Here is a 57404-nt window from a genome sequence, read left to right on the forward strand (position 1 = left end):
TGCCGCCGCAAGCGCGTCCCGCCGGCGCCGTGCCGCCTGCGGGCTTGCCAAGCGCCGCACCATCGGCCACCACGCCGCCGGTCGCATCGCCGGTACAAGCCACCAACTTGTCGGAGACGCAGCCCGCGCCGCTGCCGGCATCCACTGGCGCGCAGCCGCAGGCCGTGCAGCCGCCGGCCGCCGAACCCGCCCCTGTGCAGCAATAAGGACGAGCGATGCGCGCGCGTGGATTCACCCTGATCGAGCTGCTGGTGACGCTGGCCATCCTTGGCTTGCTCAGCGCCCTGGTGATCCCCACCGCGCAAGTGGTGGTGCAGCGCCGTCAGGAACAGGACTTGCGCGAATCGCTACGCGACATCCGTCACGCGCTGGACGCCTACAAGCTGGCCTACGATCAGGGCCGCATCACCAAGACCCTGGCCGCCAGCGGCTACCCGAAAACGCTGGAGCTGTTGGTGGAGGGCGTGCCCGATCAGCAAAACCCCAAGCACGCCAAGATGTACTTCCTGCGCCGCGTGCCGCGCGATCCGTTCAACCCGGACGCCACGCTGAACGACGCGCAAACCTGGGGCAAACGTAGCTACGCCAGCGATGCCGATCAGCCGCGCGAAGGTGAGGATGTCTACGATGTGTTCAGCCTCAGTGAAAAAACGGGCCTGAACGGCGTCCCGTACAAAAAATGGTGACCATGAAAACCAAGGGCTTCACGCTGATTGAACTGCTGGTGGTGCTGGGCATTGTGGCCTTGCTGCTGACGCTCGCCGTGCCGCGCTACTTCCCCAGCGTCGACAAATCGAAGGAAACCATCCTGGCCGATAACCTGCGCAACGTGCGCATGCTGATCGACCAGTACTACGGCGACACCGGCCGCTATCCCGATTCGCTGGACCAGCTGGTGGAGAAAAAATACCTGCGCGCGCTGCCGTACGACCCGGTCGCGGAAAGCGACGCGGTCTGGATCATCGTGCCGCCGGAAGATGGCACCAAGGGCGGCGTCTACAACATCCGCAGCGGCGCGCCAGGCAATGACCGCAGCGGCAAGCCTTACGCCGACTGGTGATGGTTGCGCCGCGCGCCGGCCGCCAGCGCGGCTTCACTTATTTAAGCCTGATTATTCTGGTCGCCATCATCGGGCTGGCGGCGGCTGCCACGCTGAAGATTGGCGCTGTGATCCAGCGTAGCAGGGCGGAACAGGAGCTGCTCGACATCGGCGCCGCCTTCAGCGACGCACTGAAGAGCTATGCCGATGCGACGCCGCAGGGCTTGCCGCCCCAGCCGCCATCGTTGAAGGAGCTGTTGCGGGATCCGCGTTTCCCGGGAACCCGCCGCCACCTGCGCAAGATTTTTGTCGACCCGATGACGGGCAAGGCGGAGTGGGGCATTGTCTATCTAGGCGACAAGACGGGCGTGATTGCTGTTTATAGCTTATCGAACGCACAACCTGTCAAGATTGGCAATTTTCCTCAGCGCTACGCCGGGTTTGAAGGGAAAAAAAGGATTTCGGAATGGAAGTTTTCAGCCACGGTTAGCGAGACCGCTGTCGCAGGGGCGGAAAAGCAAGCACAAAATGCAACGATTGTACCTATTTCGCAACAATCTGAAAGTGCGCCGCAAAATATTACCTTGCCAGCTGCTCCAGCGGAGGTCGTGCCGCCGGCAGAGCAACTCGGTAATCCGGTTTCTCCCTCTGAGGAATCAAATTCTCCTACGGAAAAAACGCCGACCAGCGAGCCTGAACAGCCCCCCGTCGAACCGCTTTGAGGCCGCGCAAAGCCTCACTTTCTCTCCAATAGTCACTAAAAATGGTGCGGCGCGGACATGATTTTTTTATGATGCGAAAATACTTGCGAAAAAGCAATTAAAAATAAAAATTTTGCATTGCAATTAATGTGTTTATGTTATGATTCATCTCAGCAGCACTCCTATCAACTAACGTTGTGGCTGGTTTGCAAAGATCAACCACTATTCCTCTACAGAAGGAACTTATATGAAATTGAAACATTTCGTCGCTGGTGCAGTACTGGCAGGTGCTTCGTTCGGTGCTTTCGCAGGTGACCAGACCATCGACCTGACCGGCATCACCCTGGGCAAGACCTACTCGTGGACCGCGCTGGAAGGCGACGGCATCCTGTCGGGTGGCAAAGACGTGATCACCTTCTCGGGCCTGACCGGCACCTACAAAATCTCGGTGACCGTGTCCGCACAAGAACCACTGACCCTGTCGACCCTGTCGAACCTGAGCGGCGTGGCTGGCTCCGTGGTTAACGGCGAATACGTGTTCTACTCGTCGAAATACACCGGCCTGTCGCCATACGTCCTGACCCTGGTTGGCGCTGCCAACGGCACCGACGCTGACTACTCCGGTACCTTCAAAGTGACCGCAGTTCCAGAACCAGAAACCTACGCTATGCTGCTGGGCGGCCTGGCTCTGGTAGGCGCTGTTGCTCGTCGCAAAGCTAAAAAAGCTGCTTAATTGCCGCTGGCGCTAATCTGGCGCTAAGATTTAAAAAGCCCCCCAGTCGAAAGACTGGGGGGCTTTTCTTTGTGCGCCCAGCATGGGCGCACACCTGCGGGTGCAAGTCCTGCCGCGAGCTGACCACAGTGAACGAAGTGAAACGCAACTGCGGAAGAGTAATCGACCGTGGGGAGGAAGCCCGGTACGTCGGGTGAGTATCCCGAAACCCGATGGTGGCGAGCGCGAGCTTGGCATCCCGACGGTGACGGATCGCCTGATCCAGCTAGTACTGCTCCAGGCGCTGCAACCGATCCTTGATCCCACCTTCAGCTGTGCTGATTGGAGTCGATGGGCTTTCAGCGCGCGATGCGCTTGAAGTCGCGCAGGCGGAAGCCCATCGCCAGCAGCGCCGCAAAGTAGACCACCGCGCAGGCGGCCACCACCAGCAACAGCGCACCGACGCGCAGGAAGGCGTGGTGCTGCAGGCCTAGCCAGTTGACCTTGGCGGCCGCCAGCCAGGCCGCGCCGCCCATCAGGCCGCAGGCGATCACCAGCTTCGTGCAGAACACCGGCCAGCCGGGGCGCGGACGGTAGATATCGCGCTTGCGCAGGCCGAGGTACAGGAAGCCTGCGTTCAAGCAGGCGCCGAGACCGATCGACAGCGCCAGCCCGGCCACCTGGATATACGGCACGAACAGCCAGTTCATCAGCTGGGTAGCGATCAGCACCACGATGGCGATGCGCACCGGGGTGCGGATATCCTGCTGCGCGTAAAAGGCCGGCGCCAGCGTCTTGACCAGAATGATGCCGAGCAGGCCGGCGCAATACGCGATCAGCGGCCGTGCCGAGGCGGCGGCGTCGTGGTCGGTGAAGGCGCCGTAGTGGAACAGGGTGGCGATCATCGGCTTGGCCAGCACCGCCATGCCGACCGCTGCCGGCAGCGCCAGCAGGAAGGTCAGGCGCAGGCCCCAGTCCAGCAGCTCGGAGTATTCGGTCTGGTCACCGTCGGCCTGCGCCTTGGACAGGCTGGGCAGCAGAATCGTGCCCAGTGCCACGCCCAGCAGCGCGGTCGGGAACTCCATCAGACGGTCGGCGTAGGACAGCCATGAAATGCTGCCTTCCTCCAGCCGCGAGGCGATGCTGGTGTTAATCATCAAACTGATTTGCGCGGCCGAGACGGCAAACACCGCCGGCCCCATTTTCTTCAGTACGCGGCGCACGCCGGGATCGCCCAGGCCGGCGGCCGGGTTCCACGACAGCTTGGGCAGCATGCCAATCTTCACCAGCGCCGGGATCTGGATCGCCACCTGCAGCACGCCGCCGACGAACACCGCGATCGCCATCGCGTAAATCGGCCGCTCCAGGTGCTGTTGCAGGAACAGCGAGGCCAGGATCGAGGCGATATTCAGCAGCACCGGCGTGAAGGCGGGAATCTTGAACTCGCGCCAGGTATTGAGCACGCCGCCGGCCAGCGCCACAAAGGCCATGAAACTAATGTAGGGGAACATCACGCGCGTCATCCAGACCGCCGCGTCGAACTCCTCCAGGCCGTTGGCGATCAGGAAGATGAAGGCCGGGGCGGCTATAATGCCGATCACCGTGACGATCAGCGTCGCCCACACCAGCGTGTTGGCGACATGGTCGGTCAGCTTCTTGCTGGCTTCCAGGCCCTGCTTGTTCTTGTATTCGGCCAGAATCGGCACGAAGGCTTGCGAGAACGCGCCCTCGGCAAACAGGCGGCGCAGCAGGTTGGGAATGCGGAACGCGACGATGTAGGCATCGGTCATGCCGCCGGCGCCGAAGGCACGGGCGATTAAGGTTTCACGCAGGAGGCCGGTAATCCGGGACAGCATGGTCATGCTGGAAATGGCGGAGAGTGTCTTAAGCAAGTTCATGGGACGTGATTATAGTTGCTCCGGCTGGAAAGTATCGCTATAATCACAGGCTGTACAAAATTCTGTTGCGCAGACAATATTGTTTGGCAAGCAGTAGTTTGACTCACACGGTTCGCTCTGAGTGCAACCCTGGACGCACCTGTTTGCCAAACAATAATGTTTGCAAACGCATCATTTACTGATTTAGGAAATTTCATGGCAAATACCGCACAAGCGCGCAAGCGCGCTCGTCAAGCAGTTAAGCAAAACGCTCACAACTCGTCCCAGCGTTCGACCCTGCGCACCGCTATCAAAGCCGTGCGCAAGGCCATCCAGGCCGGTGACAAAGCTGCTGCGACGACCATCTTCCAGGCATCGGTGTCGACCATCGACAGCATCGCCGACAAGAAGATCATCCACAAAAACAAGGCAGCTCGTCACAAGAGCCGTCTGGCAGCTGCCCTGAAAGCACTGTCCGCTTAATTCCCTCACCGGAAGTAAGATATAGAAAGCCGCGCTGGCCTAGCCAGTGCGGCTTTTTGCGTTTGTATCCGGGGAGATGCCTCCCCCGGATTTTAGCTGCGCAATTCTTTTGGGTCGACTTCCATCCATTCGCCCGGCATCAGCGGGTGGGTGGCCAGTGAGATGGCGCCGATGGCGCTGCGCACCAGGCGTAGCGTTGGCAGGCCGACGGCGGCGGTCATGCGCCGCACCTGGCGGTTCTTGCCTTCCTGCAGGGTGATCGCCAGCCAGCTGGTCGGCTGCTCGGCGCGCTGGCGGATCGGCGGGTTGCGCGGCCACAGCCATTCCGGCTCGGCAATCCGCACCGCCTGGCAGGGCAGGGTGATGAAATCGCCCAGGTCCAGCGGCGCTTGCAGCCGCGCCAGCGTGGCGGCGTCCGCGACGCCTTCCACCTGCACCAGATAAGTTTTGGCTTCCTTGTGGTCGGGATGGGCGATGGCGTGCTGCAGCTTGCCGTCGTCGGTCAGCAGCATCAACCCTTCGCTGTCATAGTCCAGCCGTCCGGCCGGATAGATCTTGGGAATGGTCAGATGATCGGCCAGCGTGGTCTTGCCGTCCTGCGGCGAAAACTGGCACAGCACTTGGAAAGGTTTGTTGAATAGAATCAGGGACATTATTTGAAAACTGAATTTGGTGTAGGCTTGAAATCCTTGGCGCCTCGTTACATACTCGTGCATAATGTGAAACAACCGTCTTATATCTTATAGAAGACTTGGACTATCTCCACGGAGCAAACCACGATGTATCAACATATCAAAGTGCCGGTCAACGGCCAGAAGATCACCGTCAACCCGGATTTTTCCCTGAATGTACCAGATAACCCGATCATTCCCTATATCGAGGGTGATGGCGTCGGTCGCGACATCACGCCGGTGATGCTGAAGGTGGTCGATGCCGCTGTCGCCAAATGCTATGGCGAGCAGCGCAAGATCCAGTGGATGGAGATCTACGCCGGCGAGAAATCGACCCGCGTTTATGGCCAGGATGTGTGGTTGCCGGAGGAGACCGTGTCGACGGTCAAGGATTACGTGGTGTCCATCAAGGGCCCGCTGACGACGCCGGTTGGCGGCGGCATCCGTTCGCTGAACGTGGCGCTGCGCCAGCAGCTGGACCTGTATGTCTGCCTGCGCCCGGTACGTTACTTCACCGGCGTGCCATCGCCGCTGAAGGAGCCGGAAAAAACCAATATGGCGATTTTCCGCGAGAACTCGGAAGACATCTACGCCGGCATCGAATATCCGCAGGGTAGCGAGGGCGCCAAAAAGCTGATCGATTTCCTGGTCAATGAACTGGGCGCCAACAAGATCCGCTTCCCGGATACCTCGGCCATCGGCATCAAGCCGGTGTCGGTGGAGGGCACCGAGCGTCTGATGCGCAAGGCGATCCAGTACGCCATCGACAACGACAAGCCATCGGTGACGATTGTCCACAAGGGCAATATCATGAAGTACACCGAAGGCGGCTTCCGCGACTGGGCCTACGCGCTGGCGCAGAAGGAATTCGGCGCCGAGCTGATCGACGGCGGCCCATGGTGCAAGTTCAAGAATCCGAAGACCGGCCGCGATATCACCATCAAGGATTCGATCGCCGACGCCTTCCTGCAGCAAATCCTGCTGCGTCCGGCCGAGTACAGCGTGATCGCCACCCTGAACCTGAACGGCGACTACGTGTCCGACGCGCTGGCCGCGCAAGTGGGCGGCATCGGCATCGCGCCGGGCGCCAATCTGTCGGATTCGGTGGCGATGTTTGAAGCCACCCACGGCACCGCGCCTAAATACGCCGGCAAGAATTACGTTAATCCAGGCTCGATGATTCTGTCGGCCGAGATGATGTTGCGCCATATGGGCTGGACCGAGGCGGCCGATCTGATCATCAAGTCGATGGAAAAAGCCATCCAGTCCAAGCAGGTCACCTACGACTTCGCCCGCTTGATGGAAAGCGCCAACCAGGTGTCCTGCTCCGGCTTTGGCGACGTGATGATCGAGCAGATGCAGTAAATCGCAGGCGGCAGGGCGGCGCACGCCGTGCCTGCCGCCATTGCCGCTTAATCGAAGCGGTCCAGGTTCATCACCTTGTCCCAGGCCGCGACGAAGTCCTGCACGAACTTGTCGCGGCTGTCATTCGACGCATACACCTCCGCCACCGCGCGCAGCTCGGAGTTCGAGCCGAACACCAGGTCGACCGGCGTGGCTTTCCACTTCAGCTGGCCGCTGCTGCGGTCGCGCCCCTCATACAAGCCATCTTCGCTGGCCTTGCTCCACTTGTTATCCATGGTCAGCAGGTTGACGAAGAAGTCGTTGGACAGCGTGCCCGGTCGATTGGTCAGCACGCCGTTGGCGGAATTGCCGTAGTTGGCGTTGAGCGCGCGCAGGCCGCCCACCAGCACCGTCATTTCCGGCACCGTCAGATTCAGCGTGTTGGCCTTGTCGACCAGCGCCTCGGCCGGCGACAGCCGGTTATCCCGGCTGTAGTAGTTGCGGAAGCCGTCGGCCTTGGGCTCCAGTAGCGCGAACGATTTGACGTCGGTCTGCGCCTGCGTCACGTCGGCGCGGCCGGGCTTGAACGGCACTTGCACGTGGTGGCCGCCAGCCTTGGCGGCTTGCTCCACCGCCGCATTCCCGCCCAATACGATCAGATCGGCCAGCGATACTTGCTTGCCGCCTTTTTGCGCCTGGTTGAATTCGGCCTGGATCGCGCCTAGTTTGCTCAACACCTTGCTTAGTTGCTGCGGCTCGTTGACCGCCCATTCCTTCTGCGGCGCCAGGCGCAGGCGGGCACCGTTGACGCCGCCGCGCTTGTCGGTGCCGCGATAGCTGGCCGCCGCCGCCCAGGCCGTCTTCACCAGCTCCTGCGTGCTGAGGCCGGATGCCAGGATTTTGGCCTTCAGTTGCGCCGCATCCTTGCTGTTGATGGCGGCGTAGCTCGGTGCCGGAATCGGGTCTTGCCACAGGAAGGCCGTTTTCGGCACGTCGGTGCCCAGGTAGCGCGCACGCGGCCCCATGTCGCGGTGGGTCAGCTTGAACCAGGCGCGGGCGAAGGCGTCGGCAAACAGTTTGGGGTCTTGCTGGAAGCGCTTGGCGATCTTGTTGAACTCGGGATCCTGCTTCAGTGACAGATCGGTGGTGAACATGATCGGCGCGTGGCGCTTGCCTGGTACGTGCGCGTCTGGCACCAGGTTGGCGGCTTCGGGAATGCTGGGGACCCACTGAATGGCGCCGGCCGGGCTCTTGCTCTGCACCCAGTCGAAGGCGAACAGATTGTCCAGATATTGGGTGGTGAAGGCGATCGGGTTCGAGGTCCAGGCGCCTTCCAGGCCGCTTGTAACGGTGTCCTCGGCATTGCCCTTGCCGCATTTGTTTTGCCAGCCCAGCCCCTGTTGCTCAACCGCTGCGCCGGTGGGATCGGCGCCCACGCATTCCTCCGGCTTGTGGGCGCCATGCGCCTTGCCGAAGGTATGGCCGCCGGCGATCAGCGCGACGATCTCCTCATCGTCCATCGCCATGCGGCCGAACGCCTGGCGGATGTCGGCGGCGGCCGCGATCGGATCGGGATTGCCGTTCGGTCCTTCCGGATTCACGTAGATCAAGCCCATCTGGGTGGCCGCCAGCGCGCCTTTGAGCTGGCGCTGGTCGCCAAAGCGCTGGGCGTCGAGGAATTTGGTTTCCGGCCCCCAGAACACCAGATCCGGCTCCCAGGCGTCAACCCGGCCACCGGCGAAGCCGATGGTCTTGAAGCCCATGTTTTCCATCGCCACGTTCCCGGCCAGCACCATCAGATCGGCCCATGAGATTTGCTTGCCGTACTTCTGCTTGACTGGCCACAGCAGGCGGCGCGCCTTGTCCAGGCTGACGTTGTCGGGCCAGCTGTTGAGCGGCTCGAAGCGCTGCTGGCCGCTGGCGGCGCCACCACGGCCGTCGCCGACGCGATAGGTGCCGGCGCTGTGCCAGGCCATGCGGATGAAGAAGGGGCCGTAGTTGCCGTAATCGGCCGGCCACCAGGGCTGCGAGGTGGTGAGGATTTTATTGATGTCCTGCTTGACCGCCTTCAGGTCCAGTTTCTGGAATTCCCTGGCGTAGTCGAAACCGGCGCCATAGGGATTGGACGCCGGAGCGTGCTGGCGCAGTGGTTGCAGGTCCAGCTTGTCGGGCCACCAGTTGTGGTTGCTGTCGGCGGCGTACACCAGTTGCGGCTCCAGCACCGGCAGCAGGCCGGCCAGCAGCGTCAAGGCAACGAGTTTTCGGTTGTCCATGTCTGTCTCCATCTAGTTGTTTGTGGAGAGATCAGGCTAATGGAATGGTATTGATAGGGCTAATTGATTGTGTTCATGAAATCAATAGCGTAAACTGATATGCAAGCGACGCGCGCCAGCTGACGGATTTACAACAGCTGGTGGGGGCGACTGGCGAAAAAAAACCCTGCGCTGCAGGGTTTTTTCACATCGGTTCGTTTAGGGTATTAAACGGACTGGATGTTGGAAGCTTGCTTGCCTTTAGGGCCTTGCGTGACTTCGAACTGAACTTTTTGACCTTCTTTCAGGGTCTTAAAACCGTTCATGTTGATTGCGGAGAAGTGAGCGAACAAATCTTCGCCGCCGTCATCTGGAGTGATGAAGCCAAAACCTTTGGAATCATTGAACCACTTAACAGTACCAGTTGCCATAAAAAGAACTTTCTAAATTAAAACCTATCACACGAGCCATAAAAGCAAGAAGCTTCTTGCCCCTCTCCTCACGCCCACTTCTTATCAACATGTACATTTCTGCACGCAGCCGATAAACGCATTGTTAGCGGACCAAATTTGAAAGTCAAGCAGATTTGTATGCATTTTGCTACTTTTTGCGACATTGGCGAAAACACAACTCTTGTTTTTGTGGAATAGGGCGCCATCTGCGACAAACCCAGAAAGCGCGTAAGATGGAAAACAATTGGATATGTGCAGCGAAATGCACATCGCATCAACCTCGAAAGCATTAGAATATAAGCGTATGGCAACCAAGCATGACACCGAAACCCTCTTGGAGCGGCAAACGCTGAAGCCGCCACCTCTGTACCAGGTGGCGTTGCTGAATGACGACTATACCCCGATGGAATTTGTGGTCGCCATCATCCAGGAGTATTTCAATAAAGACCGTGAAACCGCCACGCAGATAATGCTCAGTGTTCACCGCTACGGCAAAGGAGTGTGTGGAGTGTTCTCTAAAGATATCGCCTGTACCAAAGTGGAGTTTGTGTTAACGCATGCGCGCAAGGCAGGTCATCCCCTGCAGTGCGTGATGGAGGAAGTATGATTGCGCAGGAATTGGAAGTAAGTTTGCATATGGCGTTTGTCGAAGCGCGACAAGCGCGCCACGAATTCATCACGGTGGAGCACTTGCTGCTGGCCTTGCTAGACAACCCTTCGGCCGCCGAAGTGTTGCGCGCTTGCGCTGTCAACATTGAAGATCTGCGCAAAACCCTGACCAATTTTATTGGTGACAACACCCCGACCGTGCCCGGCACGGGCGAGGTGGATACCCAGCCGACGCTCGGTTTCCAGCGCGTGATTCAGCGCGCCATCATGCACGTCCAGTCAGCCTCGAATGGCAAGAAGGAAGTGACTGGCGCCAATGTGCTGGTGGCCATCTTCGGTGAAAAAGATTCGCACGCGGTGTACTACCTGCACCAGCAGGGCGTGACCCGTCTGGACGTGGTGAATTTCATCTCGCACGGCGTGCGCAAGGACCAGCAGTCGGACGCCGCCAAGGCGTCGGAAGGCGTGGAAGAGGGCGCACCGGCCGGCGAAGGCCAGAGCAAGGAAAGTCCGCTCGACCAGTTCACCCAGAACCTGAACAAATCGGCCGCCGACGGCAAGATCGATCCGCTGATCGGCCGCGAAGAGGAAGTGGATCGTGTGATCCAGATCCTGTGCCGCCGTCGCAAAAACAATCCGCTGCTGGTGGGCGAGGCCGGGGTCGGCAAAACCGCGATTGCGGAAGGCCTGGCCTACCGCATCACCCAGGGCGACGTGCCGGAAATCCTGTCGAATGCCGTGGTGTATTCGCTGGACATGGGCGCGCTGCTGGCCGGCACCAAGTATCGCGGCGACTTCGAACAGCGCCTGAAGGCGGTGCTGAAGCAGCTGAAGGACAATCCGAACGGCATCCTGTTCATCGACGAGATCCACACCATCATCGGCGCCGGCTCGGCCTCGGGCGGCACGCTGGACGCGTCCAACCTGCTGAAACCGGCGTTGGCCAACGGCCAGCTGAAGTGCGTGGGGGCGACCACCTACACCGAGTTCCGTGGCGTGTTCGAGAAGGATCATGCGCTGAGCCGCCGCTTCCAGAAAGTGGACGTCAACGAGCCGACCGTCGAGCAGACCGTGCAGATTCTGCGCGGCCTGAAGTCGCGCTTCGAAGAGCACCACGGCGTCAAGTACTCGTCGTCGGCGCTGTCGACCGCAGCCGAACTGGCGGCGCGCTTCATCAACGACCGTCACCTGCCGGACAAGGCGATTGACGTCATCGACGAAGCGGGCGCGGCGCAACGCATTCTGCCGAAATCGAAGCAAAAGAAAACCATCGGCAAGACCGAGATCGAGGACATTATCTCCAAGATCGCGCGCATCCCGCCGCAGACCGTCAACCAGGACGACCGCAGCAAGCTGCAAACCATCGACCGCGACCTGCGCAACGTGGTGTTCGGCCAGGACCCGGCGATCGAAGCATTGGCGTCCGCGATCAAGATGGCGCGTGCCGGCCTGGGCAAGACCGACAAGCCGATTGGCTCCTTCCTGTTCTCCGGTCCGACCGGGGTCGGCAAGACCGAGGTGGCCAAGCAACTGGCGTTCATCCTCGGTATCGAGCTGGTGCGTTTCGACATGTCCGAGTACATGGAGCGTCACGCCGTGTCGCGTCTGATCGGCGCGCCGCCGGGCTATGTTGGTTTCGACCAGGGCGGCCTGCTGACCGAAGCCATCACCAAGAAGCCGCACACCGTGCTGCTGCTGGACGAGATCGAGAAAGCGCATCCGGACATCTTCAACATCCTGCTGCAGGTGATGGATCATGGCACGCTGACCGACAACAATGGCCGCAAAGCCGACTTCCGCAACGTGATCATCATCATGACCACCAATGCGGGCGCGGAATCGCTGCAGAAATCGTCGATCGGCTTCACCAACACCAAGCAGGCTGGCGACGAAATGGGCGACATCAAGCGCATGTTCACGCCGGAGTTCCGCAACCGTCTGGACGCGATCATCAGCTTCCGTCCGCTGGATGAGGAAATCATCCTGCGCGTGGTCGACAAATTCCTGATGCAGCTGGAAGAGCAGCTGCACGAGAAGAAAGTCGAAGCCATCTTCAGCGAGAAGCTGCGCAAGTTCCTGGGCAAGAAAGGCTTCGACCCGCTGATGGGCGCGCGGCCGATGTCACGCCTGATCCAGGACCTGATCCGCAAGGCGCTGGCCGACGAACTGCTGTTCGGCCGTCTGGTCACCGGTGGCAAAGTCATCGTCGACCTGGACGACAAAGACGGCGTCAAGCTGGACTTCCCGGAGCCGCCAGACGCCGCCCCGGCACCGCCACCAGAGACAGTCGAAGTCGACTAACCCTCCTCCAAAAACCTGCGCCCCGCGCGGGTTTTTTTTCACCCCCAAAGGGCGGGGTCAGGTCCATCATTTCTACACGAGCGCAGCAGTAGGCGTCGCCTACTGCTGCGCTCGTGTAGAAATGATGGACCTGACCCCGTCTTTTTTTCATATGAAAATACATTATTCTCGTTAGTAAGATTGTGTAAAATTTTCCGCGTTGTTTCTAACATAATTGATACATAGGAAATGTTTACTCCCCAGCACTGATGACTGACTATCAAGTTGCTGCCGGTCTATACAACCGGCGCTTCTTACAAAGTCAATCGGGAGTAACAATGAAAAAGACTGTATTAGCACACACCCTGTCGCTGGTTTTTGCCACTGGCGCGCTCGTCATGGGCGATGCGTTGGCTCAGTCCAATGCCGCCGGCAATATCTATGGCCGCGTTGACGCGCCGGCCGGTACCACCATCTTGCTGACCAATACCGATACCGGCCTCAAGCGTACGCTGACGCCGGGCGCGGACGGTCAGTACACCGCCACCGCGATGCCGATCGGCCACTACAAGGTCGAGCTGCAAAAGGATGGCCAGACCGTCGGCACCGTCGAGACCGACGTGCTGGTGGGCCGTGGCGTCGAAGCGTCGTTTGCCAATGGCACGCAGTCGGTGCAGGTGACCGGCCGCCGCGTCCATCTCGACTTCAGCAGCGCAGATAACGGCGCCACCTTCAACGCCAAGCAGCTCGACTCGCTGCCGATCGCGCAGAATCTGGCCGCCATCATCCAGCTGGCGCCCAACACCACCCGCGCCGATCCGCGCTACGCGGCTGGTGCCAGCATGGGCGGCGGCGGTGCTTCGGAGAATGCCTATTACGTCAACGGCTTCCCGGTGACCAATCCGTTGACTCAGCTGGGCTCGTCTGACCTGCCGTTTGGCGCCATCGCGCAAACGCAGATCCTGACCGGCGGCTTCGGCGCCGAGTTCGGCCGCTCGGTCGGCGGCGTGGTCAACGTCACCACCCGCAGCGGTACCAACGATTGGGAAGTCGGTGCCCAATTCAGCATCGAGCCGAACTCGCTGCGCGCCAAGCAGCGCGACGTGTATTACGCCCACACCGGCGACCCGGCCAATGTCGATACCGACGGCAAGTTGTACGCGCTGAACCATCTGAACACCGACACCACCCGCAAATACGGCGCTTACGTGGGCGGCCCTATCATCCAGGACAAGTTGTTCATGTTTGTCGCGGTCGAGCAGACCAAGCAGGACACCGGCAAGGTCGGCCAGACCTCGGACTCGGTGACCTCGGTCGACAACGGCTGGGTCACCGACAAGAACACCACCACCCGCTACCTCGGCAAGTTCGACTGGAACATCAGCGACAATCACCGTCTCGAATGGACCACCATCGGCGATAAGCCGGTCACCGACGAGACCCTGAGCGGCTTCGATTACAGCACGCTGTCGCGCGTGGCCGGCAGTGGCGCCACCGCCCACTACGAAAGCATCGCCGGCCAGACCCCGACCGTCGGCGCCCGCACCAACATCCTCAAGTACACCGGCAATCTGACCGACAACCTGACCATCAGCGCGCTGTACGGCAAGAGCCGCACCAACCACGTGTCGGCGCTGGGCGGCTATGATCCGACCATGCCGCAGATCACCGTCACCAGCACCGGTTCGGCGCCGGGCATCACCTACAACAGCAATCAGCCGTTCACCGGCTCGATCGCCGCCACCAATTCGACCGATGAGGTGACCTCGCAGCGCTTCGACCTCAACTACCAATACGGCAAGCACACCATCAAGGCCGGAGTCGACAACAACAAGCTGTCCTCGTTCAACGCCGGCGAAAGCACGGCGGGCGGCGTGCAGTGGTACTACGATCACACCACGACGCCAAACTCGCCGATCACGCTGAACGGCTACTCGACTACGGTGGCCTCGGGCGGCGGACTGGGCACGCAGGGCTACTACGTCAGCAAGCGCATCTTCAACGACTTGACCTCGGCCTTCTCCGACCAGTCGGCGCAGTATGTGGAGGACAGCTGGCAGGTCAACAAGGATGTGACCCTGATCTTCGGCCTGCGCGACGAGCAGTACAAGAACAAGAACGGCCTCGGCCAGACCTTCCTGAAGATGGACAACCAGCTCAACCCGCGCTTCCAGATGGTGTGGAATGCGCTGGGCGATTCGTCGCTGAAAGTGTTCGGCAGCGCCGGCCGCTATTCGATCCAGATCCCGACCCACGTCGCGGTGCGCGGCGCCTCGGTGTCGACGCTGACGCGCCAGTACTTCACCTACACCGGCGTCGACGCCAACGGCGTGCCGACCGGGCTGACCGCGATCACGCCGGTCACCTCGTCCGACAACGAATATGGCCAGGCCAAGCTGTACCAGACGGTGGCGGCGCAAAACCTCAAGCCGAGCTATCAGGACGAGGCCACCATCGGCTTTGAAAAAGCCTGGTCGCAGGATCTGAACTTCGGCGTCAAGGCCACCTACCGCAAGCTGCAATCGACCATCGACGACTACTGCGATCAGCGGCCGTTCGATACCTGGGCCGCCGAGCATGGCGTCGACACCTCCAATTGGGGCGGCTTCATGTGCGCCTCGATCAACCCGGGCCGCACCAATGACTTCCTGGTCGACTTCTCCGGCACCGGCAAGAACCTGACCAAGGTCAGCCTGACGGCGGCCGAGATGGGCTTGTCCGACGCCAAGCGTACCTACGCCGCGCTGGACTTCTTTGCCGAGCACCCGATGCGCAATGGCTGGTATGGCCGCATCAACTACACGCTGTCGCGCAGCCGCGGTAATACCGAGGGCCAGACGCTGTCGTCGGTGGCACAGACCGACGTCGGCGCCACCGAAACCTGGGATCACCGCGAGATCATGGAAAACTCCGACGGTTTGCTGCCGAACGACCGCACCCATCAGATCAAAGCATTTGGCGTGTACGAGTTCAACCAGCAGTTCTCGGTGGGCGGCAATCTGCTGATCGCGTCCGGCCAACCGGAGACTTGCCTCGGCAACTATCCAGCCGATTTGCAGGCCAGCGATCCTGGCTTCCCGGACTACGGTTCGTCCTACCACTACTGCGGCGTGAACGGCGCCAATGTGGTCGCTCAGCAGGGCTCGGCCGGCCGCCTGCCGTGGGATGTCCGCCTGGACTTGGACTTCGTCTACAAACCGGAGCAGGTGAAAGGGCTGTCGTTCAAGATCGATGTGTTCAACGTCTTCAACAAGCAGACGCTGCAGCAGATCGACCAGACCTACAACACTACCTCCGGCTCGATCTCACCGACCTACGGCACCGCCGGCGCCTTCGTCGGCTACACCGCACCGCGCAGCGCCAAGTTCACGGTGGAGTACAACCACAAGTTCTAAGCTGATGTAACGCCATGCCCGCATCCACGTCAGTGGATGTCGGGCAGCTATTTTGACTGCGCTGTGGCGGGCGGCGCTGGGGTAGCCGGAGTCCGATTGTCGGGGGCATACCTGGCTACGAAGAAGACTGCAGCGGTCAAGATGGCAATCGCGCCGATGATTTTCCATGTGGTGGCATGTAATTCCCGGTGCAGGTCTTCTTTGGTAGCGTAATTTGAGCGAATGATAGCCACATCCGTTTTCACGGATGTCATATCTTTTTCCAATGCTGAAGTTCGCGCTTCCATGAGACCATCATCCGCGCCATCATTAGCCATGTCAATCTCGCTTGGTGTCTTTTAATGCTGGAGCGTGTGCCCGGCCATTCTATTTTCGTGGCGGGTGCGATTGTCTATCTGATCCATATCAACACCTCTGCAATTGCGCGGCGCAAGATGACCTGTGCTGATGCGTTATCAAGGCGGAGGATGCGATGATCGATTACTTCGGCCACCGGCAGCCTGGGCGTGGTGCTATTCGGCCACGCCCCTGAAACTGGACGAAGACGCTACCGATAATTTCCCTCGCTGCGGGCAAGCTGTGCCAAAATTGTCGATCCATTCGACAACTTTCTGACACTGTCACATGAACCTGTCCCGTCCGCTCGCATTGATGTTGATGTCCGCCGGCCTGCTGTCTACCGCAGCTGCAGCCGACGCTTACTACCGCTATCCCGCCATCCGCGGCGACAGCGTTGTATTTACCGCCGAAGGCGACCTGTGGCGCACCGGCGCCCACGGCGGCCAGGCTCAGCGCCTGACCACGCATCCGTCGGCCGAAACCAATGCGGCGATATCGCCGGATGGCCGCTGGCTGGCGTTCTCGGCCTCGTACGAGGGCGCGCAGGAAGCCTATGTGATGCCGCTGGCCGGCGGCCTGCCCAAGCGCATCACCTTCGAGAACGGCGCCGTGTCGGTGCTGGGCTGGAGCGCGCAGGGCGAGGTGCTGGTCAGCATGGCCAGCGGCACCGGACCGGGCCGCAGCCTGGTGATCGCTTCGGTCAAGCCGGACGATTTGCAGCGCCGCATCTTTCCGCTGTCCGACGCCAACGACGCCGTGCTGGATGACAGTGGAAAGACGTTGTACTTCACCCGCAACGGCCTGGCGCTGACCAACGACAACGTCAAGCACTATCGCGGCGGCGCATACGCCCAGCTGTGGCGCTACGACCTGAGCGGCAACGCCGAAGCGGTGCAACTGCTGGCCAGCGACACCGGCAACAACAAGCGGCCGATGTGGTGGCAGGGCCGGATCTACTTCATCAGCGATCGCGGCGGCTCGGACAATCTGTGGTCGATGGCACCGGACGGCAGCGATCCGCGCCAGCTGACCAGCCATACCGACTGGGACGTGCGCAACGCCCAACTGGGCGACGGCCGCATCGTCTACCAACTCGGCGCCGACCTGCACGTGTTCGACCTGGCGGCGGCGCGCAATGAAAAGCTGGCCATCAACCTGGTATCCGACTTCGACCAGCAGCGCACGCGCCAGATCCGCTCGCCGCTGGAAAGCCTGACCAATGTGCAGGTGGCCGGCAAGCTGGAGCGCATCGTGCTGACCGCGCGTGGCCGCGTCAGCGTGGCCGGCACCGGTGCCCAGCGCCGCGTCGAAATCGCCATTCCGGAAGGCGCGCGCGCCCGCGAGGCGGTGTTCAGCCACGACGACAAATCCATCTACGCGATTGTCGACACCAGCGGCGAAAACGAAATCTGGAAATTCGCCGCCGACGGTTCCGGCAAGGGCGAGCAACTGACCAAGGATGGCAACAACCACCGCTGGCAGTTGTATCCGTCGCCGGACGGTCGCTGGCTGGGCCACACCGACAAGAAAGGCCGCATCTGGCTGTTGGATCTGACCACCAAAACCAACACCATCATCGACGACGCCGGCAAAGCCGGTCTCGGCAAGTACGACGAAATCCTGTGGTCGCCAGACAGCAAGAACCTGGCGCTGGTGCGCGCCGCCAGCACCGAGCAGCGCAACCAGATCGGCATTTACAATCTGGACAGCAAACAACTGCAGTTCGTCACCAGCGACCGCTACACCTCGCGCTCGCCGGTGTTCTCGCCGGATGGCAAATGGTTGTACTTCCTGTCGGCCCGCAACTTCCAGCTGGCCAACGGCTCACCGTGGGGCGACCGCAACATGGGACCGGTATTCGACAGGCGTACCAGCGTGTTCGCGCTGGCGCTGCAGCCGGACAACCGCTTCCCGTTCAAACCGGATGACGAGCTGAGCAAACCAGGCGACAAGCCGGCCGAAGGCGCGACCGAGCAGGCGGCCGAGAAGGCCGCCGAAAAAGCGGCGGAAAAAGTCGTCGCCAAAACCGCCGTGCCCAAGCCGACCGGCAAAACGCTGCCGGCCATCGTCTTCAACGGCCTGGCCGAGCGCCTGTACGAAGTGCCGCTGGCGCCGGGTAATTATTTCGGTCTGGCGGTGGATGACAAGCGCCTGTACTTCGTCGATGCCGATGGCGTCGACGGCAAGGCCGCGCTGAAAACGCTGGCCATCGCCAGCAACGACCCACGGCCGGAAGTGTTTGCGGCCGGCGTGCGTGAGTTCGACCTGTCGGCCGACCGCAAGCACATCTTCTACCGCACCATCGCCAGCAATGGACCGGGCGATATGCTGGTGGTGGAAGCGGGCGCCAAGGCGCCGACCGATGTCAGCAAGGCCAAGGTCAAGGTCGACGACTGGACCTTCACCTCCAATCCGCGTCTGGAATGGAAGCAGATGTTCAACGACGCCTGGCGCATGCACCGCGACTTCCTGTACGACGTGAAGATGCGCGGCGCCGATTGGCCGGCGGTGCGCGCCAAGTACGCGCCGCTGGTGGACCGCGTCACCGACCGCGCCGAGCTGGATGATGTGCTGGGCATGATGATCAGCGAAGTCGGCGCGCTGCACTCGCAGATCCGTCCCGGCGATATCCGCAAGTCGACGCCGGAAGGTACGCCGGCTGGTCTGGGCGCGCTGCTGTCGCGTACCGCCGATGGCTACCGCGTGGATCACATCTACGCCAGCGAACCGGAACTGCCGTCGCAACGCGGCCCGCTGGCGCAGGCTGGCGCAGGCTGGCGTTGATGTCAAAGAGGGCGACATCATCACCGCCGTCAATGGCAAGCCTGTGCTGGAAGCGCGCGACATCGCGGACCTGCTGCTGAACCAGGCCGACAAGCAGGTGCTGCTGCAGGTGAAGCGCGGCAGCCAATCGCGCCAGGTGATTGTGCTGCCGGTGAATATGGCCAAACAGACCGCGCTGCGCTACAGCGACTGGGAACAATCGCGCGCGCGTCAGGTTGACGCGGCGTCCAAGGGCCGCATCGGTTACCTGCATCTGCGTGCGATGGGACCGAGCGACATTGCCTCGTTCGCGCGCGACTTCTACGCCAACGTCAATCGCGAAGGCTTGATCATCGACGTGCGCCGCAATAACGGCGGTAACATCGACAGCTGGATCATCGAGAAGCTGCTGCGCAAGGCATGGGCGTTCTGGGCACCGCCGGGCGTGGCGCCATCGCCAAATATGCAGAACACCTTCCGGGGTCACTTGGTGGTGCTGGTCGACGAGTACACCTACTCGGACGGCGAGACCTTCGCCGCTGGCATCAAGTCGCTGGGACTGGCGCCACTGGTCGGCAAGCGCACCGCCGGCGCTGGTGTTTGGCTCAGCGATAACAACCGCCTGAGCGACAACGGCATGGCGCGCGTGGCCGAAATGGGCCAGTTCAACACCGAAGATGGTCAGTGGCTGATCGAAGGCGTGGGCGTGGTGCCGGACGTGGTGGTCGACAATCCACCGCACGCCACTTACACCGGCCAGGATCGCCAACTGGAAGTGGCGCTGGAACTGCTGGACAAAAAGCTCAAGCAGCAGCCGGTCAAGCCGTACAACCCGCAGGTGATTCCCGGCCTGAATGTCCGGAATTGAACAGCGGTTCCGTTCAATTTCGAACACCGCGCCGCCAGCCGGCGCGGAAAAGCGCGTGGCATGGAGTTTGCAGATTGAGACCATCATCTCATTACGGACTTTAAGCACATGGACTTACGCATCGTCTGGCGCACCCTGGTACAGGAACCGGCTTACACGCTGACCGCGATACTGAGCCTGGCCATTGGCCTGGCAGCCAGCCTGCTATTGCTGGCCTTTGTGCGTTATTCGGCGGAGTATGACGCGCACGTGCCGGAGGCGGACAACGTCTACGTGATCCGCCACCGCTTCAACGTCGATCCCAAGTCGCCCTTGTACGACCTGGCGCCGATGTTCCTGCGCGAGGCGGCCAGCAAGCTACCCGGCGTGACCGATGCCACGCTGTACATCCCGGCACGCGAGGAGATGCTGCCGGTGGCGGTGCGGGTTGACCGCAACATCATGCGGGTACGCGCGTTGACGGTGCTGCCCAACTTCGCCAGTCTGCTCGGCATCCATGCGCTGCACGGCGATCTGCAGGCGGCGCTGACCAAGCCGGATAACATCGTCCTCACCGAAGCCGCCGCGCTGCGCTTCTTCGGCACGACGGACGTGGTGGGCCGCGTGCTGCACGCCGAGGGCAAGCCGCAGCAGGTCGGCGCGGTGGTGCCTACGCCACCGTCCAACACCACCATCCCGTTCGAAATCCTGTTCAGCGTGAATTCGGAATTCTCCGCCGAGGTGCGGCGTGAGATGCTAACCGGCGAAAGCGGTTGGATGGGCAAGCAGCTGCTGCGCGTGCGTCCCGGCACCTCGATCCCCGCATTGACCGACGCCTTGCAGCAGGTGGTGGACCGCGCGCCCAGCATGCAGCACTTTGCGCCGGAGGTGATGGCGCGGCTGGGTCAGCGCAAGACGGTGGAAATCGTGTTGGAGCCTCTGCGTGGCGCGTACTTCTCGCCGCAACTGCAGAACAATCCGATCGCATTGACCGGAGATCGTGGCAATCCCTTGCTGGTCGGCGCGCTAGCGTTGCTGGCGATGCTGATCCTGGCGCTGGCCGCGATCAACTACGTCAACCTGACCACGGTGCGCGTGCTGCGCCGTCAGCGCGAGCTGGCGATGCGCAAAGTACTGGGCGCGGGCGTGCCGCAGATCGTGCTGCAGTTTGTGCTGGAGTCGCTGCTGGTGGCGCTGTTGGCCACCACGCTGGGTTTACTGTTGGCGTGGTTGGCGTTGCCGATTTTCTCGCAGCTGGTCGGGCGCCAGCTGGAGCAGGTGTTCTCGCCGGCGAATCTGACTGCGGCCTATGGCATCGGCGTGCTGCTGGGCGTGACCACGGCGATCTATCCGGCCATGGTGGCGCTGCGCGTGCATCCGGTGCAGGCGCTGGCGACGCGTCCCGGCACCGAGTCCACAGGCAGCATGCGTTTGCGGCGTGCGCTGACGGTGGTGCAGGTGGCGGTGGCGATGGGATTGGTCGGCGTGAGTATCGCCATCGCGTGCCAGACTCGCTATGCAATGACTTCATCGCCCGGTTTCGATCCGGCGCCGCTGCTGATCGTTGAGATGCCGGAACGGGTGCGCGACAGCGTCAACGCGCGTGGCCTGTACGCCGCGCTGGCGGCGCAGCCCGGCGTGGCTGGTGTGGCGATTTCCGAAGACCCGGTCGGCCGCCTGGACTGGTCGTGGACGCGCGACCTGCAACGGCCGGGCGGCCAGTCCGCCCAGATGGACATGAAATCGGTGAGCACCAATTTCTTCGAACAGCTGCGGGTGAAGCCGGTGGCGGGGCGGCTGTTCCAACACGGCGTGGACCAGGAGGACAACAAGATCCCGGTGGTCATCAACGCGCTGGCGGCGCGCGCGCTGGGCTTTGCGACGCCGGAAGCGGCGGTGGGCGAAACCGTGCTGTTCACCGGCTTTGACAACAAGACCATCCGCAAAACCATCATCGGCATCGCGCCGGAACTGCGCTTCCGCTCACTGCGCGAAGCGCCGCAGGCCACCGCCTACGAACTGTGGACCGCCGGCGGTGCGCTCACGGTGCGGGTGGAAGGTTCGATGGTGGACATCGAACAAAAGGTCAGGGAACTGTGGCCACGCTACTTCCCCGAATCGCTGCTGCGCATGCGTCACGCGGATGAGGTGCTGGCCGTGAACTACGCCGAAGACGAGCGCCTGGCCGGTCTGCTGGCCGCGTCGGCGGGCGTGGCGCTGCTGATTTCCGCGTTCGGCACCTATGCCTTGTGCGCGACCACCGTCCAACGGCGCGCCAGAGAAATCGTCCTGCGCAAACTGCACGGCGCCCGCAGCGGCGATGTCGGCCTGCTGATCCTGCGCGAGACGGGCGTGCTGACACTGAGCGCCGCACTGATCTCCCTGCCGCCGGCCGCGATCGCGATCCAGCGCTACCTGTCCGGCTACGTCGAACACGCCCCCATCGGCTACTGGACGCTGGCGCTGGCGTTGCTGCTTACCCTCGCCATCGCCCTGTTGGCCGCCACCCGCCACACCTGGAGCGCAATGCGGCTGTCGCCCGCTGAAGCGTTGCGGGCTTGACCGATTTAGTTAATTAGCGCAGACGGTGGGCAATGAAGGACACGGGCCAGCGTGGCTATTTGTGTGGAGTCCGCCTCAAGTCGATCGCATTCAATCTCCTGAAGAACGGATAATTGAATGCCACTCAGGTCAGCTAGCTGTAGTTGAGATAGCTCATTTAATTCGCGCATGATGCGGAGCGACTCGCCCGATGAGATATCCAAGCGCTTTTTCGCGGGACGGAAGGCATTGCTGTTAATGTCTTTTGTAGTCATGCGCAATTACCTCAATCACATGAATTTGGAGTAGTTCGCCAACAACCAGATATATTACGCGCCACTTGTGACCCAGGCGTGATGAGCGGTGCCCCAACCATTTCCCTTGTAGAGCTTCATCGTGGAATCCTGGAATCGCTCTGAGGCCAGATGGTCCGAATTCTTGAACCACCGTCAGCCACTTCTCGTAGTGCTGCCGCACTTCGAGCGGAGTCTTCCCCGCCAGCCGCTTTTCTACACGATGATGTTCTAATATTTGCCACATTTGCTATAGTGGTCATAAGTACTATAGCAGGTCAAACGCAGAATGAAAGCGCGCTGAGGTGGATCAAGTCGGCATCAAATGAACCTGGTCGCTTTCAGGTACTTTTCCACGTCGCGATAGCTGTCGTCGCTGCCGGCGTAGCGCACCAGGTTGCGGGCGGTCTTCAGCCATTCGACGGTGGATGGCTGCATTTCGTTCAGCGCGTAGTCGATGTCTTTCTGGTTGATGGCGCGCTCCGGATTGCCGGCCAGGATATCGTGGATCGCGCTTTCCTTGGCCAAGTCGATCAGGCCATCGATGTCGGCGCCGGAGTAGTGCGGCGTGGCCGCCACCAGCGCGTCGACGTCGATGCCCTCGGTAGGCACGTCACGCAGTTTGATGTCGACGATGTGCTTGCGCGCCTCGGCATCCGGTGGCGGCACAAACAGCTGACGCGCGAAGCGGCCGGTGCGCTTCATGGCCTGATCCACATCCCACGGCATATTGGTCGCCGCCAGGAACAGCACATTCTTGTTGTCGCGATCAAAGCCATCCAGCTGCGACAGGAATTCGTTGACGATGGTGCGGCTGTTTTCGCTGTGTGCCTTAGAGCGCGAGAACGCCAGTGCATCCAACTCGTCGAAGAACAGCACGCACGGCTTCTGCGCGCGCGCCTTTTCAAACAGCGCCGCCAGACTGCGCTCGCTCTCGCCCTGCCACATGCTCAGCACCTCGCTGATGCCGACCGAAACAAACGACGCATTGCACTCATTGGCAATCGCGCGCGCAATCATGGTCTTGCCGCAGCCCGGAGGTCCGTACAGCAGAATGCCGCCGCCAGCCTGCTTCTTGAACTTGGCGAACAGCGAAGGGCGGATGAATGGTTCGATGATGTGCAGTCGCAGCGTCTTTTTCAAATCCGCCATGCCGCCGACATCTTCAAAGCGCACGCCATCGGCCGCCGGCGCCTTCAGCGGTACCACCTTGGCCGCGCCAGTACCGGCACCGACCAGCGACAACGCCGGCCCGCTTGATGGACGCGCGTGCTGCGCCAGCTGTTCCAGCGCGTCGACCGGCGTAAAGCCGTCGTGCTGGCGCGCCGCCGTGTAGGCGTTCAGCGCATCGGTGTCGCGCTCCAGCGCGAGCAGTGCTTGCGCCTTGCCGGTCAGCGTGGCGGCATCGGCGCGCTGGCGCTCGGCCAGTTCAAACTGGGTCAGCGCCGCCTGTGGTTCCTGCGCCGCCAGCAGCAGGCGGGCATAGCGCACACGGTTGTCGATGTTGAATGGATCGCTCACCAGAGCGGCTTCGAGTTGTTCGCGTTGCATGGTCATATCAGATTAAAGTCCGGCGCGGCGTTTCAGCCAGCGCGTCAGCAGAGAAGGGTAGACCCACGAGTAGGCGCAGTAGCCCAGCAAAACGTAGGAAACATAGCGGGCACCCGCCATCGATTCGTGGCTGAGTGAATTCAGCAGCACCAGCGTCAGCACGTAGAACGCGATCGAAGCGCCCCAGCCCCAGCGCTGGAAAGGCCACAACGGCAGCATGCTCCAGTGACTCAGCGCTTCCAGTTGCACCACCAGTTCCAGCACCTCGCGCGAATGTGGATAGAGCTTCAATAGCTCAATCGCGATGCGCTTGGCGGCGCGGTAGCGGCCGCGCGAGATCAGGTGCGTGATCAGCATGCGCGCGGTGTTTTCGCTTTCCGGATGGTTGCGCATCAGCGTCGCCAGGCTGGCCTGTTCGGCACCACGGCGGCCATCGATCATATCGCCGATAAGACAGGCGGCCAGTGCCAGTTCATCTTCTGGATCCAGACGCAGCGCCTCGCGCGCCAGCAGCTTGGCTTTGTCGAGGTGCAGCGTGCGGTACATCAGCATCGCATAGCGCGCGTACTGGTAGCCGGCTTCCGGATAGTCGCGCAGCAGGTCGATCAACATCGCCTCGGCGTCCGGCAGTTGGTCGCAGTCCTGGTACACCGCCACCAGCAGCGAGCGCGCCTGATAGTGCTGCGGCTCGCGCGACAGCAGCTCCTGCAGCGTATCGCGCGCCAGCACCACGTCGCCGCTGACAAAAGCCACATGCGCGGAGGCGACCAGTAGACCGCCATCTTCCGGATACTGACCCAGTGCCTCGGCCAGCAATGCGCGCGCGTGGTCGTAGCGGCGCCGTTCGATCAGCGCGTTAATCTGCACGCCGTAATCGCGTGCGGTGAGGATGCCGTTCTCGCTCATGCCGCCATCCTTACCGCAGTCAGCAGCGCGACGTTGAGGCCGAAGCCGGCCACCATGCAGACAATCGCCGGAATCCATGGCGACGGCGCCTTGGCGCCAAACAGCAGCGTGGAGCGATGCTGCTTGCGATGCATCAGATAGAACACGCCAAACGCCGCCAGTGCCAGCAGGCGCCACAGATAGCGTTCGGAACCCCGGCCGAAATAATCGACGAACCAGGTGAACAGCGGACCGCTGCGCTCCTCGTCGATCATCATCAGCACCATCACCGCCAGCGTGGCGAGATAGGCCAGGCTGTCGACCGGGCGGCGCAGGCGCCACGAGTTCAACGCGGAATACAGCACGATGGCCGCCGCGCCGCCGAGGAAGGCGACCAGGAAGCTCGACTGCGTGGAATACAGCGTGGCGGCCGGCGCGCTGGCATCGCGCGACAACGAGGGCTTGAGTAGATGTTCGTGCATGAGATAGAGCTTACGTAAAATGCAATAAGCAGCGATCTTACACCATCGTCCTCACAGACTGGTGAGCATCTTGAATTGCGCCGCGCGCCGGCGTGAGACTTCGACCGTGATGCGATCGCGCAGCGTCAGGTCCAGGCCACCGGCCTCGTTGGGCGTCACCTGTTCGACAAAGTCCAGATTGACGATGTGGCGCCGGTTGGCGCGGAAGAAGCGCTGCGGGTCCAGCTTTTCTTCCAGCTGATTCAGGGAGCGCAGCATCAGCGGTTGCTGTTGTTCGAAATAGACCCGCGTGTAATTGCCGTCCGATTCGAACAGGCGGATATCCTGCAGCGCCACGAACCAGCATCGCTCACCATCCTTGATGAACAGTTTGCGCGCCGCCGATGGCGCCACCCCGGCGGCGCCGATGCGCTGCAGGGCAGTGGCCATGCGCGCGGCCTGAATCGGCTTTTGCAGATAGTCCAGCGCATTCACCTCGAACGCCTGTAGCGCATAGTGGTCGAAGGCGGTGGTGAAGATCACTTCCGGCGCCTCGTCCAGCGCCGCCAGCATATCGAAGCCGCTGCCACCGGGCATTTGCACATCGAGGAACACCAGGTCCGGCTTCAGCGCCTGGATCTGCTGCACGCCATCGGCCGCATTGGCCGCTTCGCCCACAATCTCCACTTCGGGATGCGCCGCCAGCAGGCGTCGCAGTTCGGCGCGCGCCAGGCGCTCGTCGTCGATCAGTAATGCCCGCATCAGGCGGCCTCCGGCAAGGTGAGTGTGGCGCATACCCAGCCACTGTGTTCAGATAAATCCAGCTGCGCGCCGTCGCCCAGGGCCAGCGCCAACCGCTTGCGCGTGTTGACCAGACCGACCTTGGTCGAGTTGGCGAACGGCGCAATCGCGCCCAGGTTGGCGATTTGGATTTGTACCTCGCCATCGTCCTGACGCCGGGCGTGGATGCGGATCTCGCTGCCAGTGGGGCTGGTCTCAACACCGTACTTGACGGCGTTTTCCACCAGCGTTTGCAGCGACATCGGCGGAATCCGCACTCGCTCCAGACCAAGCCCGATATCCACGCTGACCCGCATGCGTTCTTCAAAGCGGATCTTCTCGATCGCCAGGTAAGCCTGCACCGCCTCGATTTCCGCCGCCAGCGGCACCGTGTCGTGCTGGCCGGATTGCAGTGCGTAGCGCATCACGCTGGCCAGTTGGTCGATCATCATGGCGGCGGCGTCATGATCTTCGTAGATCAGCGCGCGCACGCTGTTCATGCTGTTGAAGAAAAAGTGCGGGTTGACCTGGGCCTGTAGTGCGCGCAGCTCGGCGTCCTTGGCGGCGACCTCCAGCCGCAGCGATTCCGCCTCGGCGCGGTTGGCCCGGCGCAGCGACAGCACCGCCATGTAGCAGACATTCCAGACCAGGTAGGTGGTCCACCACGACAGCAGCGCGGAGGGCAGCCACCCAAGGCCGTGCATCAAACGATTGGGCGTAAAGAACAGGAAGCCGAGGTACTGAATACCGGTATGGATGGCGCCCAACGCCAGCACACCGCACAACACCAGTTTCCAGCGGATGCGCCTTCCACTGCTGGTGTGGCGCTTCAGCAGTCGATGCCACAGGCTGGAGAGGATGATGCCGGTGCCCGCACCCCACCACATCACCCAGATCAGGCCCGGCACGCGCGTCGCGCCCATCACGATGGCGAATGTCGGCAGAAATCCCCAACCGGCCAGTTGGAACAGCCAGTACCAATTGAAGCGGGCGAGTAGTGGACGGTCGTGAGCCATGGCTTAGTTCAGGAAATGATCAATGCGATCATACATCCAGGCCGGATCGTCGTACATGATGAAGTGGCGTGCGGTGTCGGCAATCTCGATTTTGGCGCCCTTCAACTGCGCATACTGCGTCGTGAAGACAGCGGTGATGGCCGACTTGGGCGCGTAGTCCTTGTAGGCGATCCATGTTCCCAGCACCAGCGTCGGTGCGGTGATGCGGCCGATGTCCTGACGCAGATCGGTGGCGGTCATTTCTGCCATCACGTCGATAACGGTGGCGCGGTCCGAGTGGCCGCCGCGTACCAGTGCGCGGTCGATGTCTTCCTGGCGCGTGATCATGGTGCGCATCATCCTCATTTGCGCGGCCTTGAATGTGGCCGGATCTTGCGCCTGCATATTGGTGCGCATGCTGGTGGCCATGTCCTTCAATTGCGCCGGCGTGACGTTGGGCACCTGCGCTGCGCCGAGAGCAGGCAAGGTGTCGACGATGACCAGTTTTCCGACCTGCTCGGGGTGGTCGGCCGCCAGCTTCATGCCGAGAAAGCCGCCGAGGCTATGGCCGATGATGACAGGGTGGGCGAACTGGTTGGCGCGGATATAGTCGCTCAGTTGCTGTTCAACCGCAGGCATGAGTGGTTCGGCGATGGCAGGTTGTCCGGCGAAACCGGCGAGTGTCAGCACGTGGCATTGGTATTTTCCGTCGCCGCAGTAGTGGGCGACCGTGCCGTCCCACACGTCACCGGCCGAGCCCAGGCCGGGGATCAGGATGATCGGTGCGCCCTTGCCTGTGACATCAACCTTGAAGGCGGGATGTTCGGCCGCAGTGGCATGGTCCAGTGCGAGGGTGGCAGCGATGGCGGCGATGATCTTGTTTAGCATGGTGTTCTCCGTTGGTTGGTCAGTGAAGCCATGCTAGTTGTGCGCCACAGCGGTGGCGACGGCTTTGGGATGAGTGGTTTGGCCGTCGTGATGAACGGTAGTCAGCCTTCGGCTTTGAGTTTGCGCCAGAGGGTAGTGCGGCTGATGCCGAGATAATCGGCCGCCGCGTCGCGCCGGCCGCCAAAGCGCGCCAGAACCTCGGTCACGCGCTCGCCAGTGGCCGGCGCGGTGGCGGGGGAGGCGCCGAGTTCGGGGGCGACGCTGAGGACGAAGGCGGGCGTTAGCGCCTGCAGCGGCTCTGCGGCCAGGAACAGCGCCAGCCGCTCGGTCAGATTGCGCAGTTCACGCACATTGCCCGGCCAGCCGTAGCGCTGCAGCAGCGGCGCGCAGGTCGCCATCTCGGCGTGCAGATTCGGATGCGGCCGCGCCCCCAGCGATGCCAGCGCGTTCTTCAGCGACCATTCGACCAGCGGCATCACATCATCCGGCCGCGCGCGCAGCGACGGCAACGTCATGCGCAGCACCGCCAGCCGGTAGAACAGATCGGCGCGGAAGCGGCCCTCGCGCACGCGCTGCTCCAGATCGCAGTGGGTGGCGCTGATGATGCGCACCTGGACCGGTATCGGCCGCGTGCCACCCACTCGCACCACCTCGCGCTCCTCCAGCACCCGCAGCAAACGCGTTTGCAGCGTCAAGGGCATCTCGCCTATCTCATCGAGGAACAGCGTGCCGCGATTGGCCGCTTCGAACAAGCCGGCATGGCCACCGCGCCGCGCGCCGGTGAACGCGCCCTCTTCATGCCCGAACAGTTCCGACTCCAGCAGCGATTCCGCAATCGCACCGCAATTCACCGCCACGAACGGCCGGTTCTGTCCCAGCGTGCGCGGCGCCTCGCGATGGATGGCCTGCGCCACCAACTCCTTGCCGCAGCCGGTCTCGCCCTGGATCAGCACCGTGGCCGGCGATTTCGCGTACAGCACCACCGACTGCCGCACCTGTTCCATGGCCGCCGAATCACCGCGCAGATCGGTGATGCCGTGCCGCGCGCGCAGCGTGTCGTTGACCACCGCACCGCGCGCGCGGTTGCGGTTGGACTCCAGCTGCGTCAGACGCGCCATCTCCAGCGCATCGTCGAACGCGTGGCGGATCGACGCGGCCGAATACACAAACACGCCGGTCAGGCCGGCTTCCTCGGCCAGGTCGGTAATCCGTCCTGCGCCGACAATCGCCTTGATGCCCATCGCTTTCAGATCGTTGACCTGGGCCCGCGCATCCTCCTCGGTGACGTAAGTGCGCTGCGCCACGTCGAAGCCGAAGGTGCCGGAGAACTCGGCCAGCTCCGCCAGCCGCTCCTGATAGGTGATGATGCCGATGCGGTCCGACACCCGCCGCGCGCGCGCCAGCGCCTGCATCACATCGAAGCCGCTGAACTTGGCGATCACCACCGGCACCGACAGCCGGCCTTTCAGATAGGCCGCGTTGGAGCCGGCCGAGATGATGGCGTCGCAGCGCTCGGTGGCCAGGCGCTCGCGGATATGTTTGGCCGCCTCCTCGAACCCGAGGTTTATCGGTTCGATGGTGGCCAGATTGTCGTACTCCAGCGTGATATCGCGGAACAGATCGGACAGGCGCGACACCGACACGGTCCAGATCACCGGTTTGTCGTTGGCGTCGAAGGGCAGGGGCGTGGAATGGCGCATGTTTCAATTATAGTTCAAATATGTTTCAGTGTTTCACTATGGAACAGCGTGGCGCCGCTAAGTGATTGATTTGTATAGCTTGCCGTTCTGGCACAGCGCTTGCACTAGAGTGGCCAACTTCAACGCAACACCGAAAGGTCACAATATGAGTCACTACTCCGCAGGCGCCGCGTTCCGCAAAGCCGTTCAGGAAGAATCGCCGCTGCAGGTGGTCGGCACCATCAACGCCAACCACGCCTTGCTGGCCAAGCGCGCCGGCTTCAAGGCGATTTACCTGTCCGGCGGCGGCGTGGCCGCAGGTTCGCTCGGTCTGCCGGACCTGGGCATCTCGAATCTGGACGACGTGCTGACCGACGTGCGCCGCATTACCGACGTCTGCGACGTGCCGCTGCTGGTCGATTCCGATACCGGCTTTGGCTCATCCGCCTTCAACGTCGCGCGCACCGTCAAATCGCTGATCAAGTTTGGTGCCGCCGCGACTCACATCGAAGACCAGGTTGGCGCCAAGCGCTGCGGCCATCGTCCCGGCAAGGAGATCGTGCCGAAAGCCGAGATGGTCGACCGCATCAAGGCCGCTGTCGACGCGCGCACCGACGACCAATTCGTCATCATGGCGCGCACCGACGCGCTGGCGGTGGAGGGGCTGGACGCCGCCATCGACCGTGCCGTCGCCTGCGTGGAAGCGGGCGCCGACATGATCTTCCCGGAGGCGATGATCACGCTGGATATGTACAAAAAATTCGCCGCCGCCGTCAAAGTGCCGGTGCTGGCCAATATCACCGAATTCGGCTCGACCCCGTTGTTCACGGTGGATGAACTGCGCAGCGCCGATGTGGGGCTGGTGCTGTATCCGCTGTCTGCCTTCCGCGCCATGAACAAGGCGGCGGAGAATGTGTTCAACGCCATCCGCCGCGACGGCACGCAGCAGAACGTGGTCGACACCATGCAGACCCGCGCCGAACTGTATGAACGCATCAACTATCACGATTTCGAACAGAAGCTGGACGCGCTGTTCGCCGCACAGAAAAAATAAGAGGAGACACCATCATGACCGAAGCCACCACCTTCAAACCAAAAAAATCCGTCGCCCTGTCGGGTGTCGCCGCCGGTAACACCGCGCTGTGCTCCGTCGGCAAAACCGGCAATGACCTGCACTATCGCGGCTACGACATTCTCGATGTCGCCACCACCTGCGAGTTCGAAGAAATCGCCTACCTGCTGGTGCACGGCAAACTGCCGGCCGCAGCGGAACTGCGCGGCTACAAGGCCAAACTGAAATCGCTGCGCGGCCTGCCGCAGGCAGTGAAGTCGGCGCTGGAAGCCCTGCCTGCCTCCGCCCATCCAATGGACGTGATGCGCACCGGCGTCTCGGTGCTGGGCTGCGTGCTGCCTGAGAAGGAAGACCACAACACCCCTGGCGCGCGCGACATCGCGGACCGCCTGATGGCCTCCTTCGGCTCCATGCTGCTGTACTGGTACCACTACAGCCATAACGGCAAACGCATCGAAGTCGAAACCGACGACGACTCCATCGGCGGTCACTTCCTGCACCTGCTGCACGGCGAGAAGCCACGCGATTCGTGGGTGCGCGCGATGCACACCTCGCTGATCCTGTACGCCGAACACGAATTCAACGCCTCCACCTTCACCAGCCGCGTGATCTCCGGCACCGGCTCCGACATCCACTCGGCCATCACCGGCGCCATCGGCGCGCTGCGCGGTCCGAAGCACGGCGGCGCCAACGAGGTCGCGTTCGAAATCCAGAAGCGCTACGAAAATCCGGACGAGGCGGAAGCCGATATCCGCAACCGCGTCGCCAACAAGGAAGTGGTGATCGGCTTCGGCCACCCGGTGTACACCGTCTCCGATCCGCGCAACGTGGTGATCAAAGAAGTGGCGCGCCAGCTGTCCGATGAAGCCGGATCGACCAAGATGTTCGACATCGCCGAGCGCCTGGAATCGGTGATGTGGGAGATCAAAAAAATGTTCCCGAATCTGGACTGGTTCTCCGCCGTGTCCTACCACATGATGGGCGTGCCGACCGCGATGTTCACGCCGCTGTTCGTCATCTCGCGCACCTCCGGCTGGTCGGCGCACATCATCGAACAGCGCATCGACAACAAGATCATCCGCCCAAGCGCCAACTACGTTGGCCCTGAAGACCTGAAATTCGTCCCGATCAAGGACCGTAAATAATGAACACCGCATTCCGTAAAAAACTGCCGGGCACCCAGCTCGATTACTTCGACGCGCGCGCCGCTGTCGACGCGATCCAGCCAGGCGCCTGGGCCAAACTGCCATACACCTCGCGCGTACTGGCGGAAAATCTGGTGCGCCGCTGTGATCCGGCCACGCTCAACGCCTCGCTGTCGCAGCTGATCGAACGCAAGCGCGATCTGGACTTTCCGTGGTTCCCGGCGCGCGTGGTATGCCACGACATTCTCGGCCAGACCGCGCTGGTCGACCTGGCCGGCCTGCGCGACGCCATCGCCCTGCAGGGCGGCGATCCGGCGCTGGTCAATCCGGTGGTGCCTACCCAGCTGGTGGTCGACCACTCGCTGGCGGTGGAATGCGGCGGCTTCGATCCGGATGCATTCGACAAGAACCGCGCCATCGAAGACCGACGTAACGAGGACCGCTTCGATTTCATCAACTGGACCAAGAAAGCCTTCAAGAACGTTGACGTGATCCCGCCGGGGAACGGCATCCTGCACCAGATTAATCTGGAACGCATGTCGCCGGTGATTCAGTCGGTGGATGGCGTGGCCTTCCCGGACACGCTGGTCGGCACCGACTCGCACACGCCGATGGTTGATGCGCTGGGCGTGATCGCCATCGGCGTCGGCGGCCTGGAAGCAGAAAGCGTGATGCTGGGCCGCGCCTCGTGGATGCGGCTGCCGGACATCATCGGCGTGGAGTTGAGCGGCAAGCCGCAACCGGGCATCACCGCCACTGACATCGTACTGGCGCTGACCGAATTCCTGCGCAAGCAGAAGGTGGTGTCGTCCTATCTGGAGTTCTACGGCGAGGGCGCGTCGCACCTGACCTTGGGCGACCGCGCCACCATCTCCAACATGGCGCCGGAATACGGCTCCACCGCCGCCATGTTCTACATCGACGAGCAGACCATCAAGTACCTCAAGCTGACCGGCCGCGAAGACGACACCGTCAAGCTGGTGGAAGCCTACGCCAAAGAGACCGGCCTGTGGGGCGATGCGCTGGTGGGCGCCGAGTATGAGCGCGTGCTGAAGTTCGACCTGTCCAGCGTGACCCGCAACATCGCCGGTCCATCGAATCCGCACAACCGCGTGGCGACCGCCGACCTGGCCGCGCGCGGCATCAGCGGCGTGGTCGAAAACGAACCGGGGCTGATGCCGGATGGCGCCTGCATCATCGCCGCCATCACCAGCTGCACCAACACCAACAACCCGCGCAACATGATCGCCGCCGGCCTGCTGGCCCGCAACGCCAACGCGCGCGGGTTGACGCGCAAACCGTGGGTCAAGTCCTCGCTGGCGCCGGGCTCCAAAACCGTCACGCTGTACCTGGAAGAAGCGGGTCTGCTGCCGGAGCTGGAACAGCTGGGCTTTGGCGTGGTAGCCTATGCCTGCACCTCGTGCAACGGCATGTCCGGCGCGCTCGATCCGGTCATTCAAAAAGAAGTAGTGGAGCGCGATCTATACGCCACCGCCGTTTTGTCGGGCAACCGCAATTTCGACGGCCGCATCCACCCGTATGCCAAACAAGCCTTCCTGGCCTCGCCGCCGCTGGTGGTGGCGTACGCGATTGCCGGCACCATCCGCTTCGACATCGAAAAAGATGTGCTGGGCCATGACGCCAACGGCCAGCCGGTGATGCTGAAGGATATCTGGCCATCGGACGAAGAAATCGACGCCATCGTCGCCAGCGCCGTCAAGCCGGAGCAGTTCCGCAAAGTCTACATCCCGATGTTCGCGCGCGGTGCCGACAGCGGCGAACGCGCGGACCCACTGTACGACTGGCGCGCGCAGTCGACCTACATCCGCCGTCCACCATACTGGGAAGGCGCGCTGGCCGGCGAACGCACGCTGCGTGGCATGCTTCCGCTGGCGGTCCTCGGCGATAACATCACCACCGACCACCTGTCGCCGTCCAACGCCATCATGCTGAATTCCGCCGCTGGCGAGTACCTGCACAAAATGGGCTTGCCGGAAGAAGACTTCAACTCCTACGCCACCCACCGTGGCGATCACCTGACCGCGCAACGCGCCACCTTCGCCAATCCGACGTTGAAGAACGAGATGGTGCGCGATGCCGATGGCAAAATCAAAGCCGGTTCGCTGGCGCGTGTGGAACCGGAAGGTAAAGTGCTGCGCATGTGGGAAGCGATCGAAACCTATATGGAGCGCAAACAGCCGTTGATCATCGTGGCCGGTGCCGACTACGGCCAGGGCTCGTCGCGCGACTGGGCGGCCAAAGGCGTGCGGCTGGCGGGTGTGGAGGCGATTGTGGCCGAAGGCTTTGAGCGCATCCACCGCACCAATCTGGTCGGCATGGGCGTGCTGCCGCTGGAGTTCAAGCCGGGCGTCAACCGCCTGACGCTGGCGCTGGACGGCACCGAGAGCTACGACGTGATCGGCGCGCGCGAACCACGCGCCACGCTGACGCTGGTGATCCATCGCCGCAATGGCGAGCGGGTGGAAGTGCCTGTGACCTGCCGTCTCGACACGGCGGAAGAAGTCTCCATCTACGAAGCCGGCGGCGTGCTGCAGCGCTTCGCACAGGACTTCCTCGAATCGGCAAAGGCAGCATGATGGCTTCTCGACCACAAATCAAAATCCCTGCCACCTATATGCGTGGCGGCACCAGCAAGGGCGTGTTCTTCCGCCTGCAGGATCTGCCCGACGCGGCGCAGCAACCGGGCGCCGCGCGCGACCAACTGCTGCTGCGCGTGATCGGCAGTCCCGATCCGTACGGCAAACAGATCGACGGCATGGGCGGCGCCACGTCGAGCACCAGCAAGACCGTGATCCTGTCCCGCAGCGAACGGCCAGACCACGATGTCGACTACCTGTTCGGCCAGGTCTCCATCGACAAAGCGTTCGTGGACTGGAGCGGCAACTGCGGCAACCTGTCCGCCGCCGTTGGCGCGTTCGCCATCAGCGGTGGCCTGGTTGACCCGGCGCGGCTGCCGCGCGACGGCGTCGCCGTGATCCGTGTATGGCAGGCCAACATCGGCAAGACCATCATCGCCCACATCCCGATGACCAACGGCGAGGTACAGGAAACCGGCGACTTCGAGCTGGATGGCGTGACCTTCCCCGCAGCCGAGGTGCAACTGGAGTTCATGGACCCGGCAGCGGAAGAAGAGGGCGCCGGTGGTTCGATGTTCCCGACCGGCCAACTGGTCGACGACCTCGAAGTCCCCGGCGTCGGCACGCTCAAGGCGACCATGATCAACGCCGGCATCCCGACCATCTTCATCAACGCCGACGCCGTTGGCTACAGCGGCACCGAACTGCAGGACGCCATCAACGGCGACAGCAAAGCGCTGGCGATGTTCGAAACCATACGTGCACACGGCGCGCTGCGCATGGGCCTCATCAAAGACTTGAGCGAAGCCGCCACGCGCCAGCACACACCCAAAGTAGCCTTCGTCGCACCGCCCAAACCATACACCGCCTCCAGCGGCAAACCGGTGGCGGCGGGCGACATCGACCTGCTAGTGCGCGCGCTCTCAATGGGCAAGCTGCACCACGCCATGATGGGCACCGCCGCCGTAGCAATCGGCACCGCAGCCGCCATCCCAGGCACGCTAGTCAACCTGGCAGCCGGCGGCGGCGCACGCAACGCCGTGCGTTTCGGCCACCCATCCGGCACCCTGCGAGTCGGCGCCGAAGCGGTACAGCAAAACGGAGAATGGAGCGTGACAAAAGCGGTAATGAGCCGCAGCGCGCGAGTACTGATGGAAGGCTGGGTCCGCGTACCCGCATAAAAATGTCCACTTCGGGGTCAGTTCTAAAAATCGGACATTGGATCGTGCGCTACCCAATGTCCGATTTTGGGAACTGACCCCGAAGTAGGACACGAACTGGACATCGCTGGAGGAGACTATGATGTACGCTGATTTTTATCGGCGCTCTGTCGTCACGCCTGAGCAATTCTGGCGGGATGAAGCTGCGCTCATCGATTGGAACACGCCTTTTAGTCAGGTGCTGGATTATGCCAAGCCGCCGTTCGCGCGCTGGTTCGTGGACGGTAAGACCAATCTTTGTCACAACGCGGTTGACCGTTGGTGCGAAACGCAGGGTGATCAGCCGGCGCTGATTGCTATCTCCACCGAAACCAATACTGAGCGCAGCTACTCTTTCAAGGAGCTGCACGTCGAGGTGCAGCGTTGGGCGGCGATGATGCAGGCGCTGGGCGTGCGCAAGGGTGATCGGGTGCTGATTTATATGCCGATGATCGCGGAGGCGGCGTTTGCGATGCTGGGCTGTGCGCGCATCGGCGCGGTTCATTCGGTGGTGTTCGGTGGCTTTGCCGCTAACAGTCTGGCCAGCCGCATCGATGATGCGCGGCCGGTGCTGATTGTCTCCGCCGATGCCGGTTCGCGCAACGGCAAGGCCATCGCCTACAAGCCGCTACTGGATGAGGCGATTGCGCTGTCTTCCGCCAAGCCGTCGCGCGTGCTGCTGGTGGATCGCGGGCTGGCGCCGATGCAGCGCGTCGAGGGGCGCGATGTCGATTACGCTGCGCTTAGCGCTGCGCATCTGGAGGCGCGTGTGCCGGTGACTTGGCTGGAGTCGAATGAGCCATCCTACATCCTCTATACCTCGGGCACCACCGGTAAGCCTAAGGGCGTGCAGCGTGATGTCGGCGGTTACGCGGTGGCGCTGGCGGCGTCGATGAAGTACAACTTCTGCGGCCGCGCCGGCGAGACTTTTTTTGCGACTTCCGATATTGGCTGGGTGGTGGGCCATTCGTATATCGTCTACGGTCCGCTGATCGCCGGCATGGCAACCATCATGTACGAGGGTTTGCCGATTTGTCCCGACCCCGGCATCTGGTGGAGCATCGTCGAGAAGTACAAGGTGACGCGCATGTTCTCGGCGCCGACCGCGATCCGTGTGCTGCGCAAGCAGTCGCCGGAGTTCATGCGCCGGCACGACACTTCGTCGCTGCAAGCGCTGTATCTGGCCGGCGAGCCGCTGGATGAAACCACGTCGGCCTGGATCGCCGGCGAACTCGGTGTGCCCATCATCGACAATTACTGGCAGACCGAGACCGGCTGGCCGATTCTGTCGATCGCCAAGGGTGTGGAGGATTTGCCGACGCGGCTCGGCAGTCCCGGCGTCGCCATGTATGGCTACAAGGTGCGGCTGGTGAATGAAACCACAGGCGCCGATTGCGCGGCCAACGAAAAGGGCGTGGTGATGATCGAAGGTCCGCTGCCGCCGGGTTGCATGCAGACTGTGTACGGTGACGATCAGCGCTTTGTCGATACTTACTGGACGCAAGACGGCGACGCCATGCTGTACTCCACCTTTGACTGGGGCGTGCAGGATGCGGATGGCTATTACTTCATCCTCGGCCGCACCGATGATGTGATCAACGTCGCCGGTCATCGCCTCGGCACGCGCGAGATCGAAGAGTCCATCACCAGCCATCCGAATGTGTCGGAGGTGGCGGTGGTGGGTGTGCAGGATCAGGTCAAGGGCCAGGTGGCGGTGGCCTTCGCTATTCTCAAGGACGCGAACCTGGGCACAGCGGAGCAGGACATTATGGCGGTGGTGGACCGTCAACTGGGCGCGGTGGCGCGGCCGGCACGCGTGTATTTCGTGACGCAGTTGCCCAAGACCCGCTCCGGCAAGCTGCTGCGCCGCTCGATCCAGGCGATCTGCGAAGGTCGCAGTCCCGGCGACCTGACTTCGATCGAGGATCCATCTTCGCTGCAGCAGATACAACGCGCATTGTTCGCATCGTTGTAAGGAGCCGGTAAGGCTGTTCTTCTATTCTTGCTACAAGCTCGAATAGAAGAGCATTCATAACGGAGACACAATATGCAAGACCATCTGGTCCAACAACTCAAGAATGACCCCAACTATCATCAGTTGGTCAAATCCCGCTCCCGCTTTGGCTGGCTGCTCACTGCGGCTATGATGGTGGTCTATTACGGCTACATCGTGCTGATCGCCTTCGACAAAGAATTCTTGGCCGCGAAAACCGGTGCCGGCGTCATGACCTGGGGCATGCCGATTGGCCTGTTCGTTATCGTGTTCACGGTACTGGTCACCGGCATCTACGTCCGCCGCGCCAACAACAAGTACGATGCACTGACCCAAGCCATCCACGCCAAGGTGCAGCCATGAGCGCCGCCAAACGCCTGGGCGCACTGGCACTGCTGGCCGCCAGCGGTGCCGCCATGGCCGCTGGTGCGGACTTGGGCCAGGCCGAGCGCCAGCCCACCAACTGGACCGCGATCATCATGTTCGCGGTGTTCGTGCTATTCACGCTGTACATCACCAAGTGGGCGGCCAAGAAAACCCGCTCCGCTTCCGACTTCTACACCGCCGGCGGTGGCATCACCGGTTTCCAGAACGGCCTGGCGATCGCTGGCGACTTCATGTCGGCGGCATCGTTCCTCGGCATTTCCGCTTCCGTGTTCCTGAATGGTTACGATGGTCTGATCTACGCCATCGGCTTCCTGGTTGGCTGGCCGGTCATCACCTTCTTGATGGCGGAGCGCCTGCGCAATCTGGGCCGCTTTACCTTTGCCGACGTTGCGGCTTATCGCTTCAAGCAGGCGCCGATCCGCATCTTCTCCGCTTCCGGCACGCTGGTGGTGGTGGCGTTCTATCTGATCGCGCAGATGGTGGGCGCGGGCCAGCTGATTAAACTGCTGTTCGGCCTCGAATACTGGGTGGCGGTGGTGCTGGTCGGTACGCTGATGATGGTGTATGTGCTGTTCGGCGGTATGACTGCCACCACCTGGGTACAGATCATCAAGGCCATCATGCTGTTGGGCGGCGCCAGCTTCATGGCGATCGTGGTGCTGGCGCAGTTCAACTTCAGCCCCGAGGCGCTGTTCGCCAAGGCGGTGGAAGTGCACGCCAAGAAGGACGCCATCATGGGCCCAGGCACCTTCATCAAAGATCCGGTATCGGCGATCTCGTTCGGCATGGCGCTGATGTTCGGCACCGCCGGCCTGCCGCACATCCTGATGCGCTTCTTCACCGTGCCGAGCGCGAAAGAAGCCCGCAAGTCGGTGTTCTGGGCGACGTCGTGGATCGCTTACTTCTACATCCTGACCTTCATCATCGGCTTCGGCGCCATCGTTTTGGTGAGCACCAATCCGGAGTTCAAGGACGCCGCCGGCAAGCTCCTGGGCGGTAACAATATGGCGGCGGTGCACCTGGCCAAAGCTGTCGGCGGCAATGTGTTCCTGGGCTTTATCTCGGCCGTCGCTTTCGCCACCATCCTCGCGGTGGTGGCCGGGCTGACGTTGTCCGGCGCGTCGGCGGTGTCGCATGACCTGTATGCCACCGTGATCGCCAAGGGCAAAGCCAGCGGCGCCAGCGAGCTGAAAGTGTCGAAGATCACCACCATCGCGCTGGGCATTGTCGCCGTGGTGCTGGGCATCGCGTTCGAGAAGCAGAACATCGCCTTCATGGTGTCGCTGGCGTTCGCGATCGCGGCATCGGCCAACTTCCCGGTGCTGTTCATGTCGGTGCTGTGGAAGGATTGCACCACGCGCGGCGCCACCATCGGCGGTTTCGTCGGCCTGATCATGGCGCTGGTGATGACGGTGCTGTCCAAGTCGGTGTGGGTTGATGTGCTGGGCCATGCGCACGAGGTGTTCCCGTACGCTTCGCCGGCGATCTTCTCGATGCCGGCCGCCTTCCTCTGCATCTGGTTGTTCTCGCTGCTGGATCGCAGCGCGCGCGCCCGCATCGATCGCGCTGGCTTCGAAGCACAGCAAATGCGTTCGGAAACCGGCATCGGCGCGGCTGGAGCGACCGCTCACTAAGCAAATAGCAAGAAGTAAACGACAATGCCCGGTTCGCGCCGGGCTTTGTCGTTTTTCAGGGTGGCCGAAAGCACTTTGATAGCGGCGGCGGATAATGTGGTTTATCATCTGCCAACCATGCTGCCTGAGTATCACTTCTCCTCCAATCCGGATTTTGTAGCCGACGCGCTGGCGCTGATCGGCGTGCCGGCGTGCGCCTGTAGCGCGCACGGTGAGGTCTTGTCGGCCAATGCGGAACTGGTGGCGCTGCTGGGTATCGATCCCAGCGGCCGTCCTGTCGGCGACCTGTTTGCGCGGCACGTGCGCGCCGCCAGCCTGGAGCACCTGCATGGCGAAGGGCGCTGGGACAGTTGTCTGACCTGTGCCGATGGCCGGTACCTGTCGGTACAAGCCTGGTCCAAGCCCTTGCCGGGCGAGGGCGCGACCATCGTTTTCCACGACATCACCGAGGTCCAGCGCGACCAGCGCGCGCTGCGCAAGACGCTGCTGGAGCAGCAGGCCATCCTGGAAAATGCCGCCGTCGGTATTTTGTTCACCCGCGATGGCGTGATCCAGGAATGCAATATCCGCTGTGCCGAGATGCTGGGTTACGGACGCGATGAGCTGGAGGGCGCGTCCAGTGCGATGGTCTATCCGGGGGCGAACGAATTTCAGCAATTGAGCGGAGACGCGGGGCCGCAGCTGTCGCGCGGGCAGTCGTACCGCGCCGAGATTCAACTACGGCGCAAGGACGGCGCGCTGTTCTGGGCGCGCCTGTACGGCCGCGCCATCGATCCGATGCACCCCGCCGACGGCACGGTGTGGATCATGGAGGACATCAACGAGCACCGGCTGGATGAGGAAAAGCTGCGCCGCATGCTGCTGGAGCAGCAGGCGATCCTGGATAACGCCTCGGTCGGTATTCTGTTCAGCCGCTCGCAGGTGCTCCGCAACTGCAACGCCCGCGCCGCCGATATTTTCGGTTACGCTCCCGGCGAGCTGGAAGGGCAACCGGCGCTGGTGCTGTTCCAGTCGCACCAGCAATACGTGGCGTTCGGCGAGGAGGCCGGGCCGCTGCTGGGCAGCGGCCAGCCGTTTGAAAAAGCCTCCTACGAATTCCGCCGCAAGGACGGCAGCGTGTTCTGGGCCCGCATCCGCGCGCGCGCGGTGGATGCCGAGCACCGTGGCGGTGGCACCATCTGGATCGTCGAAGATGTGACGCACACGCGGCAGACCCAGATGGAGGTCGAGGCCATCATGACCAACGCCTCGATGAGCATCCTGTTCACCAAGAACCGCCTGGTCACGCGCTACAACCGCGGCTTTGCCGAGATGTTCGGCTACGACGATACCTCCGGCCTGGGCTTGCCGGGACGGGCGTTGTATCCGTCGCAGGAGGCTTACGACAAGCTGGGGGCGGAAGCCTTTCCGTTCCTGTCGATCGGCCGCCCGTTCCAGACCGAGATTGAAATGGCGCGCGCTGACGGCAGCACACTATGGGCGCAGCTGATCGGTTACGTGGTCAATCCGGAAGACCCGACCCAGGGCACGATCTGGGTGATCGAGGATCGCACCGAGAAAAAGCACGCCGAGGAAGCGCTGCGCAATGCGCTGCTGGAAAACCAGGCCATTCTGGACAGCGCGGTGCTGGGCATTTCGGTGGTGGAGAACGGCCGCAATCTGCGCTGCAACCGCAAGATGGAAGAACTGTTCGGTTACGCTCCGGGCGGAATGAATTACCTCAGCGTGCAAGCCTTTTATGCCGACAAGGACGCGTGGGAGCGCGCCCGCGCCGAGACCGCGCGCGACTTCCGCGCAGGCCACGTCAACGTGTCCGAATATGAGTTGGTGCGCAAGGATGGCAGCACCTTCTGGGCGCGGCTGTCCGGCCGGCCGTTCGACCTGGCGCACAACAGCGGCCGATCGGTGTGGCTGGTGGACGATATCACGCTGCGGCGCGAGGCCGCCGAAGCGTTGGCGCGCTCGCGCGACGAGCTGGAACTGCGGGTGCAGGAACGCACCGCCGAACTGGCCGGCGCCAATGCGCAGCTGCAGGGCGAGATCGTCGAACGGCGCCAGGCCGAGGCGCGCGTCCATCACATGGCGTATCACGACAGCCTGACCGGCCTGCCCAACCGCGCGCTGTTGTCGGACCGGCTGGATCGCGCCATGCTGGCCGCGCAGCGCACCGAACGCAAGCTGGCGGTGATGTTCATCGATCTGGATCGCTTCAAGACCATCAACGATTCGCTGGGCCACATGACCGGCGACCAGCTGCTGAAGGAAGTCGCCAGCCGCCTGTGCCGCGCGGTGCGCGCCAGCGATACCGTGGCCCGTCTCGGCGGCGATGAATTCGTGGTGCTGGTGCCGGGCATACGCGGCATCGACGAAGCCAGCCAGGTGGCAGAGAAGATCATTGAGGCGCTGGCCGAGAGCTTCCCGCTGGAGGGCCGCAACCTGCACATCACGCCGTCGATCGGCATCAGCGTCTATCCGGACGATGGCGATGACGTTGAAACGCTGATGCGCAATGCCGATAGCGCCATGTACCACGCCAAGGCCAGCGGCCGTAACAACTACCAGTTCTTCAAAGAGGTGATGAACCTGACGGCGGCGCGCCACTTCGAGTTGGAGTCCAGCCTGCGCGGCGCGCTGGCGGCCAATGAGTTCGAGCTGTACTTCCAGCCCATCATGGACATCGGCACGCGCCGCCTGCACGCGATGGAAGTGCTGTTGCGCTGGCGCCGTGGTGGCACCGAGCTGATTACGCCGGACCAGTTCATCCCCATCATCGAGGAAAACGGCATGATCGTCGGCATCGGCGAATGGGTGATACGCCAGGCGTGCCGGCAAAGCATGGCGTGGCAGGCGCAGGGCATGACGCCGGTGCCGCTGGCGGTCAATCTGTCGCCGCGCCAGTTCATGCATCGCGGGTTGGTGGATTCGGTGCGCGCCATCCTCGACGAAACCGGCATCGATCCGGCGCTGATCGAATTTGAAATCACCGAGACCGCGCTGATGCAGCACGGCGAACAGACGCTGGAAATCCTCGGCCACATCAACGCCATGGGCATCCGCCTGTCGATCGACGATTTCGGCACCGGCTATTCATCGCTGGCTTACCTGAAGCGCTTCCCGGTCAAGAAGATCAAGATCGACCGCGCCTTCATCAAGGATCTGGAGGAGAGCGCGGAAGACCGCGCGATTGTGGCGGCCATCATCGCGCTGTCGGACAGTCTGCAACTGTCGGTGGTGGCGGAGGGCGTGGAGACCGAAGGGCAGTACGCCCTGCTGCAGCGGCATGGCTGCCAATATGCCCAAGGCTATCTGTTCTCGCAGCCGGTGCCGCATGTAACGGCCCAACTGCTGCTGCCGCGCAGTTAATCGATGGTGGCGATCACCGGGGTGTGATCCGACGGCTGTTCCCATTTGCGCGGCACGCGGTCGATCACGCAGGCGCTGCAGCGCTGCTTCAGCGCGTCCGACAGCAGGATGTGGTCGATGCGCAGACCTTTGTTCAGGCGGAAGCCCAGGCCGCGATAATCCCACCAGCTGAACGATTTGTCGGCTTGCTCGAACATGCGGAAGGCGTCGGTCAGGCCGATCGCCAGCAGGCGTTTGAGTTGATCGCGCTCCTGCGGCGACACGTGCACCATGCCTTCCCATGCCGCCGGGTCGTGGACGTCGCGGTCTTCCGGCGCGATATTGTAATCGCCCAGCACCGCCAGTTCCGGATATTGCGCCGCCTGTTCCGCGATCCAGTCGTGGAAGGCGTTCATCCACGCCATCTTGTACTCGTACTTGTCCGAGCCCACCGCCTGGCCGTTCGGCACGTAGGCGCACACCACGCGCACTCCGCCGATGGTGCCGGCAATAATCCGTTGTTGTGGATCTTCAAATTTTGGGTTGTTTTTGACGATATCCAGAATAGGCTGTTTAGAGATGATGGCGACGCCGTTGTAGGTCTTCTGGCCGGTATATGCGACGTGGTAGCCGGCGGTCTCCAGCGTAGCCAGCGGAAACTTGTCGTCAGTTAATTTTGTTTCTTGAATGCAGAGCACGTCGGTAGGGTTTTCCTCTAGCCACTTCATAACGTGCGGCAGTCTTACGTTCAAAGAGTTAACATTCCAGGTGGCTATTTTCATGGGGGCGTGCTTTCTTGCGGGTCAGATGACGGGCGGTTGCCCGAAGTAACTTGCATCTTACAGCATCCGGATTTAACAGATCGCATTGCATGGCTGCAAATTTGTATGAAAAAACATGAAATTCCCCTTCCGTGACAGGGGGGCGTGGGCCTAAAATGTTGCAAAATATGTGAAATTAAAAAAAAATTGCCAATAGTGTCTCGTTGTTGTCAAAATAGAACTGACAGACGAGACAAAGTAAGCAAAGAGGAAATATACTAGTACAAATTGAGTGGAAAACTTGTGTTTCCGTTTAGCAACTTCACATAGCAATGCCGGGTAGATATTTGTGTTGTTAATGCGCAATCAATGATACTATGCGGAAATAACTTGTGGTTTTTACAGTGAATGGCGCTTAGGCGCATTTGCAAAGGGAATAAAAAATGCGATCTGCATTTGAGGCATGGGCACAGCGCGATGGTCATATAGTCCGTCGCCGTGAAGACAAGCCAGAGGAATATCTGGTCTTCGAAACGCAGCGCCGCTGGGTCATCTGGCAGGCGGCGCTGGAACATGGCAAAACGCCGGGCGGCCGCAAGACCGCCGCGCAGAAGGAGGCCGCCGCCGCTGAGAAGCGCGCTGCCGAATCCCTGCAGCGTCCGCCATCGATCAACTCCGACGAGGCTGCCGTGCGCAATCAGGTGCTGAATGAGGTGCTGGATGCCTTTTCCTCGCTGGGCGGCGAACGCGGCATGGACGATATCTTGAAAGTCGTCCAGGGGTTGAAGAAGAAACAGGCGGAGCAGGCCGATACTCCGGTTACCGCCAAGATCCCGGATCGCCACAACGCGTAAAGTGCAAGGCTTTACGCCGCTTGATTAAGCGACTGCAATCGCCAGCGGGCTGCTACACTGGTCTGTATCTTTATTCCAGAGACAGACCATGTATCTCCGCCCCGCTGTAGCGGTTGGACTGCTGGCCATACTGGCCGGCTGTGCTTCCCTTACTGAATCCACTGAACAAAACGTGCTGGTGCAGACCGTGCTCGATCACCGCGAGATCGCCGGGGTTGGCTGCGTGCTGTATAACGACGCGGGCAAATGGTTTGTAACCACGCCGGCGCGCCTGACGCTGCGCAAGAGCTCGGGGCCGCTGCGCATCGATTGCGCCAAGAACGGCAAGGGCTGGGCGTACGAGAAGGTCGATGCGCGCGCCGACGGCAACCTGTGGGGCAACCTGGCGCTGACCGCCGGTGTCGGCTACATCGTCGACAAGAATACCGGCGCGGGCTATGACTATCCGGCCGTGCTGACCGTGGTCATGCATCCCGCGCAGGAAAAGGAAGAAGGGCCGCCGCCGGCTGCCGGCGTGACCCTGTTCTGATGCGCTTGCGCGCTTAGGCGGCGCGCTTGATCAGGAAGTTCGACAGCAGCGGCACCGGACGGCCGGTCGCGCCTTTGCTGCCGCCCGATTTCCACGCGGTGCCGGCGATGTCCAGATGCGCCCAGGTGTACTTGCGGGTGAAGTTTTCCAGGAACGCGGCTGCGGTGCACGAGGCGCCGCCCGGGGTGCCAATGTTGGCCAGGTCCGCGAAGTTGGACTTCAGCTGCTCGTTGTACTCCTCGCCGATTGGCAGGCGCCATGCGGTGTCGCTGGCGTTTTTGCCGGCGGCCATGATCTCGTCGGCCAGCGCGTTGTGCGCTTCATCGTCGCGGGTGAACAGGCCGCTCTTGTGGTGGCCCAGCGCGACGATGCAAGCACCGGTCAGGGTGGCGATGTCGATCACTGCGGCCGGGTTGAAGCGCTCGGCGTAGGTCAGGGCGTCGCACAGAACCAGACGGCCTTCGGCGTCGGTGTTCAGGATCTCGATGGTCAGGCCATTCATCGAGGTGACGATGTCGCCCGGCTTGGTGGCGCGGCCCGACGGCATGTTCTCGCACGACGCGATGATGCCGATCACGTTCAGCTTCAGGTTCATCTCACCGATGGCGCGGAAGGTGCCCAGCACCGAGGCGGCGCCGCCCATGTCGTACTTCATCTCGTCCATGCCTGGACCTGGCTTCAGCGAGATGCCGCCGGTGTCGAAGGTGATGCCTTTACCGACCAGCACCACCGGCGCATCCTTGGCCTTGCCGCCCATGTGCTTGATGACGATGAACTTCGGTGGCTGCTCGCTGCCATTGGTCACCGACAGGAAGCTGTTCATCTTCAGCGCTTCCAGCTGCTTGCGGTCCAGGACTTCCACTTCGAACTTGTAGTCCTTGCCCAGTTTTTTGGCGACGTTGGCCAGGTGGGTCGGGGTGCAGATATTGGCCGAGGTGTTACCCAGTTCCTTGGTCAGGTCCATGCCGCTGGCGATCGCCACCGCCTGGGCCAATGCCAGTTTGTTGGCGGCGTCATTGGCCACGGCCAGGGCGATTTTCTTGACGCCGGCGGCGGCCGGGTCCTTCTTGCTCTTTTGGCCATCGGTGCGGAACACGGCTTCGTGGCCGCTCTGTACCACAGTGCGGATCGCCCAATTGACGTCACGGTCTTTCACTTCGGTCGCCGGCAATGCGATAATAGCGTCGCTCGCGCCCAGGGTGGAGAACACTTTGAGTGCCGCGGTCACGCCGCTGGTGAAGCTTTTTTCGCTGATGGCGTCGTCGCTGCCCAGGCCGACCAGCAGCACGCGTTCGGCGGCGGCGCCTTTGACGCCGCGCAGCAGCAGGGTGGTGCCGGTCTTGCCGGTAATGTCGCCGGACTTGAGCGCAGCCGTGATTTCACCAGCGCCGTCCAGCGCTTTGGCAGCTTGCGACAGCTTTTTGTTCTCGAAGACCGCGACGGCGATGACGCCGGCTTTGGCCGTAGCGATGGTGTTTTTTGTGTCGAATGCTTTTATGCTAAAGTCCATTTGATTCTCCGTGTCGTGTACGTACTTAAAACTATGGTCCCGTATAGTGTATATAAGGGCCAAACTACCGAATTATAATCTTCAATGATCTTCCAACGTGCCCTACGACGTGAAATGGCCAGTGCCGCCGGGGCTACCTTTACTGTGTTGTTCAGCATTAGCGTCACCTGGACCCTGATCGGTGTGCTCGGCAAGGCCGCCGGCGGCAAGGTCGCGTCCAGCGACGTGATCGCGCTGATCGCTTTCGCAGTGCTGAATTATCTGCCAACTCTCGTCATCCTCACCAGTTTTATTTCAGTACTGATGGTGGTCACGCGCACCTATCGCGATTCCGAGATGGTGGTGTGGTTTGCCTCCGGTCTGAGTCTGGCGAGCTGGATACGTCCGGTTCTTACTTTTGGCCTGCCGCTGGTGCTTATCACCGCCGGCCTGAGTTTCGTCGCCACCCCGTGGGCCAAGCAGAAAAGCTCGGAGTACGTGGAGCGCTTTGAAAAACGCGAAGACCTGCAGAAGGTCTCGCCCGGCCAGTTCAAGGAATCGGCTGGGGCCAACCGCATCTTCTTCGTTGAGGGCGGCGGCGGTAAGTCGTCGGTGGTGCAGAACGTGTTCGTCAACACCGTCGATGAACGCGGCACCTCGGTGGTGGTGGCGCGCGAAGGCGTGGTCACTACCGGTCCCAAAGGCGAACGCTATCTGGTCTTGAAGAACGGCCGCCGCTATCAGGGCACGCCCGGCACCGCCGACTTCCAGAGCATGGAGTTCGACAGCTACAGCATGCGCGTGACGCAGCAGGCGCAGGAACTGGAGTCGGAGCATGAAGCGGTCGCCATGCCAACCATGGAACTGCTGATCCATAACGACTCGATCGCGCGCGCCGAACTATTGTGGCGCATCGGCCAGCCGCTGACCTGTTTGGTGCTGCTGCTGCTGGCGGTGCCGCTGGGCTTTGTGAATCCGCGCGCCGGCAGTTCGGCCAATCTGATCATCGCGCTGCTGGTGTTCTTCAGCTATAACAACTTCGTCAAGCTGGTCGAGGCCAGCGTCAAGCAAAGCAAGATGACGTTCGCGTTGTCGTGGTGGCCGCTGCACCTGGGCGCGCTGCTGGTGGTGCTTGGCTTGTTTGCATGGCGCTTGAACCTGAATCACCGCTACCATCCGTTGGCGCTGATCGCCGTGTATAAACGCTCGCGCAACAAGAAAGACTGATCGCAAATGAAAATCCTGCAACGCTATTTCGCGGTCTCGATTCTGCAAGCGGTGGCCTTTGTGCTGGTGGCCTTCCTGGCGCTGCAAGCCTTTATGGACTTGACCGGCGAACTGCCGTCGGTCGGCAAGAACGGCTACGCGATTCAATATGCCTTCCTGTATGTGGTGGTGCAGCTGCCTGGCCACGTGTATGAAGTGATGCCGCTGGCGGCGCTGATCGGCACCATTTACACCATGGCGCAGTTTGCGGCCACCTCCGAGTTCACCATCATGCGCGCCTCCAGCATGACCACCGGCATGGTGGCGTGGATGCTGGCCAAGATCGGCGTGATCCTGGTGATCATCACCTTCATCTTCGGTGAGCTGATTGCGCCGCGTACCGCGCCGATCGCCGAGAAGATCAAACTGAGCGCGCGTGGCGCGGCGATTTCGTCGGAGTTCCGCTCCGGCCTGTGGACCAAGGATATCGTCAAGTCGGAAGGCATGACCGGCACCCCGATTGGTTCGCGCTTCTTCAACGTGCGCGAGGTGAAGCCGGACGGCACGCTGATCGGCGTCAAGCTGTACGAGTTCGACACCAGCTTCCGCCTGCGTTCGATCACGCTGGCCAAGAGCGGCACCTTCCAGGGCAATAACAAGTGGCTGCTGAACGATGTGACGGAAAACCTGTTCAGCAATCCGCAGTTGCTGAAGCCTGGCGCCGAGGCCAATCTGGAGAATAACTTCGCGCAGGAGTCGAGCACGATCGAAACCCGCCACAGCGCCACCAAGGATCTGCTGTCCGAGATCACGCCGAAGATTCTGGCGGTGGCCGGTTCCGACCCGGAGCGCATGTCGGCCAACGAGCTGGCGGTGTACACCCGCCACCTGCAGGAGAACAAGCAGGAGACCGAGCGCTTCAAAATCGCGTTCTGGAAAAAGTTGTTCGACCCGCTTGCCATCTTCGTGCTGATGGCGCTGGCGCTGCCGTTCGGCTATCTGCATACCCGTAGCGGTGGCGTGAGCCTGAAAATCTTCATCGGCATTATGATAGGCGTCAGCTTCCTGCTGGTGAATACGCTGTTCTCGCACCTGGGCGTGCTGAGTACCTGGCCGGCGCCGCTGACGGCGGCCGCGCCGAGTTTATTGTTCCTGCTGCTGGCGCTATGGGCCTTGTGGTGGGTGGAGCGACACTAAGATGAGTCAACGTGCATTGATCCTGTTTGCGCACGGCGCCCGTTCGGCATCGTGGGCGGCGCCGTTCGAACGCCTGCGCGACCTGACGCAGGCGCGCGAGCCCGGCGTGCGCGTGGTGCTGGCTTTCCTGGAGCTGATGTCGCCGCGCCTGCCGGAAGTGGTGGCGACGCTGAGCGCCGACGGCATCAACGACATCACGCTGGTGCCGGTGTTCCTGGGGCAGGGCGGCCACGTGCTGCGCGACCTGCCGATCATGCTGGACGAGCTGCGCGCGGCCTATCCGCAGGCCGCCATCAAGGTGGTGGAGGCGGCCGGCGAGAATGCGGCGGTGCTGCAGGCATTGTCGGACTACTGCGTCGGCGCGCTGGCCGATTAATGCTTGCGACGCCAGACTGAAATCGGTATCTGCCCGTCCGTTCGTGCCGGCACGCGGTAGCTCAGTTCATCTCCCTTCAATTCATAGCGACGCTCCTGTCGCGTACCGATCCATTCCTCGCGCTGCGCGCTGGTGATATGGAAGGTCAGCGTGCGTGACGGCTCGTCGATACTGAGTGTGCCGAAATGCGTGCTGGAGGCGCGCGGACTTTCGCGCTGGTAGATCTGCAGCGCATAGTGGCCGTCGGTGTCGATCATCAGCAGGCCGGTGGGTGCTTCACCGTAGTCGTGTACGCGTTGGCCGTCGGTTTGCAGACGGTCGGCCGCTACCAGTTCCCACGCGCCGGCCAGCGGAAAAGGCCTTGCGGCCAGCGCGGCCTGGTGGGCAGGCACCCACATGAACAGGCAAAATAGTCGGTTGAGCAGTTTCATCACATCTCCTTTTGAATGAAGACAGGATAGCGCTGCGCCGCATTGGGCGGAATTCGCAAAACTTTCGCATTTTGTGTGCATAATTGCACAATGAGCCAACCAGACTGGGATCATCTGCGTTTCTTCCTTGCCCTACACGACGCCGGCACGCTGTCTGGTGCCGCGCGCGCGGCCGGGGTTGAGCACACCACGGTGGCGCGCCGTATCGATGCGCTGGAGGCGACGCTGGGCGTCAAGCTGTTCGACCGCTTTCCGAAAGGCTGGTCGCTGACGGCCGCCGGCAAGTCGCTGGTGCCGCATGCGCGGCGCATGGAGGAGGGCTTGCATGGCCTGTTGCGCGCCGCCAGCGGTACGGCGGAGTTGAGCGGCAAGGTACGCGTCTCGGCGCCGCCGGCGGTCACGGCCTGGGTGCTGGCGCCGCGCCTGCCATTGGCGTTGCAGCGGCTGCCCGGCATCGAGCTGGATCTGCGCGCCGAACTCAAAGTGACGGATTTGATGCGGCGCGAGTCCGATATCGCGATCCGCTACAACCGTCCGACCTCGCCTGGCCTGGCGGTACGCGCGCTGACCACGGTGACCTATCAGCTATGCGCCAGCGAAGCCTATCTGGCCGCGCGCGACCCGGAGCAGTGGGAATTCCTCGGCTATGACGAAGTACTGCAGCACACGCCGCAGCACGAGTGGCTGGAAAAGCTGCGCGGCACGCGGCGCTACTGCATGCGCTCGAATGACCTCGGCACGCTGTATCAGGCGGCGCTGGCCGGCAGCGGCGTAGCCGTGCTGCCCGATTATTTTCCGTTGTCGCCGCTGCTGCGGCTTGATGCGCCGGCATGCCCGGTCAAGCGCAAACTGTGGATCGTCATGCATGAAGATATGCGCCGCGCGGCGCCGGTGCGCGCGGTGGCGGATGAAATCATCGCGCTGCTGTCAGAGTAGGTGGCGCGGGTATAATCTGCCCCGCATGCATGACCACAAGTCCAGCATGAAGACTCACCGAAAATAAAAGGAACCATCTTGAAACGTTCGCTTATCGGCGCCGCTTGCTGCGCCTTGCTTGCTTTTTCCGCCCACGCCCAGAACGCCGCCGCGCCAGTCTCCGGCATCGATCTGAAAACCCTGGATTCGGCGGTGCGTCCGCAGGACGATTTTTACGGTTATGTTAACGGCATCTGGGTGCGCAACACCGAGATCCCGGCCGATAAATCGACCTGGGGCACCTATATCGAACTGCGCGAAACCGCACAGGGCCAGCTGCGCAATGTGATCGACACCACCATCAAGCATCCCGGCAAAGCCGGCAGCGAGACGCACAAGATCGCCGATCTGTACAACAGCTTCATGAACGAAAAGGCGCGTAACGCCGCCGGCTTCAAGCCGCTGCACGCGGACCTGGCGCGCATTGCCGCGATCAAGGACAAGCGCGACCTGCCGGCATTGTTCGCCTACCTGCAGCGCAATGGCGTGCAGACGCCGTTTTCGGCCGGCGTATCGCCCGACGCGCGCGATCCTGAGAACTACACCCTCAACGTCAGCCAGTCCGGCCTCGGTCTGCCGGACCGCGACTACTACCTGAAGGACGACGACGCCAAGCTGAAAGGCATTCGTGCCAAGTACCAGCAGCACATCGAGACCATGCTGACCATGAGCGGCGATCACGAAGCCGCCGCCCATGCGGCCCAGATCCTCGACGTCGAAACCCGCCTGGCGGCCGCCCAGTGGACCCGCGTGCAAATGCGCGATCCGGTCAAGTCCTACAACCGCGTGGCGTTCGACCAGTTCAACGAACTGGCCCCGGCCTTCGACTGGAAAGCCTACTTCGCCGCCGCCGGCCTGGCGCCGAAAGCTTCGTCGGCGGTGGTGCGCCAGCCTAGCTTCATCACGGGTTTCTCCGAGACCCTGGACAAGCTGCCGCTGGAAGCGTGGAAGAGCTATCTGAGCTGGCGCGTGATCGAAAGCTATGCACAGTATCTGGACAGCGCCACCGTCAAGGAGCGTTTCGCCTTTGACGGCACGGTACTGCGCGGCGTGCCGCAAAGCGAACCGCAATGGCAACTGGCGCTGCGCTTCACCGACAGCTCGCTCAGCGACGCGGTCGGCAAACTGTATGTGCAAATGTACCTGCCGCCGGAAACCAAGCCACGCGTGATGGCGATGTTCGACAACTTCGTGGCTTCGTTCCGCGACGGTATCGAGCAGCTGGACTGGATGGGACCTGAGACCAAGAAGGAAGCGCAAGCCAAGCTGGCGGCGCTGAAGCCGAACATCGCTTATCCGGAAAAATGGCGCGACTACAGCGCGCTGAAAACCAGCCCGACCGACCTGGTCGCCAACGTGAAAGCGGCACGCGCGTGGAGTCACCAGCGCAATCTGGAAAAACTGGGCAAACTGGTGGATCGCGACGAATGGTCGATGACGCCGCAAACCGTCAACGCCAGCTACAACCCGCTGCTGAACGCGATCACGATTCCGGCCGCGATTCTGCAGCCGCCGTTCTTCAACGTGAAAGCGGAAGATGCGGTCAACTACGGCCTGTTGGGCATCACCTTCGGCCATGAGATCAGCCATGCCTTCGATGACTCGGGCAGCCAGTACGACGCCAAGGGCCGTCTGCGCAACTGGTGGACCGACGCCGATCGCACCGCCTTCAAGGCGCGCGCGGCTGGCTTGGTCAAGCAGTATGGTGCCTACAGCCCGGTGCCGGGCTACTTCATCAACGGCGAACTGACGCTGGGTGAAAACATCGGTGACAACTCGGGTCTGTCGTTGACCTACAAGGCATATCACCGTTCGCTGGGCGGCAAGCCGTCGCCGGTGATCGATGGCCTCACCGGCGAACAGCGCCTGTACATTGGCTTCGCGCAGAAATGGCGCGCCAAACTGCGTCCGGAAGCGGCGATCGCCCAGATCAAGAGCGATCCGCACTCGCCGGGCGAGTTCCGCGCCAAAGGCACGGTGATGAACCAGCCCGGCTTCTACGAAGCCTTTGGCATCAAGCCGGGCGATCCGATGTACCTGCCGCCGGAGCAGCGCGTCCTGATGTGGTAATCAGAGCGCGACGCCAGCCGTCAGCGTGACCACATAACCGTCGGTCACGTTGCCGGTCACCGTCGACATCTCCAGCGTGTAGCCGTCACTGAACACATTGTCGGTGGCGAAGCTGATGTTGGCGAAGTTACGCACGCTGCTGCTGTAGCCGGTGGTGGCGTACACCTCGTTGCAGGTGGCGATAGGGAAGGCCATCTGCGACGTTTTCACACGATTCGAAGCGCTGGTGGCTTTCGCCAGGCTTGGATACACCTCGAAGTGAATGTGCGGCATACGGCCCGTGTAGCAGCCCGGGAAGATGGTGGTGAAAGTCACCGTGCCGGTGCTGTCGGTTTCCTGCACGCCGCGCAGGTAGTTTTCCGTGGTCACGCCGGACGAGTACAGCGAGTAGTTACCATCGCGGTCGCAGTGCCAGATGTAGACGGCGGCGCCGGAAACGACGGCACAGTTGTTGTTCACATCGATCACCTGGATCTTGACCGTGGTCTTGACGCCGGCCGCAGTGGCGGTGCCCGGCGAAATGCTGGTGCGGATGTCGCTGCGCACGATGCCGGACATGGTCAACACATTGACCACGCCGCTGCTGTTGCTGTTGGTGCCGTCGCCTGGATAAGGGCCGTTGGTCTCCTCCGGGATGACCGAGCAGCTGCCGTTGGTCGTCGTGGTGGTGGTACCGGTGGTGGTGGTGCCCGTGGTGGTCGTGCCGGTCGTCGTGGTGCTGGACGTGCTGGTGGTGCTGGTGGTGGAGGTTGACGTGCCGCTGTCGGAACCACCGCCGCCGCAACCTGCCAAAGGCAAGGCGGCTGCGCTGGCACCAGCGATCAACCAGCGCAGCGAGCCGCGGCGGTCGGTCTGGGTGGCGAGCATGCGTTCGACATCTTCTGCAAGGCTGGCGTGGTGATCTTCCATGATTCTCTCCAAGTTGCTTAACTGGTGTGCGGTTTTACTTATCATTAAGTGGGGATTAAGCTTGTTCAGGGCTTGAACGTATTTTCCGCGAAGGAACTGTAAAGCGAGGTCAGCAACCGTAAAGAGCGGTAAAGATCGTGTTACTGTTGACGTTTGTCCAGGACGTTGTCGATCAAGCCATAATCTCGGGCCTGGGCGGCTGACATGTAGTTGTCGCGGTCCGAATCGCGCTCGATGCGCGCCAGCGGCTGGCCGCTACGCTCGGCCAGCAGGGTGTTAAGCCGATGGCGCTGGTACAGCATTTCGCGCGCCTGAATTTCGATGTCGGCGGCCACGCCCTGTGAGCCGCCGTGCGGCTGGTGGATCATGATGCGGGCGTTGGGCAGGGCGTAGCGCTTGCCGATGGCGCCAGCCGCCAACAGGATGGAGCCCATGCTGGCGGCGAAGCCGGTGCACAGGGTGGAGACGTCGGGTTGGATGAATTGCATGGTGTCGTAGATCGCCATGCCGGCGTAGACCGAGCCGCCGGGCGAGTTGATATACAGTGAAATGTCTTTGGCTTGATCGGCGGATTCGAGGAATAGCAGCTGCGCTACGATCAGATTGGCCGATTGCTCGGTCACTTCTCCCACCAGAAAAATCACCCGTTCTTTCAGCAGGCAGGAGTAGATGTCGAAGGCGCGTTCGCCACGGCTGGTTTGTTCGATGACGGTGGGGATGATACTCATGATGGTCCTTTCGCGGTAAAGTGGTGTCACTGTCCGCTTGACGCTTGCCACCCTTGCGCGTGTGACAGCCGCAAAAATATCGCCGCCGGCTGTCACATCCTGCCGCCGCCAAACGTCAAGTGGCACTACCACCGCCAGAGGAGATCACTATGGATGCATTCGAGCAGTTGCGCCCGCGCCTGAAGGCGATCAGCTTGCGCATTGTCGGCAGCGAGGCGGAGGCCGAGGACGTGGTCCAGGATTGCTTCTTCAAGTGGCGCGTTGCCGAGCAGGCGGCGCTGCTGACGCCAGCGGCGTGGCTGACCACCGTGGTGCAACACCAGTCGATAGATCGGTTGCGCCAGCGGGCGCGCGAGGCGCTGGCGCTGCAGGCGGCAGCCGGGGGCGAGGGCGTGCCGATTGCATTGGCCGCGCAGCCGGAAGATGCGCTGCTGCGGCGCGCCGAGGTGGCGGAAGCGCTGGCGTGCTTGCTGGCCTGTCTGTCGCCCGCCGAGCGGCTGGCGCTGGTGCTGCACGAGGTGCTGGAATGCGACCATGCCGATATCGCGGCGGCGCTGGGCATCACGGTCGCCAACGCGCGCCAGCATCTGTCGCGCGCGCGCCGACGACTGCGTGAGCGGGCGGCCGAGGCGCTGAGAGAGGAAAAGCTGAACCGTGAGTTGGTGCGCCGCTTCCAGGCCGCCATCAACAGCCGGGACGTGCCGGCCGTGGTGACGCTGCTGACCGACGCGCAGCCGCTGGCCGTGTGCGCCAACGATGCCTGCTACGCATTGGCGGCGTAGTTATTTGCGCGGGATGATTTTGACTTCGTAAATTTTCGGCCACAGCTTGCCGGTGACGAACAGGCGTTTTTTCTCGGCGTCGTAGGCGATGCCGTTCATGACATTTTCTGCGTTCGGGCCTTTGCCGGCATCCGGATACAGCTTGCCGAAATCGATCCAGCCGACGATCTTGCCGCTGGCCGGATCAATGCGCGCGATGGTGTTGGTGTGCCAGATGTTGGCGTAGATTTCACCTTCCACCACTTCCAGTTCATTCAACTGGTCGACCGCGATGCCGTCCGCCGTCACCTTCACGCGGCGCACTTCAAGGAAGGTCTTGGGATCGAGGAAGCGCAGCGTCGAGGTGCCGTCGCTCATCACCAGTTCCTTGCCGTTCTGCGCCAGGCCCCAGCCTTCACCCGGATACGAGAACTGACTCTTGAATTCAAACGTCTTCAAATCGAACACAAAGCCGGTCTGAGTTTGCCAGGTCAGATTGACCAGCGTATCGCCCCAGGCGGTCAGTCCCTCGCCAAAGTACTGCGACGGGATGTCCTTGGTCTGCAGCACCTTGCCGCTGGCCAGATCCACCTTGCGGATCGACGATTTGCCGTTCAGGCCCGTGCTCTCGTACAGGAAGCCATCGCGGTACAGCAGACCTTCAGTGAAGGCTTGCGTGTCATGCGGATAGCTGTGCACCACTTTGAAATCGGCGGTAGGAACGGCCGCGTAGGCCGAAGGAAGCAGGGCAGAGAGGAGGAGGGCTTGAGCGTAATACTTGTTCACTATGCAGTCACCGAATTTTGGAGTTCAACCATGGCGTCCAGCGTGGTACCGGGATTATCCAGTTCCGCTTGCACGCAGGCGCGGGCTTCGGGCGCCTGCACCAGGTTGACGGCCTGCTGGCGCGCGCGCTCCGCCGCAGCAGTATCGCCGCAGCCGTCCAGCAAGTCCAGTACCAAAGCGACTTCGGTGATGTAATTGAAAACGTCCGCCAACATTTCGGCCATGCCGTCATGCGTCAGCACGTTGATGTGACTCTTCAGTTCATTCAGATGCGCCGCGGCGTCGGCCAGATGCTGTTCCGGATACGGCAGATAGCGCCGTGCCAGCGCGTAGTCCTCGCAGGCCACCAGCGCCGACAGCGCGACCGGGGCGACATGCTGCGCCAGCGTTTCCGGCAGCTGCTGGAACAGGTGATGCGTGTTTTGCAAGTCGCCCAACTTGGTGTTGATGACGCGGATGTCGTTGAACAGCGCAGCATCGGTCGGCTGGGCCAGCAGCTGTGCGGTCAGGCGGTCGCGCAGCGCCACCAGCGCGTGGCGTGCCGGCAGATAGTCTCCCGCAAGCTTGGCCCAGGACGACAACACATAGGAAAGGCGCAGCGGCGCGGTGTCGTCGCTGGTGGCGCTGGCGTCGAACAGCCAGCTGTAGTCGTTCAGGGCAGCTTCAAATTCGCCAGCCGCGTGGGCGTTCCAGGCGCGGTCCAGCACGTCGTGCACAGTGTCCATCACTACCTCTTGTGGTCGGATTGGACATTCTAGTACGGAATGGCGAAATTCAGTCGCGGATTTGGGCGGCTATTGTGCTGCTAATTACTGTATCGACGGCTTGCAGGGGACGGGCGCGCATCGCTTCGCCTATCATCACCAGCACCGGGCCGTGTGGCGTGCCCAAGCCCTGGGTCAGGGCGGCGATGTCCATGCGGATGATTTGCTGGTCGGCGCGGCTGACGTTTTCGATCACCACCACCGGCGTATCCGGCTGGTGGCCGTGCGCCAGCAGGCGCTCGGCGGTGGCGATGGCTTCGCGGCCGCCCATGTACTGAACCAGGGTGTCGGTTTCGGGAATGGCGTCGTGGTCCGAGTGTTCGGCCGCAGTGGAAGAGGTGAAGAAGGCCACGCTGCGCGCC

At 62.0% G+C, this 57404-nt stretch carries 51 protein-coding genes (2 of these 51 cut by a window edge); 29 read left to right on the forward strand and 22 right to left on the reverse strand.

Translation table 11 applies throughout. From position 1 onward, the window contains the following. From GJ699_RS23970 to GJ699_RS23990, 5 genes are all read left to right on the forward strand, one after another. On the forward strand, positions 1-206 hold the 3' portion of the coding sequence (locus GJ699_RS23970; protein WP_154381211.1) for a secretin GspD/PilQ domain-containing protein. It extends 1783 nt beyond the left edge of the window; the window shows 206 of its 1989 coding nt (coding positions 1784-1989); its start codon lies off the left edge, out of view; its stop codon occupies positions 204-206. Between the two features lie 9 nt (positions 207-215). Continuing rightward, a complete protein-coding gene (locus tag GJ699_RS23975; protein ID WP_154381078.1) occupies positions 216-686 on the forward strand; it encodes a type II secretion system protein in 471 nt (156 codons plus the stop codon). Continuing rightward, entirely contained in the window at positions 680-1060 is a 381-nt protein-coding gene (locus GJ699_RS23980; protein ID WP_154381080.1) for a type II secretion system protein, read from the forward strand. The genes GJ699_RS23975 and GJ699_RS23980 overlap by 7 nt, the downstream gene beginning before the upstream one ends. Continuing rightward, a complete protein-coding gene (locus GJ699_RS23985) occupies positions 1060-1761 on the forward strand; it encodes a type II secretion system protein (protein ID WP_154381081.1) in 702 nt (233 codons plus the stop codon). Before GJ699_RS23980 ends, GJ699_RS23985 begins: the two co-directional genes overlap by 1 nt. 226 nt (positions 1762-1987) lie before the next feature. Then, positions 1988-2473 carry an FxDxF family PEP-CTERM protein gene (locus GJ699_RS23990; RefSeq protein ID WP_154381083.1) on the forward strand — a complete coding sequence of 162 codons (486 nt, stop codon included), beginning with the start codon at positions 1988-1990 and terminating at the stop codon, positions 2471-2473. A gap of 338 nt (positions 2474-2811) precedes the next feature. Here GJ699_RS23990 and murJ read toward each other — a convergent pair whose 3' ends face one another. After that, the gene (murJ, locus tag GJ699_RS23995; protein ID WP_154381085.1) at positions 2812-4350 is read right to left on the reverse strand and encodes a murein biosynthesis integral membrane protein MurJ; all 1539 of its coding nucleotides are present in this window, start codon (positions 4348-4350) and stop codon (positions 2812-2814) included. Between the two features lie 195 nt (positions 4351-4545). Here murJ and rpsT point away from each other — a divergent pair, with 195 nt between their 5' ends. After that, on the forward strand, positions 4546-4812 hold the full coding sequence (rpsT, locus tag GJ699_RS24000; RefSeq protein ID WP_154381087.1) for a 30S ribosomal protein S20: 267 nt from the start codon (positions 4546-4548) through the stop codon (positions 4810-4812). Between the two features lie 92 nt (positions 4813-4904). On the opposite strand, the gene GJ699_RS24005 is transcribed toward rpsT, so the two are convergent. Next, complete coding sequence (locus GJ699_RS24005; RefSeq protein WP_154381089.1) at positions 4905-5465, reverse strand: pseudouridine synthase; 561 nt, start codon at positions 5463-5465, stop codon at positions 4905-4907. 126 nt (positions 5466-5591) lie between these two features. Between GJ699_RS24005 and icd the strand changes: the two genes are divergently transcribed. After that, positions 5592-6848: an NADP-dependent isocitrate dehydrogenase gene (gene icd / locus GJ699_RS24010; RefSeq protein ID WP_154381091.1), complete on the forward strand. Its 1257-nt coding sequence runs from the start codon at positions 5592-5594 to the stop codon at positions 6846-6848. A 47-nt stretch (positions 6849-6895) separates the two neighbouring features. Here the strand turns inward: icd and katG are convergent, their stop codons facing one another. Beyond that, positions 6896-9100, reverse strand: a complete 2205-nt coding sequence (gene katG / locus GJ699_RS24015; protein WP_154381093.1) for a catalase/peroxidase HPI — start codon at positions 9098-9100, stop codon at positions 6896-6898. 206 nt (positions 9101-9306) lie between these two features. Further along, a complete protein-coding gene (gene cspE / locus GJ699_RS24020; protein WP_154381095.1) occupies positions 9307-9510 on the reverse strand; it encodes a transcription antiterminator/RNA stability regulator CspE in 204 nt (67 codons plus the stop codon). Between the two features lie 325 nt (positions 9511-9835). Between cspE and clpS the strand changes: the two genes are divergently transcribed. The 3 genes from clpS to GJ699_RS24035 all read left to right on the forward strand — a co-directional run bounded on the left by clpS (position 9836) and on the right by GJ699_RS24035 (position 15815). Further along, entirely contained in the window at positions 9836-10138 is a 303-nt protein-coding gene (gene clpS, locus GJ699_RS24025; protein WP_008446470.1) for an ATP-dependent Clp protease adapter ClpS, read from the forward strand. Further along, positions 10135-12441: an ATP-dependent Clp protease ATP-binding subunit ClpA gene (gene clpA / locus GJ699_RS24030; protein ID WP_154381097.1), complete on the forward strand. Its 2307-nt coding sequence runs from the start codon at positions 10135-10137 to the stop codon at positions 12439-12441. Before clpS ends, clpA begins: the two co-directional genes overlap by 4 nt. 317 nt (positions 12442-12758) lie before the next feature. After that, positions 12759-15815 (forward strand): TonB-dependent receptor, encoded by a 3057-nt coding sequence (locus tag GJ699_RS24035; protein WP_154381099.1) that lies wholly within the window; start codon positions 12759-12761, stop codon positions 15813-15815. Between the two features lie 47 nt (positions 15816-15862). On the opposite strand, the gene GJ699_RS24040 is transcribed toward GJ699_RS24035, so the two are convergent. Next, on the reverse strand, positions 15863-16132 hold the full coding sequence (locus GJ699_RS24040; protein WP_154381100.1) for a hypothetical protein: 270 nt from the start codon (positions 16130-16132) through the stop codon (positions 15863-15865). Between the two features lie 307 nt (positions 16133-16439). On the opposite strand from GJ699_RS24040, the gene GJ699_RS24045 reads away from it, so the two are divergent. From GJ699_RS24045 to GJ699_RS24050, 3 genes are all read left to right on the forward strand, one after another. Then, positions 16440-18938: a S41 family peptidase gene (locus tag GJ699_RS24045; RefSeq protein ID WP_229262275.1), complete on the forward strand. Its 2499-nt coding sequence runs from the start codon at positions 16440-16442 to the stop codon at positions 18936-18938. Further along, on the forward strand, positions 18847-19785 hold the full coding sequence (locus tag GJ699_RS34720) for a S41 family peptidase (RefSeq protein ID WP_229262276.1): 939 nt from the start codon (positions 18847-18849) through the stop codon (positions 19783-19785). Before GJ699_RS24045 ends, GJ699_RS34720 begins: the two co-directional genes overlap by 92 nt. A 108-nt stretch (positions 19786-19893) precedes the next feature. Further along, positions 19894-22326: an ABC transporter permease gene (locus tag GJ699_RS24050; protein ID WP_154381102.1), complete on the forward strand. Its 2433-nt coding sequence runs from the start codon at positions 19894-19896 to the stop codon at positions 22324-22326. A 5-nt stretch (positions 22327-22331) separates the two neighbouring features. Here GJ699_RS24050 and GJ699_RS24055 read toward each other — a convergent pair whose 3' ends face one another. The 9 genes from GJ699_RS24055 to prpR form a co-directional block, all read right to left on the reverse strand. Further along, a complete protein-coding gene (locus GJ699_RS24055; RefSeq protein WP_154381104.1) occupies positions 22332-22580 on the reverse strand; it encodes a helix-turn-helix domain-containing protein in 249 nt (82 codons plus the stop codon). Beyond that, positions 22561-22845: a type II toxin-antitoxin system mRNA interferase toxin, RelE/StbE family gene (locus GJ699_RS35350; protein ID WP_154381106.1), complete on the reverse strand. Its 285-nt coding sequence runs from the start codon at positions 22843-22845 to the stop codon at positions 22561-22563. Before GJ699_RS35350 ends, GJ699_RS24055 begins: the two co-directional genes overlap by 20 nt. Positions 22846-22919: 74 nt before the next feature. Beyond that, on the reverse strand, positions 22920-24149 hold the full coding sequence (locus GJ699_RS24065; protein ID WP_195763639.1) for an ATP-binding protein: 1230 nt from the start codon (positions 24147-24149) through the stop codon (positions 22920-22922). A gap of 12 nt (positions 24150-24161) precedes the next feature. Further along, a complete protein-coding gene (locus tag GJ699_RS24070) occupies positions 24162-25055 on the reverse strand; it encodes a tetratricopeptide repeat protein (protein WP_195763640.1) in 894 nt (297 codons plus the stop codon). After that, complete coding sequence (locus GJ699_RS24075; RefSeq protein ID WP_154381112.1) at positions 25052-25516, reverse strand: hypothetical protein; 465 nt, start codon at positions 25514-25516, stop codon at positions 25052-25054. Before GJ699_RS24075 ends, GJ699_RS24070 begins: the two co-directional genes overlap by 4 nt. 51 nt (positions 25517-25567) lie before the next feature. Continuing rightward, positions 25568-26257 (reverse strand): LytR/AlgR family response regulator transcription factor, encoded by a 690-nt coding sequence (locus GJ699_RS24080; protein ID WP_154381114.1) that lies wholly within the window; start codon positions 26255-26257, stop codon positions 25568-25570. After that, a complete protein-coding gene (locus tag GJ699_RS24085) occupies positions 26257-27291 on the reverse strand; it encodes a sensor histidine kinase (protein ID WP_154381115.1) in 1035 nt (344 codons plus the stop codon). Before GJ699_RS24085 ends, GJ699_RS24080 begins: the two co-directional genes overlap by 1 nt. Positions 27292-27294: 3 nt before the next feature. Then, on the reverse strand, positions 27295-28158 hold the full coding sequence (locus GJ699_RS24090; protein ID WP_154381117.1) for an alpha/beta fold hydrolase: 864 nt from the start codon (positions 28156-28158) through the stop codon (positions 27295-27297). 101 nt (positions 28159-28259) lie between these two features. After that, the gene (gene prpR, locus GJ699_RS24095; RefSeq protein ID WP_154381119.1) at positions 28260-29858 is read right to left on the reverse strand and encodes a propionate catabolism operon regulatory protein PrpR; all 1599 of its coding nucleotides are present in this window, start codon (positions 29856-29858) and stop codon (positions 28260-28262) included. 145 nt (positions 29859-30003) lie between these two features. Here prpR and prpB point away from each other — a divergent pair, with 145 nt between their 5' ends. The 8 genes from prpB to GJ699_RS24135 all read left to right on the forward strand — a co-directional run bounded on the left by prpB (position 30004) and on the right by GJ699_RS24135 (position 43227). Further along, entirely contained in the window at positions 30004-30891 is an 888-nt protein-coding gene (gene prpB, locus GJ699_RS24100) for a methylisocitrate lyase (RefSeq protein WP_154381122.1), read from the forward strand. Between the two features lie 14 nt (positions 30892-30905). Then, a complete protein-coding gene (gene prpC, locus GJ699_RS24105; RefSeq protein WP_154381124.1) occupies positions 30906-32054 on the forward strand; it encodes a bifunctional 2-methylcitrate synthase/citrate synthase in 1149 nt (382 codons plus the stop codon). Next, positions 32054-34651 (forward strand): Fe/S-dependent 2-methylisocitrate dehydratase AcnD, encoded by a 2598-nt coding sequence (acnD, locus tag GJ699_RS24110; protein WP_154381126.1) that lies wholly within the window; start codon positions 32054-32056, stop codon positions 34649-34651. The genes prpC and acnD overlap by 1 nt, the downstream gene beginning before the upstream one ends. Then, entirely contained in the window at positions 34651-35832 is a 1182-nt protein-coding gene (gene prpF, locus GJ699_RS24115; protein ID WP_154381213.1) for a 2-methylaconitate cis-trans isomerase PrpF, read from the forward strand. The genes acnD and prpF overlap by 1 nt, the downstream gene beginning before the upstream one ends. 118 nt (positions 35833-35950) lie before the next feature. Further along, positions 35951-37825 carry a propionate--CoA ligase gene (locus tag GJ699_RS24120; protein WP_154381128.1) on the forward strand — a complete coding sequence of 625 codons (1875 nt, stop codon included), beginning with the start codon at positions 35951-35953 and terminating at the stop codon, positions 37823-37825. Positions 37826-37897: 72 nt separating this feature from the next. Next, positions 37898-38206, forward strand: a complete 309-nt coding sequence (locus tag GJ699_RS24125; protein ID WP_154381130.1) for a DUF485 domain-containing protein — start codon at positions 37898-37900, stop codon at positions 38204-38206. Beyond that, positions 38203-39864 carry a cation acetate symporter gene (locus tag GJ699_RS24130; protein WP_154381132.1) on the forward strand — a complete coding sequence of 554 codons (1662 nt, stop codon included), beginning with the start codon at positions 38203-38205 and terminating at the stop codon, positions 39862-39864. The genes GJ699_RS24125 and GJ699_RS24130 overlap by 4 nt, the downstream gene beginning before the upstream one ends. Before the next feature lie 96 nt (positions 39865-39960). Continuing rightward, positions 39961-43227: a bifunctional diguanylate cyclase/phosphodiesterase gene (locus GJ699_RS24135; RefSeq protein ID WP_371867654.1), complete on the forward strand. Its 3267-nt coding sequence runs from the start codon at positions 39961-39963 to the stop codon at positions 43225-43227. Here the strand turns inward: GJ699_RS24135 and xth are convergent. Continuing rightward, entirely contained in the window at positions 43224-43988 is a 765-nt protein-coding gene (gene xth / locus GJ699_RS24140) for an exodeoxyribonuclease III (RefSeq protein ID WP_154381134.1), read from the reverse strand. The two genes, GJ699_RS24135 and xth, sit on opposite strands and share 4 nt — an antisense overlap. Positions 43989-44410: 422 nt before the next feature. Between xth and GJ699_RS24145 the strand changes: the two genes are divergently transcribed. After that, on the forward strand, positions 44411-44821 hold the full coding sequence (locus GJ699_RS24145; RefSeq protein ID WP_154381136.1) for a phiTE_015 family protein: 411 nt from the start codon (positions 44411-44413) through the stop codon (positions 44819-44821). A gap of 88 nt (positions 44822-44909) precedes the next feature. Beyond that, positions 44910-45350 (forward strand): hypothetical protein, encoded by a 441-nt coding sequence (locus GJ699_RS24150; protein WP_195763641.1) that lies wholly within the window; start codon positions 44910-44912, stop codon positions 45348-45350. A 13-nt stretch (positions 45351-45363) separates the two neighbouring features. On the opposite strand, the gene GJ699_RS24155 is transcribed toward GJ699_RS24150, so the two are convergent. Beyond that, positions 45364-46860 carry a leucyl aminopeptidase gene (locus GJ699_RS24155; protein WP_154381138.1) on the reverse strand — a complete coding sequence of 499 codons (1497 nt, stop codon included), beginning with the start codon at positions 46858-46860 and terminating at the stop codon, positions 45364-45366. A gap of 84 nt (positions 46861-46944) precedes the next feature. On the opposite strand from GJ699_RS24155, the gene lptF reads away from it, so the two are divergent. The 3 genes from lptF to GJ699_RS24170 are packed head-to-tail and all read left to right on the forward strand — an operon-like array spanning position 46945 to position 49618. Next, on the forward strand, positions 46945-48066 hold the full coding sequence (gene lptF / locus GJ699_RS24160; protein ID WP_154381140.1) for an LPS export ABC transporter permease LptF: 1122 nt from the start codon (positions 46945-46947) through the stop codon (positions 48064-48066). A 6-nt stretch (positions 48067-48072) separates the two neighbouring features. Beyond that, entirely contained in the window at positions 48073-49242 is a 1170-nt protein-coding gene (gene lptG, locus GJ699_RS24165; protein ID WP_154381142.1) for an LPS export ABC transporter permease LptG, read from the forward strand. Between the two features lies 1 nt (position 49243). Continuing rightward, positions 49244-49618 carry a sirohydrochlorin chelatase gene (locus GJ699_RS24170; RefSeq protein WP_154381144.1) on the forward strand — a complete coding sequence of 125 codons (375 nt, stop codon included), beginning with the start codon at positions 49244-49246 and terminating at the stop codon, positions 49616-49618. Here GJ699_RS24170 and GJ699_RS24175 read toward each other — a convergent pair. After that, positions 49615-50049: a lipocalin-like domain-containing protein gene (locus GJ699_RS24175; RefSeq protein ID WP_154381146.1), complete on the reverse strand. Its 435-nt coding sequence runs from the start codon at positions 50047-50049 to the stop codon at positions 49615-49617. The genes GJ699_RS24170 and GJ699_RS24175 overlap by 4 nt on opposite strands. A 90-nt stretch (positions 50050-50139) precedes the next feature. Here GJ699_RS24175 and GJ699_RS24180 point away from each other — a divergent pair, with 90 nt between their 5' ends. Together GJ699_RS24180 and GJ699_RS24185 are read left to right on the forward strand one after the other, a co-directional pair. Further along, the gene (locus tag GJ699_RS24180; RefSeq protein WP_154381149.1) at positions 50140-50985 is read left to right on the forward strand and encodes a LysR family transcriptional regulator; all 846 of its coding nucleotides are present in this window, start codon (positions 50140-50142) and stop codon (positions 50983-50985) included. A 78-nt stretch (positions 50986-51063) separates the two neighbouring features. Next, positions 51064-53094, forward strand: coding sequence for a M13 family metallopeptidase (locus GJ699_RS24185; RefSeq protein ID WP_154381151.1), 2031 nt, complete (start codon positions 51064-51066; stop codon positions 53092-53094). Here GJ699_RS24185 and GJ699_RS24190 read toward each other — a convergent pair whose 3' ends face one another. Further along, positions 53095-54003, reverse strand: coding sequence for an intradiol ring-cleavage dioxygenase (locus GJ699_RS24190; RefSeq protein ID WP_154381153.1), 909 nt, complete (start codon positions 54001-54003; stop codon positions 53095-53097). It abuts the gene before it with no gap. 140 nt (positions 54004-54143) lie between these two features. Then, positions 54144-54731, reverse strand: coding sequence for an ATP-dependent Clp endopeptidase proteolytic subunit ClpP (clpP, locus tag GJ699_RS24195; RefSeq protein ID WP_154381155.1), 588 nt, complete (start codon positions 54729-54731; stop codon positions 54144-54146). Positions 54732-54880: 149 nt separating this feature from the next. Here clpP and GJ699_RS24200 point away from each other — a divergent pair, with 149 nt between their 5' ends. Further along, positions 54881-55513, forward strand: a complete 633-nt coding sequence (locus GJ699_RS24200; RefSeq protein WP_154381156.1) for a sigma-70 family RNA polymerase sigma factor — start codon at positions 54881-54883, stop codon at positions 55511-55513. Here the strand turns inward: GJ699_RS24200 and GJ699_RS24205 are convergent, their stop codons facing one another. The 3 genes in view from GJ699_RS24205 to cobA are tightly spaced (at most 49 nt apart) and all read right to left on the reverse strand, a layout consistent with a single transcriptional unit that may run on beyond the window. Then, on the reverse strand, positions 55514-56278 hold the full coding sequence (locus GJ699_RS24205) for a glutaminyl-peptide cyclotransferase (protein ID WP_371867655.1): 765 nt from the start codon (positions 56276-56278) through the stop codon (positions 55514-55516). Then, the gene (locus tag GJ699_RS24210) at positions 56278-57003 is read right to left on the reverse strand and encodes a hypothetical protein (RefSeq protein WP_154381158.1); all 726 of its coding nucleotides are present in this window, start codon (positions 57001-57003) and stop codon (positions 56278-56280) included. The genes GJ699_RS24205 and GJ699_RS24210 overlap by 1 nt, the downstream gene beginning before the upstream one ends. Positions 57004-57052: 49 nt before the next feature. Beyond that, on the reverse strand, positions 57053-57404 hold the 3' end of the coding sequence (cobA, locus tag GJ699_RS24215; RefSeq protein ID WP_154381160.1) for a uroporphyrinogen-III C-methyltransferase. Its footprint extends 410 nt past the window's final position; only the last 352 of its 762 coding nucleotides appear in the window; its start codon lies off the right edge, out of view — the gene reads right to left on this strand; the stop codon is at positions 57053-57055.

Origin of the sequence: Duganella guangzhouensis, from assembly GCF_009674535.1 — a bacterium.
Taxonomy (GTDB): Bacteria; Pseudomonadota; Gammaproteobacteria; order Burkholderiales; family Burkholderiaceae_D; genus Rugamonas; species Rugamonas guangzhouensis.

Coding starts and splice junctions, on each gene's coding strand:
- GJ699_RS23975 (WP_154381078.1), top strand. CDS start 216: ATGCGCGCGCGTGGATTCACCCTGATCGAGCTGCTGGTGACGCTGGCC.
- GJ699_RS23980 (WP_154381080.1), top strand. CDS start 680: ATGGTGACCATGAAAACCAAGGGCTTCACGCTGATTGAACTGCTGGTG.
- GJ699_RS23985 (WP_154381081.1), top strand. CDS start 1,060: ATGGTTGCGCCGCGCGCCGGCCGCCAGCGCGGCTTCACTTATTTAAGC.
- GJ699_RS23990 (WP_154381083.1), top strand. CDS start 1,988: ATGAAATTGAAACATTTCGTCGCTGGTGCAGTACTGGCAGGTGCTTCG.
- murJ (WP_154381085.1), bottom strand. CDS start 4,350: ATGAACTTGCTTAAGACACTCTCCGCCATTTCCAGCATGACCATGCTG.
- rpsT (WP_154381087.1), top strand. CDS start 4,546: ATGGCAAATACCGCACAAGCGCGCAAGCGCGCTCGTCAAGCAGTTAAG.
- GJ699_RS24005 (WP_154381089.1), bottom strand. CDS start 5,465: ATGTCCCTGATTCTATTCAACAAACCTTTCCAAGTGCTGTGCCAGTTT.
- icd (WP_154381091.1), top strand. CDS start 5,592: ATGTATCAACATATCAAAGTGCCGGTCAACGGCCAGAAGATCACCGTC.
- katG (WP_154381093.1), bottom strand. CDS start 9,100: ATGGACAACCGAAAACTCGTTGCCTTGACGCTGCTGGCCGGCCTGCTG.
- cspE (WP_154381095.1), bottom strand. CDS start 9,510: ATGGCAACTGGTACTGTTAAGTGGTTCAATGATTCCAAAGGTTTTGGC.
- clpS (WP_008446470.1), top strand. CDS start 9,836: ATGGCAACCAAGCATGACACCGAAACCCTCTTGGAGCGGCAAACGCTG.
- clpA (WP_154381097.1), top strand. CDS start 10,135: ATGATTGCGCAGGAATTGGAAGTAAGTTTGCATATGGCGTTTGTCGAA.
- GJ699_RS24035 (WP_154381099.1), top strand. CDS start 12,759: ATGAAAAAGACTGTATTAGCACACACCCTGTCGCTGGTTTTTGCCACT.
- GJ699_RS24040 (WP_154381100.1), bottom strand. CDS start 16,132: ATGGCTAATGATGGCGCGGATGATGGTCTCATGGAAGCGCGAACTTCA.
- GJ699_RS24045 (WP_229262275.1), top strand. CDS start 16,440: ATGAACCTGTCCCGTCCGCTCGCATTGATGTTGATGTCCGCCGGCCTG.
- GJ699_RS34720 (WP_229262276.1), top strand. CDS start 18,847: ATGGCTACCGCGTGGATCACATCTACGCCAGCGAACCGGAACTGCCGT.
- GJ699_RS24050 (WP_154381102.1), top strand. CDS start 19,894: ATGGACTTACGCATCGTCTGGCGCACCCTGGTACAGGAACCGGCTTAC.
- GJ699_RS24055 (WP_154381104.1), bottom strand. CDS start 22,580: ATGACTACAAAAGACATTAACAGCAATGCCTTCCGTCCCGCGAAAAAG.
- GJ699_RS35350 (WP_154381106.1), bottom strand. CDS start 22,845: ATGTGGCAAATATTAGAACATCATCGTGTAGAAAAGCGGCTGGCGGGG.
- GJ699_RS24065 (WP_195763639.1), bottom strand. CDS start 24,149: ATGCAACGCGAACAACTCGAAGCCGCTCTGGTGAGCGATCCATTCAAC.
- GJ699_RS24070 (WP_195763640.1), bottom strand. CDS start 25,055: ATGAGCGAGAACGGCATCCTCACCGCACGCGATTACGGCGTGCAGATT.
- GJ699_RS24075 (WP_154381112.1), bottom strand. CDS start 25,516: ATGCACGAACATCTACTCAAGCCCTCGTTGTCGCGCGATGCCAGCGCG.
- GJ699_RS24080 (WP_154381114.1), bottom strand. CDS start 26,257: ATGCGGGCATTACTGATCGACGACGAGCGCCTGGCGCGCGCCGAACTG.
- GJ699_RS24085 (WP_154381115.1), bottom strand. CDS start 27,291: ATGGCTCACGACCGTCCACTACTCGCCCGCTTCAATTGGTACTGGCTG.
- GJ699_RS24090 (WP_154381117.1), bottom strand. CDS start 28,158: ATGCTAAACAAGATCATCGCCGCCATCGCTGCCACCCTCGCACTGGAC.
- prpR (WP_154381119.1), bottom strand. CDS start 29,858: ATGCGCCATTCCACGCCCCTGCCCTTCGACGCCAACGACAAACCGGTG.
- prpB (WP_154381122.1), top strand. CDS start 30,004: ATGAGTCACTACTCCGCAGGCGCCGCGTTCCGCAAAGCCGTTCAGGAA.
- prpC (WP_154381124.1), top strand. CDS start 30,906: ATGACCGAAGCCACCACCTTCAAACCAAAAAAATCCGTCGCCCTGTCG.
- acnD (WP_154381126.1), top strand. CDS start 32,054: ATGAACACCGCATTCCGTAAAAAACTGCCGGGCACCCAGCTCGATTAC.
- prpF (WP_154381213.1), top strand. CDS start 34,651: ATGGCTTCTCGACCACAAATCAAAATCCCTGCCACCTATATGCGTGGC.
- GJ699_RS24120 (WP_154381128.1), top strand. CDS start 35,951: ATGATGTACGCTGATTTTTATCGGCGCTCTGTCGTCACGCCTGAGCAA.
- GJ699_RS24125 (WP_154381130.1), top strand. CDS start 37,898: ATGCAAGACCATCTGGTCCAACAACTCAAGAATGACCCCAACTATCAT.
- GJ699_RS24130 (WP_154381132.1), top strand. CDS start 38,203: ATGAGCGCCGCCAAACGCCTGGGCGCACTGGCACTGCTGGCCGCCAGC.
- xth (WP_154381134.1), bottom strand. CDS start 43,988: ATGAAAATAGCCACCTGGAATGTTAACTCTTTGAACGTAAGACTGCCG.
- GJ699_RS24145 (WP_154381136.1), top strand. CDS start 44,411: ATGCGATCTGCATTTGAGGCATGGGCACAGCGCGATGGTCATATAGTC.
- GJ699_RS24150 (WP_195763641.1), top strand. CDS start 44,910: ATGTATCTCCGCCCCGCTGTAGCGGTTGGACTGCTGGCCATACTGGCC.
- GJ699_RS24155 (WP_154381138.1), bottom strand. CDS start 46,860: ATGGACTTTAGCATAAAAGCATTCGACACAAAAAACACCATCGCTACG.
- lptF (WP_154381140.1), top strand. CDS start 46,945: ATGATCTTCCAACGTGCCCTACGACGTGAAATGGCCAGTGCCGCCGGG.
- lptG (WP_154381142.1), top strand. CDS start 48,073: ATGAAAATCCTGCAACGCTATTTCGCGGTCTCGATTCTGCAAGCGGTG.
- GJ699_RS24170 (WP_154381144.1), top strand. CDS start 49,244: ATGAGTCAACGTGCATTGATCCTGTTTGCGCACGGCGCCCGTTCGGCA.
- GJ699_RS24175 (WP_154381146.1), bottom strand. CDS start 50,049: ATGAAACTGCTCAACCGACTATTTTGCCTGTTCATGTGGGTGCCTGCC.
- GJ699_RS24180 (WP_154381149.1), top strand. CDS start 50,140: ATGAGCCAACCAGACTGGGATCATCTGCGTTTCTTCCTTGCCCTACAC.
- GJ699_RS24190 (WP_154381153.1), bottom strand. CDS start 54,003: ATGGAAGATCACCACGCCAGCCTTGCAGAAGATGTCGAACGCATGCTC.
- clpP (WP_154381155.1), bottom strand. CDS start 54,731: ATGAGTATCATCCCCACCGTCATCGAACAAACCAGCCGTGGCGAACGC.
- GJ699_RS24200 (WP_154381156.1), top strand. CDS start 54,881: ATGGATGCATTCGAGCAGTTGCGCCCGCGCCTGAAGGCGATCAGCTTG.
- GJ699_RS24210 (WP_154381158.1), bottom strand. CDS start 57,003: ATGGACACTGTGCACGACGTGCTGGACCGCGCCTGGAACGCCCACGCG.